We start from the raw sequence: 56303 nt of genomic DNA, 5'->3' as shown, positions 1-56303 counted from the left end.
ACCATGCGATTCTGTCCTCATTTCGTTAAGATTGATCCTTTAGAATTTTCCAAATTCCAGCCTTCCTTTTCTCCGGAACCGAACGATATGAGTCAAGATTTTGTCCACCTTCGCATGCACACCGAATTTTCGATCAAAGACGGTCTGATCAAACCGAAAAAGATTGTGCATAAAGCGATCGCCTCCGGTATGAAGGCGCTTGCGATTACGGACCTCTCGGCAATGTTCGGAGACGTGATTTTCTACAAGGCGGCTTCCGGTGCGGGAATTAAACCGATCCTCGGCGCCGACTGCTGGATCACCAATCACTACAATCGGGACGATCCCCATCGTCTGCTTTTCCTGTGTAAAAACCAGGACGGCTACCATGCGCTTTGTGAGCTGCTCTCCCGCGCATGGCTGAAGAATCAGCATAAGGACAGAGGCGAGATCGACCTTGATTGGATCACTGAGGACATGGCCAAGGGACTGATTGTTCTCTCCGGTTTTAATACCGGCTCAGTCGGTAAATCGATCCTCAACGGAAGCTTTGAAGCGGCCAAAGAGGAGTGCGCGCAGCTTGCTGCTCGTTTTCCGGGTCAGTTCTATCTGGAAATTCAGAGAATCGGCCGCCCCGAGCTTGAAGCGGTGGTTGACGGTACGGTCAGACTTGCCAAAGAGCTGAACATTCCGGTCGTCGCTGCCCATCCGATTCAGTTTGAAGAAAAGGAAGATTTTGAATTCCATGAGGCAAGAAGTGCGATCGCTGAAGGCTATACGCTAGCCAATCAAGCCCGTCCGAGAATTTTTACGCCGGAACAGTATTTCAAGAGCAAAGAGGAAATGATTGCTTTGTTCTCGGATATTCCGTCCGCGATCGAGAACACGGTTGAAATCGCCAAGATGTGCAACCTGACGCTGAAGCTTGGCAAGCCTCAGCTGCCGATTTTCCCGACACCTGAAGGGAAATCGCTCAAAGAATATATGGCTGAACTTGCCCGTCGGGGTCTCGATCGCCGTCTCAAAGTGCTTTATCCGGATGAGAAGGTCAGAAAAGAAAAGTTCCCGACCTACTCACAGCGTCTGGAGCGCGAAATCGGAATTATTCAGGAGATGGATTTCCCAGGATACTTCCTCATCGTTCAGGACTTTATTAACTGGGCCAAGACACACGGCTGTCCGGTGGGTCCGGGGCGAGGTTCGGGCGCCGGTTCACTGGTTGCGTACTGCCTGGGCATTACCGATTTGGATCCGCTTCAGTTTGACCTGCTGTTTGAGCGATTTCTGAATCCGGAACGCGTTTCCATGCCTGACTTTGACGTGGACTTCTGTCAGAACAACCGCGGCCGTGTCATTGAGTATGTAAAAAGCAAGTACGGCGACGAATCGGTCAGCCAGATCGCGACCTTCGGCACGATGGCGGCAAAGGGTGCGATTAAGGACGTCGGCAGGACGCTCGATATGTCCTATATGGAGACGGATCGTCTGGCGCGTATGATCCCGACGATTCCCGGAAAGAACATTACATTGGCAGAGGCGCTCTCCGATATTCCGGAATTTAGAGCGGCGGTGCGCAATGATCCTCAGGTTAGAAAACTGGTCACGTACGCACTGAAACTTGAGGGGACAACCAAGAGCCTGGGCATTCATGCGGGCGGCGTGCTGATCGCGCCCGGAAAGCTCGTTGATTTCTGTCCGCTGTATGCGGCTGGGATGCTCCCTGAGAACGTAATCAGTCAGTACGATAAAAAAGACGTTGAAGCGGTCGGCCTGGTGAAGTTCGACTTCCTGGGTCTTACCACACTCACGATCATTGAACGCGCGCTTGACTATATTGAAGCCAATACCGGCAGCCGTCCGGATATTGAACATATGGAGTGCGACGACGAAGCGACCTACCGGAATATTTTCCAGAAGGGCGATACCGTTGCGGTCTTCCAGTTTGAATCGACCGGTATGCGTCAGCTGCTGATTCGCGCGGTACCGACAAAGATTTCCGACTTGATCGCTTTGAACGCGCTGTATCGTCCGGGCCCGATGGACCTGATTGATGACTTTATTGATATTCGAGACGGGAAAAAGAAAGCCGAATACGCGGATGACCGCTTAATTCCGATTTTGGAAGAAACCTCCGGCATTATGGTCTATCAGGAACAGGTCATGCTGGTCGCGCAGAAAATCGGAGGATACTCACTTGGCGGCGCGGATATTCTGCGCCGAGCCATGGGTAAGAAAGACGTCGCGGAAATGGAGCGCCAAAGCAAAGTCTTTATTGAGGGCGCCGCAAAGAACGGCGTCACCGAAGAAGTTGCGACGCATTTGTTCGAATTGATGAGAAAGTTTGCAGGCTACGGATTTAATAAATCTCATGCCGCGGCTTACTCTTATGTCGCTTATAAAACCGCTTGGCTCAAGAATTACTATCCTGCGGAGTTCCTTGCCTCGTCCCTGACCGAAGTCATGACGGACGCGACGAAGATGCGTACGATCCTTTCGGATGCCGCCAAGCATGGTGTGGAAATCTTAGGTCCCGATATCAACGGCAGCGAATTTAATTTCACAAGTCCGAAAACCAAAGTGATTCGTTTAGGCTTCGGCGCTCTGAAGGGGATCGGTCAGGGCCCTGCGGACGCGATTGTGAAAGAGCGCAGCGAAAATGGTCCGTTTAAAGATATGTATGATCTCGCTAAACGAGTCGGCACCTCTGCGATCACCAAGAAAGTCCTGCAGGCGTTTTCTCTTGCGGGCGTCTTTGATTCGATTGATCCAAACCGCCGCAAATGGTTTGATAACGTCGATTTAGTTATTCAGGCAGCTCAGCAGTCGGAAAGTTCCTCCAACCAGTTCTCTCTGTTCGGAGAAGAAGAGGAACAGTGTGTTGAAATGATTGAGGTGACGCCCTGGAGCGAACGCAGTACGCTTGAGAAAGAGTTTTCCGTCATGGGAATGTATTTCTCAAGTCATCCGAGTCATGTCTACAAGAAAGAGCTGAGCAGGTATTACGGCGCATCGCTCCTGGATGCGGCGCCGGAGGGATTTGGCGACTTCCGGGTCGCGGGTATTTACGCCGGCTGTGAAAAGCGTCAGAGTAAGGACGGCAAATATTTTGTCCAGCTGCACCTTGAAGCAGGAGAAAAGGTTGAGGATTACCGAATCAATCTGGAGTACTACGAGCGAAATCTTGAGAAAATCAAGACCATTCCCAAAGGTGAAATTGTGGTGGTTTCGATTAAGAGAGGCCATAGCAAGAAGACGAATAAAGATTGGGTTTCCGCCGGCGAATTTGCGCCGCTCTATGAGCTGAGAAAAGAAAACGGCGCAAAAGTCAAAATGCGCATCAGACCAGATGCTGATCCCGCGGAGCTTGAAGGAATTCAGCAGATTATTCTGAATAATTCAATCAAGAATCAGGAGTTCGCGGTACCGATCGAAATGGAATTCGTGTTCCCGGGCAAGCTGCTTTGCACAAAGCTTCCGATGAAGATATCTCCGAGTTGGGACATCATCACTAAGTTAGAAGAATGTTCCGCGCTTGAAGGGGTATCCGTCAAATATTGATTAGCATGCTGATGAATCCCGAAGTGAGTGAAAAACCGTGTTTCAGTCACTTCGAATCTTCATAATGTTAACAATTGGAAAAACAGGGCCGTGTGAACTGTAATCTTTTTAAGTTTTTGGTATTGTGTTGAGACACTTATGTGCTTTGATCTGTCACAACAGTCATATTTTAGAAACCGATCATTTGCAGCGGCGATAAGCCGAAAGGGATAATATTTTGAATAAAAATAATTTATTTGCCAAAGTTGCTGTCTGGATCGTTATTGCTCTGGTTTTGTTTACTGTGTTTAAACAATTCGACGGGGCTAAGAAGATCGCGACTGCGGAACCTTCCACGAGCTACACCCAATTCATGGACCAGGCTAAGGAAGGCAAAATCAAGCGCGTTGATGTTCAGGGCAGAACCCTTACTGTCACGCCGACGGAAGGCGCGACTTATAAGATTACCGCGCCCGGCGATCTTTGGATGGTTGAAGATCTCCGCAAGGCGGGTGTTCAGGTTTACGGTCAGCCGGACGAAGAGCAGAGCTTCCTTGCTTCTATCTTCATCTCCTGGTTCCCGATGATTCTCCTCATCGGTGTTTGGATTTTCTTCATGCGTCAGATGCAGGGCGGCGGCAAAGGCGGCGCCTTCAGTTTTGGCAAATCCAAAGCCAGAATGCTTGACAGCTCCAATAACAACATCACATTTGCGGATGTTGCCGGCTGTGACGAGGCTAAAGAAGAAGTCTCCGAAATGGTCGATTATCTGAAAGACCCGACCAAATATCAGCGCCTTGGCGGACGCATTCCCCGCGGCGTTCTGCTTGTCGGCTCTCCGGGTACCGGTAAGACGCTGCTCGCCAAAGCGATTGCAGGCGAAGCGAAGGTTCCGTTCTTTACCATTTCCGGTTCCGACTTCGTGGAAATGTTCGTCGGTGTTGGTGCGGCTCGTGTTCGCGACATGTTCGAGAACGCGAAGAAGAATTCTCCCTGCATTATCTTCATTGATGAAATTGATGCTGTGGGTCGTCAGCGCGGCGCCGGTCTCGGCGGCGGCAACGACGAACGTGAGCAGACTCTGAATCAGATGCTCGTGGAGATGGACGGTTTCGATACCAATTCCAGCGTTATCGTCATTGCTGCGACCAACCGTCCGGACGTTCTTGACCCGGCGCTGCTGCGTCCCGGCCGTTTTGACCGTCAGGTTGTGGTTCCGCTGCCCGATATCCGCGGCCGTGAACAGATTCTCAAAGTTCACATGCGCAAGATCCCGGTGGGCGCCGATGTGGACGAAGCGATCCTTGCGAGAGGTACGCCCGGATTCTCCGGAGCCGATTTGGCCAATCTCGTGAACGAAGCGGCGCTTTTTGCCGCTCGCAGAAACGGCCGTGTGGTCGCGATGGAAGACTTCGAACGCGCTAAGGACAAGATCATGATGGGTGCCGAAAGAAAAGGCATGGTCATGGATGAGAACGAGCGCAAGAATACGGCCTATCACGAATCCGGCCACGCATTGGTTGCGCGTCTGATGCCTAAGAGCGACCCCGTTCATAAGGTTACGATTATTCCTCGCGGCCGTGCGCTTGGTCTGACGATGCAGCTGCCTGCAGAAGATCATTATTCTTATGACAGACAGTATCTTCTGACTCGCATTGCGATTCTCTTTGGCGGCCGTATCGCTGAGGAAGTGTTTATGAATCAGATGACCACAGGCGCTTCCAACGACTTTGAACGCGCAACTCAGATGGCGCGCGACATGGTTATGCGCTACGGTATGAGCGATAAGCTCGGCCCCATGGTCTACGGCGAAAACGAGAATGAAGTCTTCCTCGGCCGCTCCGTCACGCAGACAAAGCATATTTCTGAAGAGACAATGCGCAATGTGGATGCGGAAGTTCGCCGTATTATTGACGAACAGTACGCAATCGCGCGCAAACTGATCGAAGAACATCAGGAAGAAATGCACAAGATGGCGCATGCCTTGCTTGAATGGGAAACGATCGATTCCGATCAGATTGATGACATTATGGAAGGCAAGGATCCGCGTCCTCCGAAGCAGCTCTCCAAGAAGAAAAAGGTCGCTGACGCTGCTCCTGAAGCTCAGGTGAGCGCACCGGCCGCAGAGGAGAATGCCGCAGAGGCTCAGGATTCGAAGCCGGAAGCTGACGAGACGCCTCAGACGGAGCAGGCGGCGCCCAAAGCTGAAGACGCCAAGCCTGAAGATAAGCCGGAAGGCCCTGATCAGGCGCCAAAGCCTTAAAATAACCAAATAGGTTCGGAAGGCCGCTTTTTGCGGTCTTTTGAACTTATAGGGGAAGACAAATGAGCGAAGATCTCGAATTTAAAGCCGAAGACGAAGAAGACTACGACGAAGAGGAAGTCAAGATACCTGAAATCAAAGGAACCAAGAATTACATGACGCGCGCCTGTTACAACAGGCTTTTAGCCGAACGTAAAAATCTTGTTCTGGTGGAACGTCCGGAAACGGTTCAGGTCGTTGCGTGGGCAGCGTCAAACGGCGATAGAAGCGAAAACGGAGATTACCTTTACGGCAAAAAGCGTCTGCGCGAAATCGACCGCAGAATTCGTTTTCTTAATAAACGTATTGAAAACAGCGAAGTCATCGACATCGCGAATCGGCCGCCGACAGATCAGATTTTTTTCGGCGCGACCGTGTTATTCGCCAATGAACAGGGCGAGGAGTCTAAAATCCGCATCGTCGGAATTGACGAAGCGGACGGTTCGGTCGGTGACGTATCCTGGATTTCTCCGATCGCTCGTGTCTTTTTGAAACACTTTGAAGGCGATACGGTTCTCCTTCCGACGCCAAAAGGTGTTAAAAAGCTCGATATTCTTGAAGTGACTTATGTCGATGAGCCTCCGGGCAAACCGCATAGTCTTTAACCATACGGCCCAATGGGCCGATTTTCTCAGGGCCGGTAAAGCCATGAACGAAAAAGAACAGCATTTATCTGATTTTGATTTTGAACTCCCGGAAAGCCTGATTGCGCAATTTCCGCTGAAAGATCGAGCTTCCTCGCGACTGCTTCACGTGCGGCCCGACGGTAGCCTTGAAGACCTTATTTTCAGAGATCTTCTGAACTTGGTTCGTGCCGGAGACGTTCTTATTTTTAACGACACCAAAGTTATTAAAGCCCGGCTCACCGGCCGCAAACAAACCGGCGGCTTTTTTGAAGCCATGACCGAACGTGTGATCGGTACGCACGAAGCTATCTCCATGATGCGCTCGAGCAAGCCTGCAAAGCCCGGAACTATTCTTTACTTTGACCATCCGGAAGGCGGTGAGCCTGCGGTTGCAGAAGTTCTCGGCCGAGAAGGAGAGTTCTTTAAGCTTCGCTATGAACGTCCGGTCCTTGAAGTTCTGGATGAATACGGCAAAGTTCCGCTTCCTCCCTACATTCAGCATGCGGCTGAGAAGTCCGATGAAACGCGTTATCAAACGGTTTACGCAAGCCATCCCGGCGCGGTAGCCGCGCCGACGGCCGGACTGCACTTTACGGAAGAGCTTCTGCAGCAGATTCGGGATAAAGGCTGTGAAGAAGTTTTTGTCACGCTTCACGTCGGTGCCGGAACTTTCCAGCCGGTGCGCGTAGAGAATCTGTCCGAACACGTGATGCACTCCGAGTGGTACACGATACCTGAGGAGACCGCCCGCAAAATCAACAAGGCAAAAGAAGAAGGCAGAAGAGTCATTTGTGTCGGAACAACGAGTCTTCGTACCGTTGAAGCGAGCGCTTCTTCAAATCCGGAAGGCAAAGTGGTTCCGGGAGCAGCGGAAACCCGACTCTTTATTACGCCCGGATATGAATTCAAAGTTTGTGACGCCATGGTCACGAACTTCCATCTTCCTAAATCAACATTGGTTATGCTCGTCAGTGCCCTTTGCGGTAGAGACGAAATTCTTAACGCTTACAAACATGCCGTTGAAGAAAAGTACAGATTCTTCAGCTACGGGGATGCATGTTTTCTCGAAAAAAAGGCTAACTCATGAGTCTGACTTTTAAACTTCATAAAAAAGAAGGGTCTGCGCGCAGAGCGGAAATCCATTTGAACCACGGCGTCGTTCAGACCCCTGTGTTCATGCCCGTCGGAACATACGGTACTGTTAAAGCGATGAGCCCTCTTGAGCTCAATGAAATCGGCACCCAGATTCTTTTGGGCAACACCTTTCATCTTTGGCTTCGTCCGGGACTGGATGTTATCGCCGAGCATGGCGGTCTTCACGGTTTTATGGGCTGGGACAAACCCATTCTTACCGACTCCGGAGGCTTCCAGGTCTTCTCTCTTGGGAAACTGAGAAAGATTACGGAAGAAGGCGTACGTTTTGCCTCTCCGATCAACGGTGAAAGATTGTTCCTCACACCTGAAGTTTCGATGGAAATTCAGAAGGTGCTGAATTCGGACATCGCTATGATTTTTGACGAATGCACGCCGTACGAGATCAACGGCGTACCCGCGACGGAAAAGCAGGCCGCAGATTCCATGCGGCTGTCTCTGAGGTGGGCAAAGCGTTCCAGAGAAGCGTTTGATCGTCTTGAAAACCCGAATGCGCTCTTTGGCATTGTTCAGGGCGGGATGTTCCAAAATCTTCGTGACGAGTCTCTCGCCGGGCTGAAGGACATCGGTTTTGACGGCTATGCGATCGGAGGTCTTTCTGTCGGCGAGCCGAAAGAAGAAATGATCAAGATTCTCGATCATATGAGCGGAATCATGCCGGAGGACAGACCTCGTTATCTGATGGGTGTCGGCACACCGGAAGATTTAGTGGAAGGCGTCAGCCGCGGTATCGACATGTTTGACTGCGTCATGCCGACCCGCAACGCCCGCAACGGCTGGCTATTCACACGCTACGGCGATGTGAAGCTTCGCAACGCCAAATACAAGCATGATCTGCGTCCGCTTGACGAGACCTGCGACTGCTACTGCTGCCGCAATTTCTCCCGAGCCTATCTGCATCATCTGCAGAAGGTCAATGAAATTCTTGGTGCCCGACTCAATACGATTCATAATCTGCACTACTATCTCAATCTGATGAAAGAGATTCGTGAGGCGCTTGATGAAGGCCGCTTTACACAGTGGCGTGAGCAGTTCTACAGAGATCGAGCCAGAGGAGTCGGTTAGGAATTTTCTTCATATTCAAATTAACTAAGTCCTCTATAATTAGTTAGATTTATATAAAACAAATCCCGCATATTTGTGATTTAACATTGGAGTATTAAATTGTTTATTTCTGAAGCATACGCTCAGGCTGCCGGCGGCGCGGTTGCGGCACCCGGAGGCCTTGAAAGCATGGCGTCCTCTTTCGGCATCATGATTCTGATCTTTGCCGTGTTCTGGTTCCTTTTGATCAGACCGCAGCAGAAACGCCAGAAAGAGCACAAGAAGATGATTGACGCTTTGACTGTCGGAGACGAAGTCATTACAGCGGGCGGTATCTGCGGCAAGATTCTTGCTGCCGATGAGAACTACATCAATCTTCAGATTGCCCAGGTTGAAGACAAGCCGGTTGCGATTACGTTCCAGCGTCTGGCCATTCAGGCAGTTCTTCCCAAAGGAACGGTTAAGTTTTAATTTCCGCGCCTAACGGATATGTCACGGCCGTCTCTGGAAAGGGGACGGTCGTTTTGTAGTTTTAACGAGATAGGCGAGAGAACCGCCAAAAATAGTTATGAATCGATACCCACTCTGGAAATATATTCTGATTGTGGTTGTGCTCGCGATCGCTGCGATCTATACGCTGCCGAATTTCTATGGTGAGTCGCCCGCAGTTCAGGTTAGTCCCGGAAAAGCAACGACAAAAGTTACTGAAAACACTCTGAAGAGTGTTGAAGATGCTCTGAAGGCGGCGAAAATTGAGCCGAACGGTGTTTTCTTTGAGCAGGGCGCTCAGCAGAATTCCATCCGCGTTCGCTTTGCTCCGACCGAAGGCGATCTTCAGCTTCGCTCCCGTGACATCATTGAAAAGCTTCTGAATCCCGATCCGGCCGATCCCGCTTATGTGGTCGCGCTGAATCTTGTACCGAATACGCCGCAGTGGCTGCTGAGCCTTAACGCTCTGCCGATGTACCTCGGTCTTGACCTTCGCGGCGGCGTGCACTTTTTGCTCGCTGTGGACATGAAGGCGGCTGTCACAAAGAGAATCGAAGCGGCCTCAGGCGAAGTCAGGACTGTCCTTCGTGATAAGAAGATTCGTCATACCGGTATCAATCGAGTCGGTGACACGCTTGAGATTTCTTTCCGCAATGCCGAAGACGAAGACAATGCGCTTGATATTCTGAGAAACCGCCAGTCTGATTTGACGTTTGCCAAGTCCGAACAGGCGGGCAAATACATGATCATCGGCGCGATGTCCCAGAAAGCTATGCAGGATGTACAGGAGTATGCGCTGAAGCAGAACGTCGCGACACTGCACAACCGAATCAATGAGCTTGGCGTAGCTGAACCCGTGATCGCGCAGCAGGGTGCCGACCGTATTGTTGTTCAGCTTCCGGGCGTACAGGATACCGCTAAGGCTAAAGACATTCTCGGCCGCACAGCAACGCTTGAAGTCAGAATGGTGGACGACAGTCCCGAAGCGCTTGCTCAGCTTGCGCAGGGTACGGTTCCTTTCGGAACTGAGCGTTATAAAGATCGTGAAGGCCGCGACATTTTAGTTAAACGTCAGGTCGTTCTGACCGGCGATAACCTGAATGACGCGCAGCCCGGTTTTGACAACCAGACTCAGGAACCGACGGTTAACCTGACTCTGGACAACAAGGGCGCACGCATTTTCAAAGACGTGACACGTGAGAACGTTGGCAAGCGCATGGCGATTATCCTTTTTGAAAAAGGTAAGGGCGAAGTTGTGACAGCTCCAGTAATTCGTCAGGAAATCGGCGGCGGCCGCGTTCAGATTTCCGGTCGTATGACTACGATTGAAGCAACTGATACCGCGCTGCTTTTAAGAGCCGGTTCTCTTGCCGCTCCGATGGAAATTATTGAAGAACGTCTGGTCGGCCCGAGCCTGGGTGCGGAAAACATTAAGGCGGGCTTCCGTTCCACTCTGTGGGGCTTCATTGCCGTGTCTGTCTTCATGGTCATTTACTACCGACTCTTCGGCTTGATCTCCGCGATCTCTCTGACCTGCAACCTTCTGCTTCTGGTCGCGATTCTGTCCATGCTGCAGGCGACACTGACGCTTCCGGGTATTGCCGCTATGGCGCTGACGCTTGGTATGGCGGTGGACGCGAACGTTCTGATTAACGAACGTATTCGTGAAGAGCTCCGAATAGGGCGAACGCCTCAGCAGGCGATCAGCGAGGGCTACGGAATGGCGTTCAACACGATTTTGGACTCCAACATCACCAGCTTAATCGCGGGTATCGCGCTTCTGATTTTCGGTTCCGGCCCGGTACGAGGCTTCGCTGTGGTTCACTGTTTGGGCATCATGACCTCTATCTTTACATCCGTCATGGTTTCCAGAGCTATTGTGAACCTGTACTACGGACGCCGCAGAAAGCTCACATCTCTTTCAATCGGACAAGTTTGGCGGCCTGATGCCGACGCACCTAAGGCAAAAGGAGCATAACTATGGAACTATTTAGAATCCACAAAACGATCCCGTTCATGAAGTATTCCAAGATTCTGAACGCGATCTCGTTTATTTCCTTCTTTATCGCGATTGGTTTGCTTGTTGTACGCGGCTTAGCTTTCTCGATTGAGTTCACCGGCGGTCTCGTAATGGAGGTCAACTATCCGAACGCAGTGCCTGTTCAGGAGCTGCGTGTGGAATTAGAAAAGGCTACCGGAGGAGAAGTACAGGTCGTGAACTTCGGAACGGCTCGGGACGCGCAGATTCGTCTGCCTTTGAAGAACGGGAAAACCTCTGCTCAGATGAGCGAAGAGGTTATGAACGTAATTCACAAGAGCGAACCTGATGCGCAGCTGCGCCGAACTGAGTTCGTCGGACCGCAGGTTGGCGAAGAGCTGGCGACGGACGGTCTGACAGCCCTGCTGTTAGTGATTGTCGGCATTATGGTTTATTTGGCCTTCCGCTTTGAATGGAAGTTCGCGGTTGCGGCCATTATCGCCAACATGCACGACGTCTTTCTGGTCCTTGGCGTGTTCTCACTGTTTCAGTGGGAGTTCTCGCTGCCGGTATTGGCGGCGGTTCTGGCGGTACTCGGATACTCGGTTAACGAGTCCGTGATTATTTTCGACCGCTGTCGAGAATGTTTCCGCAAGATCAGAAAGGGGACTCCGGTAGAAATCGTCAATACTGCGATTACGCAGACGATTTCCCGTACGGTCATTACGCACTCGTCCACGCTGATGGTGACTCTTTCCATGTTCTTCTTCGGCGGTCCTGCGCTGCATTATTTTGCGCTTGCGCTGACCATTGGTATTCTTCTTGGCGTTTATTCGTCCGTGTTTGTTTCTGCGGCGATTGCGCTTTATCTTGGTGTCAAGCGCGAAGATCTGATGAAGAAGGTCCGCAAAGATGAAATTACTGACATGGTTCCGTAATTCTTTTCAGTTTCTGTGAAAAGGGCTGAAAGTCGGCCCTTGAACATCTGAAATACCTGTAAATAATCGCCTCCAAGAGAGGCGATTATTTTTGATATTTAGAATCATCTTCTGCCTATAGGCTTGGCTGCGGACGTTCTCTGAAGATTGTTGGAAAAGGGCTGGTAACGGTTGGCGCAGAAGTAACGTGAACCGGGTCTTTCAGAACGTTGGAAGCGGCCAAACCCGCCCGGCATACTCCTCAAAAAGCTCGTACTCGTACTACAGGCTTCCGTGGTCTAACAAAGAAATAGGACGATGTTTAGAAGTAAGGCTTACACATGAGGACTTGATACCGAAATTGGTATAAAACATGCTTCAGCATGTACACAAGACAATAATTTAAAAAGCCCTCAACGCCGGGATAATCATAAAGACTGAGAGTTTGTTTTCGTCATGCTTGTTTTCTTATTTCCCAAAAGCGGCGGATTAACGGCCTCGCTCTCCCAAGAATATTTAACATAGGACAAAATTGTGGTGGAGCGGATGAAACGAGCATTTAGGTGGTATTTGTTTGCGGTGAAATGCATCGTGAACTTTCACGGCCGTGCCGGTCGTGAGGAAATATGGAGCTTTTTCATATTCCAAACCATATTCATGAGCCTGTGCGCGCTCGGGGATCTTCTGATCACCGGCTTTCCAATCCTGCTGCCCGCATACGCTGCGCTCACGGCGATTCCTACAATATTAGTGATGATCAGACGGCTCCATGACTGTAACTTATCAGGATGGTGGGTTATTCTTGCTATACTTCCCCCGTTTTGTTTCTTCGTCATGAGTTGGGCGCCTGATCCGTTCCAGCCTAATCTGTATGGGACAACGGAAAGACTGTCGCATGAAGAGAGGGCTGTTAAAACCCCGCCTCCCATCATTGACGGTGTTGAATACCTAACTAAGCCCGGTTTCACTCCTCAATTGCGCAGACAGCGTGATGAGGAACAATACGAGAAAGATTTGAAAAGCATTATCGGAACACAAGATAAAGGAGTAAATAAAGATGAAAGACAAAAAGGATAGAAAACACGACAAGAAGCATGACAAGAAGGGCTGCGGCAAGAAGATCAAATGCCTTGGCAAAAAGATCAGAAGACTCGAAGAGCAGGAGCAGTATGTATCCGCTTTGATCGGTCAGCTCCAGATCGTTGCTGATGAAATCAGAATGGAAAAAGAATTCCTGGAAGACAAGCTCACAAAGAAAAAGGCTGCAAAACATCCCCGTTTTTTCAAAGAGGTTGTTGAAGTAGAAGAAGAGAAGCCTCAGGCTTAATTCGCAAAAGAGCCTCGAGTTTCGGGGCATTTCTATTTATAAGTGAGCAAACACTTGCTTACCGTTTAATAAGATAGGCACGAACCGGTGATGCTTCGATGCCTTCCCATTTCAGCGGGACTGCGTGAAGTTCGTAAAGGCCGGCCTCGACGTCCTGCAGGCAGATGTTTTCTAGAATGCAGATGTCGTGCGAAAGCAGTGCATGGTGAGCTTCAAAGTGAATACTAACTTTCGGATCAATAGATGCGGTGGAAATGCCGATCAAACGGACATCATGCCCGGTCAGTTTGTTCGCAAGTTCCTTTGAGATACCGGCTTCAGGATGATTAGTTTTCAGTAGAATTCGCTGATAATTAAAAGCAGAAGCAGGCATATCTTGGATATTGATTAATTTTCCTGCCTGAGAGACATCTGCAATATACGCTAAACCGACAAAAGTCTCGATGGAATAATTCTGTGCGCCGGGCTGCTCGTAGCCAAAGTGATACGGCAAATCGACGTGAGTGCCCACATGCGGTGTGAACTTAATTTCGGAAGTGTTGATTTGGCCAAACGAAAGATAATCGATACACAGCGGCGTGTCGCCTTCGAATACCGGAGTATTTCGGTTAACCGTCATGGAAATGTCGATAACTTTCATTATTTTTGCTTATTCCCGTAAATCTGTATGCGCAAAACAATTTGAATCCGTCGACTCTGTCCGTAAAATTGTAACTTGAAAAGTTTTAATAAGTAAGGACTCACCTTCGGTAATGAATTTTGAAAACCCGGAGCTTCTTATCTTGAGTTTTCAGGCATCGAAGAGAGGGTACAAAAAAGCCGGCATGGCGCCGGCATATTGCTTATAGGACTTCTATTCCACGTTGAATCCGTTCCTTCTTGCGGCAATCAGCGCTTCAGTGCGGTTTCTCGCGTCAAAGGCACGGTAAATCGCAGTGACGTGCGTTTTAATGGTGCCTTCGGAAAGATCAAGTTTGCGGCAGATCGATTTAATCGAGTCGCCCTGGCTCAGCAGTTTTAAGACCTGACACTGACGAGTGGTCAGATGTACCGTCGAGGAAGGATTGACCGACGGTTGCTGCGGGCTCATACCGATCGACTGCTGCTGTGTCAGTATCTTCGATGGTATGTAAACACCGCCTTCTAAAACGAAGTTCACGGCACCCTTGAGCAGATTCGCATCCAGAGACTTCGGAATAAAACCGGCTGCGCCCGCTGACAGTGTTTTCAAAATACTGTCCGAGTCAACTAAGCCGGAAAGAACCAAAATCTTCAGTGCCGGGTATTCAAGGAGCAGCCTTTCCAGAAGTTCCGTTCCGGTAGAGTCCGGCAGACCTAAATCTAAAATCATGAGATCAGCGGAGTCCCCATACTTGGAGGCGAGTTCCATTGCTTCCTTCGCAGTGGCGCCGACGTGAATGGAAACGCCCGGGTACATGCTTTTCAGAAGTGCGGAGAGCGCGGTTGTGATGAGTGAGTGGTCATCAACTAACAGGATTGTCTGGGGCTGTATCAAAACATTTCTCCTTTATTAACCATGCTAAGATAAATCGATCCGAGCCTTCCGTCAATATACTCAGGTAAATATGGGCAATCAGCAGATTCTCGGCAGCTGTTCACCCGTTAGCCAGTCCACCATACGCACACCGCCAAAGCCGGTTTCCATCTGCACAAAGTGATTTTCGTCTTCAATACAGCGTCCGATCAGCTGAGCGTTCTGTCCTAAAGGATCCTCCCGCATGATGGCAAGCATCTTTTCTGCATCCTCAGCCGCGCAAATCGCGATCAATTTCCCTTCATTTGCAACGTACAGCGGATCAAGCCCTAAAAATTCACAGGCGGCTTCCACGCTTTCCTTAACCGGAATCCTGTCTTCTTCCAGTACCATTCCGATATTGGACTGTGAAGCGATTTCATTGAGCGTAGTGCCCAGACCGCCGCGTGTCGGATCTCGCATGCAGCGCAGAGAAGGAACGCCTTTGACGAGCTTTTCCGTCAGACGGTTAAGACTTGCTGAGTCACTCTCGACATTGGTCTCAAAGCCTAGATTGACGCGCTGACTCATAACGGCGACACCATGATCGCCAATGTCTCCGGAAATGGCGATCACGTCTCCGGGCTTACAGAATGAGCCGGAAAGACGAACGCCTTTAGGAAGCACCCCGACACCGCAGGTGTTGATATAGATGCCGTCGGCTTTTCCTCGCTCCACGACCTTTGTGTCGCCGGTCACGATATAGACGCCGGCTTCTTTAGCGGCTTCAGCCATGCTTTCAACAATGCGCTTGAGATCCGACAAGGGGAAGCCTTCCTCAAGAATAAAACCGGCCGACAGATACTTCGGAACAGCGCCGCAGACCGCAACGTCATTGACGGTGCCGTGCACGGACAGCGCGCCGATATCTCCGCCTGCAAAAAAGATGGGACTCACAACGTGAGAGTCGGTCGCCATGATAAGTTCGCCCTCCGGGCACGGAAGGCGGGCACCGTCGTCACCCTGATCAAGATATTCATTGCTGAAGTACTTCGCAAACAGTTCGGAAATCAGCTGTGCGCTGGCTTTGCCGCCGGCACCGAAATTCATTTCGACTTTGCCGGTCTTGAAATTCACAGGACGCTGATAGTGTTTCTTTTCGCTTGTCATACTCTTCTCCGCTGTCTATGCGCGTTTATGTCTTCCATAGTTGAAGTAGGCGGCGCATGCCCCTTCACTCGAAACCATGCAGGAGCCGATCGGATTTTCCGGTGTGCAGACGGTGCCGAACGCTCTGCAGTCGGAGGGATGCTTCTCTCCGCGTAAAATGGCGCCGCATTCGCAGGCTTTATTGTCCGGAACCCGACGATATTTAAGTCCGAAGCGCTTTTCCGCATCGAACTCGCTATAGGCGTCTGAAAGCTTCAGTGCGGAATTCGGAACGCTGCCTAATCCTCGCCATTCGAAAGAATCTCTGAGCGCAAAAACTTCATGAACCATCTTCAGCGCTTTGGTGTTGCCTTCAGGTTTGACGGCTCGAATAAATTCGTTTTCGACTTTGGCTTCACCTTTGTTAATCTGACGGATCAGCATGAGAATCGACTGCAGCATGTCCAGGGGCTCAAAGCCTGCGATAACCACCGGTTTATGATGGTCCCGGGCAAAGGTTTCATAGGGTTCGCTGCCGATAATCGTAGAAACGTGCGCAGGACCGACGAATCCGTCAATATGAACCTTTTCGTCATTCTGCAGGATATGGTTCATCGCAGCCGGTGTCAGAACATGATTGCAGAAGACAAAGAAGTTCTTAAGGCCTTCGGCTTTTGCCTGCTTGAGTACAACGGCTGTCGCAGGCGTTGTGGTTTCAAAGCCGATCGCAAAGAAAACGACGTTTTTATCGGGATTGGCCCTTGCGATCTCCAGGCAGTCAGAGGCGGAATAAACCATGCGAATGTCGCCGCCCTGAGCTTTGGCCTTCATCATGGAAAGACCTCCGGAAGCCGGTACTCGCATACAGTCGGCATAGGTGCAGACCGTCGCGCCGTGTTCCAGCGCAAGCTCAATAGCAGAATCAATTCGGCCGATTGGCATGACGCAGACGGGGCAACCGGGTCCGTGAATCATTCGCACGTTCTCAGGAAGCACGCCCTCCAAACCATAGCGGCTGATGACATGAGTGTGGCCGCCGCAGAATTCCATCAGGCGATAACTTTTGTCGCTTTGTACTTCCGCCTTAATGTCCTTAATGATCTTTTTGGCAAGTTCCGTGTCACGGTATTCGGTAATGTATTTCATCGATCCGGTTCCTTAGGCAGGTTGGGAGGCTTGCGCAAAAAGTTCAAGCGTTTTCTGCGCCTCAATCGGATCGATTTTCTGAAGCGCGTATCCCACATGAAGAATCACGTAGTCGCCAACTCTCACATCGTCAATCAGCGCGGTGGAAATTGTTTTTTTAAGACCGGAGATTTCAACAACGGCGGTCTCGTCGTCGATGATTTCTTTGACCTGAACAGGAATGGCTAAACACATAACTAAACTCCGTTATTCGAATGAAGCTTCATCAGCACGGCATAAGCCTGACCGAGAGAGACGCCTCCGTCATTGGGCGGAATGCGAAGCCCTTCATAAACGCTGAGAGAGCCTTCTTCCAAATAATTTCTGAGGCTTCTGCTGAGTCTGGTATTCAGACAGCATCCGCCTGATAAACATACTTTTCTAATCTTGTTTTTTTCTGCGACAGCCAGCGCTAGTCGGCTGAGCGCGAAAGCGACGGTTTCATGGAAGTCAGCCGAGGCTTCAGCCGCAGAACTGTATTGAGTTAAATTTAATAGGAGCGGCACAAAATTGACGCCGCTCTCGCTGAATTCGAGCAGATCCTCGCGCACGCGTCCCTTTGTCCCGTAACCGGCTGCTTGGAAAAGAACCGGTGCTTCTCCTTCATAGGAAGAATGGGTCTTGACACCGGTAAGAGCGGCAGCGGTATCAAAAATCCTTCCTAAACTGGAACTCTCCGGAATCGGCAGGTCCGAGGCAAGCATGCGCTCAATGATCGAAGCGCCTTTGAACGGGAAGAGTCGTTTAGCATTTTCTGCCAAACCGTTTTGGCATAGCAGCGCGTAGGCCATTCTCCAGCCCTCGCGCGCGCATTTGTCGCCGCCGGGAAGAAGAATCGGCGATAGAGACTTCAGGCGCTCAAAACCCAGGGGATCAACTTTCAGCAGCTCGCCGCCCCAGGATTTTCCGTCAGTGCCGAGTCCGACTCCGTCAAGCGCGAGACCCAGCACCGCTTCTTTAAGCCCGTGTTCGGCCATCACCGCGGCAATATGCGCATGATGGTGCTGTACGGCAATGAGTTCGACATCAAACTCATTGGCAAGCTTTTCTGCCAGCACCGTGGAATAAAAATCCGGATGAAGATCGCATGCAATATAGTCGGGCCTGATCTCAAAAACTTCCGACAGATGCCGAATCGCTTTTTCAAGCGTGCGGTCGTTGCTCACTCTGTCTAGGTCACCAATGTGCTGCGTCAAATAAGCATGAGTGCCTTTTGTCAGACACGCGGTGTTCTTTAACCACGCGCCTGCAGCAATGACGGACGGACCTGAGAATGGGAGTGCGATTGCCTGAGGAACGAGACCTCTGGCGCGGCGAATGTACTGAACGTCATTGTCTTTGGCCTGCGCGACCGAATCATCACAGCGGATCAGGATGTCGCGGTTGTGTACAAGGAAACAGTCACAGATGCCTTCCAACAGACGTACCGCCTCGGCGTTGCTGATTACAAGCGGCTCGCCGCCAGCGTTCGCACTCGTCATAACAAGTGTCAAATCGTTGGGTTTCTCATGCCAGAGCGGATCCTCGCTTCGATCGGCCGCTTCAAAAAAGAGCAGCCAGTGAATCGGAGTGTAGGGAAGCATCAGGCCGATGTGCGTCAAATTCGGCGCGATACCGACTAAATGATCGTCTGCGCCGGGTTTCTTCGGCAGAAGCACAATGGGCGCTGCAGAGGACTCGAGAAGCTTCTGAGCTTCTTCGGAAACCTCGGCGATTCTGCGCGCGGACGCGGTATTCTGAACCATTAAGGCAAAGGGCTTGCTCGGTCGCTTTTTGCGTTCGCGAAGACGAGAGACCGCTTGAGCGTTTTTTGCGTCGCAAACCAGATGAAAGCCGCCAAGACCTTTGATTGCGGCAATTTCACCGGCCTTAATCCGTCTCATGACTTCAGCGAGCGGATCATCGGTATTGATCGGAAGCCCGGCTTTGTCAAGCAGCGTGACGTGAGGTCCGCAGACCGGACACGCGTTCGGCTGGGCATGAAATCTTCGATCCAGAGGATCGGTATATTCCTCAAGACAGTCCGAACACATCGGAAAATCTTTCATGCTCGTCTGCGGCCGATCATAGGGAAGATGCGCTGTGATGGTGTAGCGCGGCCCGCAGTGCGTGCAATTGATAAAAGGATAGCGATAGCGGCGATTGTTCTTGTCCGTAAGTTCGGAAAGGCACGCTCTGCAAACCGCCGCATCAGCAGGAATGACGGTGCTGACCGCGTCGCTGTGGCTTTCGAGAATCTTGAATTCGGTAAAGCCGCTCGGTTCGATCTCTTCGGAAACTATAGTTTCGATACTGGCAAGCGGCGGAAGTTCTGTCGTAAGACGCTTCATGAAGCGCGCGATGGAGGCCTCTTCGCCTTCCACTACAGTTTCAACGCCCTGACCGTCGTTTAAGACAGTTCCGTTCAGGTTTTCGTCAGTTGCTAAAACATAAACAAAAGGCCTGAACCCGACTCCCTGGACGGTTCCGTTGATCCTGAGACGACGCGCGCTTATCCTGCTCATGGACAAAACTCCCGATTCACCGATCAGGCTAAACGGCTGAAGCGGTTTTTAAGCCAGCCGATCCATTCGTTCATGCCGGTGCCTTTAGTGGCAGACACTTCGATAATCTCGATGTCGGGATTGACGCGCTTTGCATATTCCTTGCATTTTTCAACGTCAAAATCCAAATACGGCAGCAGATCGATTTTGTTCAGAAGCATCACTGAGCTTGCCGCGAACATGTCCGGATACTTGATGGGTTTGTCTTCACCTTCGGTAACGGAAAGGACGACAACTTTGCAGTCTTCTCCGAGATCGAATGCGGCGGGGCAGACGAGATTGCCGACATTCTCGATAAAGAGAATAGAGCGATCTTCCGGTTTGATCTTTTCGCAGGCTTCATCAATCATTTCCGCGTCAAGATGGCAGCCTTCGCCGGTGTTGATTTGAATCGCGCGGCATCCGGTCGCTCGAATGCGTTCGGCGTCGTTGAGTGTCTGCTGATCGCCTTCAATAACGGCGAGTTTAAAGTCTTTGGAAATACGCTCAATTGTTTTGCAAAGAAGCGTGGTTTTGCCGCTTCCGGGACTTGATACCAGATTCAGAGCAAGAATGTGTTTATTTAAAAACTTCTCGCGGTTCTGCTGGGCTTTTTTGTCGTTTGCGTTCAGTACGTCAATTTCGAGCTGGACGAGACGATCGTTAACTTTTTCCATTTGTTTGGCTTCAAGAGTACGGCACTTCGGTCGGCTGAGAAGCCGTCGAAGCGCCAAATAAAATTATTCGTGATGATGGTGGCCGGCGTCGCCGTGTTCGTGATGGCCGGCATCGTGGTGATGGCGGTGCTGGTCATTGTCGCGATGATGATGGCCGTCTTCATCATGAGGATGTTCATGAGTATGCTGGCAGGCGCCGTGATCATGAGTATGGTCTAAATCTTCAATCTTGGCGCTCTTTCCGCCGCATCCGCAGGTTACGCACATAATGGCTCTCCTTATTAAGTTAACTGCAAAAATTATTCATCGTCTCCAAGCTCAAGCTCGGACACTCTGAATTCCGTTCCGCCGTTGATCGACAGCTGATAGCTCCCGCATTCGGGACAAGCGTCTCCGCGTCGATGCAGAGGTACGGTCTTTTGGCACATCATGCACCAGGCCGTGCCCTGCGGGCGTTCTATTTCAATCTCGGCGCCTTCCATAGGCGTTTCTTGCGAGGCAATTTTGAGGCCCTGCATCAGAGCGTGCATCTCCACTCCGGCAAGCTCTCCGACAATCAGTTTGACTTTTGAGACCTTCCGGGTGTTGTTGGCCTCGGCTGTGTTTTCAACAATCTCGACAATGCTTTGCGCGAGCGACATCTCATGCATGGCACACCTCGACTTCAAAGGCGGTACACGGATCAAAGGAAAGGATGGTGAATTCGGCCGCCTCTTTAAGCGCGGCGGCGTCATCAAACTTCAGAGACATGAGCGCCTGTTTAAACCATTTGGAGCGCACGACGTTGATATCGGTCGGAGTGAGGATGCTATAGTCCTTAATCTTCGCATCCGCTCCGCGGCCTTCGAGCCTTACCGTATGCAGAAGGATTCCGCGTGAATTCTGAACCAGGGAGGCGGCTGCTCCGTTGCTCAGCCTGATCGCGCTGACTGTTTCAAATGGGATGCGTACCAAATCCGCGGCGCTCAGTACTTCCATAAATCGAGCGACAATGCGTGTGTAATTAGTGTTGCCGTCCTGAGCGAGCAGACCGGCCTCAGACGGTCTGTGGGACATGCGGGCAACCGGTCCGGTCAGCGCGTCAACTTCGATGTTCCATGGCTCCTTATCCCAGCATCCTTTTTCTTTCAGCGCCTGCAGAATAAAAGTCGGACTTTTGGTCAGAAGCGGAGCCGGGCACCAGCCTTTTGTACGCTGTGTTTTTGAGATTTTGGCAAAGAAACCGGATAGGCTCTCGGGTTTCGTTTCAATCGTTCCGTTGTAAAGATCCTGTTCCCAATCATTGGAAAAACCGTCAAGCAGCAGATAGGACACCTCGCTTCGAAGCGAAGCCCAGAGTTTCTCGCGCTCTCGAAGATTGTTGTAGGGCAGCTCTTTCAGCTCTTCACAAAGAGCGCGAACATTAATGAGCGACTGAGATTTTGTGCTCAGAAAGTCGCGGCCCGCGCAGCGCATCGCGAAAAAAAGAGTCCCTTCTCGGATGATTTCTAAATGATTGGCAAAGCGGCACTGGGCAATCAGCTCCTGATCCGGATCTTCGTCCGTCGCGGCCGCGCAGGCAAGCTTCGCTGCGGCAAGCTGAGAGTTGGGACAAAGCGCAAAAATAGTCTGGAAAATGTCAAAGGCTTCCTGAGGAGAACGGCCGCGAACCAAATCTTCGACTTTGATTTCTTTCGGCAGTTTGATCTCAACGTCCGTGACGCGATGGTCTCGAACTTTAAGGACAAACTTCATAGAGCCCAAAAAACTCATGATTCTTCCTCCTCTTTTTTTCGGGGGCTCAGAAAAGCCCTTCTAGAGATAGGTCTCTCAATTGCCGCGGAGACCGCTTTTTCAATCGCTTCCGGATCCGTTTCCTTTTCAAACGCCGGAATCGGCGTTCCGAGCTCCGGCTCACCCGCGGGCTTCATCAGCTCATCAAGCGAATACTTGGCGATTTCGACAGCCATTTCATGATCGGCGACAACTTCATCAAGCGGCGACATGAGTGAGCACATTTGGTATTCACCGAGAATGCGGTCGCGGACGCAGATAAAGTCATAGAGCCCCGCGGGAAACGGATAGTTCAGCCTTCTGCCCTCGGCAACGGACTTCCATTTTGAAGGCTGTCCTTTGCTGAGGATCAGGTTCATGCACCAGGGTGTGACAATGACTCCGAGCCAGAAATACTTCCAGCGCCGGAACCCGACCGCCTGGACTCGGACACGCGGATGAAGCATCGGCAGGCCCATCATGCGGGTCTTCCAAATGCGTTCAAATCCGCGTTCCAGCCTCAAAGCCGGATTAGGTTCCCACGGCTCCTCATTTTGCGGAGTAGCCGGAGTCTTTGTCTCGTTCATAATTCTTGGGTACCACTAAAAATAAATCTCTCTCGCAGCCGCATACTGGACAGTTCCAGTACTCGGGCAGCTGAGAAAACGGTGTTCCCGGCATGATGTTCTGATCAATATCGCCGATTTTCGGGTCGTAGACGTAATGACAGACTTTGCACTCAAGGCAGTCGTCGTCCTTGAGTTTGGAGTTGTCTCCGAGGAAAGTTCCGTCAAAAGTGTGCATCATGACTGAAGCTCCACAGCAGGAAGTTCCCAGCTCTGAGTGACCCATTCAATGAGCTCTTTGATTCGAGCGACGGAATCCTCCAAGTCTTCGCTTGCTGCCATTGCCTCTTCAGGAAGTCCTGAAACGACGAGTGTGTTCAGAATCATGAGGCGCGTCGGCGCGTTGTTCAGATACTGAACACGCCAGAGATGACGAACATCGGTAGAAGAGATTCTGCAGTTGCCGAATCCTCTGGAAATGATGTAGACGGCGCCTTCTCCGACCGCTTTGTCAATGACCTGATGGTCTTCAGCCGACATGGGAAGATGACTGAGGTTGACGGTAAAGGCAGGCGAGCCCGGTGCCCAATCCTTGAGCGCGGTCTTTAGTTCCGCCAAAATCGCAGGACTGTTCATCGCTTCCGGACCGGGTTCGACGGGAAGCAGTCCGGGTCTGCTTGTGGCGTAAGCGGCTTCTGCGACACAGGATGGAATCGCGCTCACTTCAACCTGATCGGCAATCGGTCTTCCTTCGCGGAAATAACGCACGCGCCAAACACCTACGTAGACGGACTCCTGAATGCGGATTTCGTCGAACGTGTCATTGGGGATTGTGATGCGGATCGAGACTTCGCCTTCGCCAAGCATCTGATTGATAAGACCGATCGTCTGGGTATCGAACTGATTCAGTGCGAAAGCAGGGCCGGCGTCTCCGCTGTCCGTGTTCCACAGACGCATTTCGTCATACAGATCGATAAAGAACTGACGGCATTTAATCGCGGTTTCCTTATCGGCAATTTCCGGAGTCAGCGGAGCGCTGAAGGTGTCAACTGTGTCGGGCACGCCGATTGTGTTCGCGACAGAGCGATCGGGCTGAGAGCCCGGGCCGACCAAATTGATAGGAATGGATATTGGACTGATGGACATAGTTCTGTACGGTTTAAAGCAAAATGGTTAAATAGAACGAACGGGAATGCCGATGGAAGGCGGATAAGAGGGTTCGCTGTGAATGATTTCATCGGTTTCTTTCACCAGATCGGCCCAAAGGCGCAGACCGTCAACCGCGCCGAGGTATTTACCGTCGCGGAAAAAGACCATCGCGGGCCAGCGCTTGAAACCGTATTTCACGGCGATGCGGCGTGCATTGGGAGGTCCGACGATCGCCCGATGCTCAATCAGCGCGCAGGATTTGGCAAGTTCGGGTCCGATGACCAGCGCGTCCATCGTTTCTTTCATGCGGTTGGGGTCTTCGACAAAGACGACCATGGAAAGACCGGGCTTCTCTAAAAAGTTCGGCAGCGTTTCCGCGTCGCAGGCTTCGAATCCGTGTTCATTGATCATCCGCAGATAAAGCGGGTGGCTGTATAAATCGATTTTTGGGGAAACGGCAAAGAGTTCCATTATTTTTTCCCTTCCAGTTGTTTCTGCAGGTGCGGAGGAAGTTTTCCGGTATTTGCGACAATGTCGGCAAATGCGTCATTGACATCTGGAGTTCCTCCGTTCATCGCGGCCTCCACCGCGTCAAGCGCTTTGTCAACCTGTACCGCTCTTTCGGGCGTGATTTTTTTTACGGCCATGCCGTTCCAGGCAAGGACCCAGTCGCCCGCTTCGACATTGCCGAGCAGCATGACGTCAAGATTTTCCGTCTGACCTCGTCCGACGCAGACGGCTCTTCCTTCAGAGGGAAGAGATTTCACTTGCATAGGAATTCCGACGCACATTATTCGCTCCGTTTTACATTCAGATGCGCAAAACGAATATCGCCTTCACGGCAGGCTTCCTCCGGAGTCGGTCTGCCTTCTTCATAATTTTTAATATTGAGACACTCGGCGTCCATCAGAGCGGGGACGGTTTCGTTTTCACTGCGCTCGCGTACACCGACGTCCCATTCGCGAAGAATGTGATAGCCGTCTGCGACCGCCTGAGGGATGACATCTTTGGCTTTCTGAGATAGGGATCCGCCGTAGTCGTCAAGCAGAACCGGCTGGAATCCGACGACGGCGATTTCTTTAGGTTCGCATCCGCGAAGCATGGCCGCGGCGAGCAGATCATTCATTCCGTCCTGATGCGGAGAAATTTTGGTCGAGGTCCAGATGCGGATGTCGTCATTGCGCAGTACGGTCAGTTCGCCCGGCGCACCGTGGAAGTCGCAGCAGTCAAAAACCAGAAGATTTTCTGTGCGGCAGATTCGATCGAACAAATACATGCCGAGCGTACCGCCGTCCGCAACAAGATTATTGACATCGGTCAGCGCATATTTACTGTTGAACTGTTCAACCGCTCTGACGCCGAAACCCTCGTCGGCCCAGAGAATATTGCCGATGCCAAGAACTAAACAAGGGATGTCTTTTACTGTGTTCATGTAATCCTCTTTAATCTGCCACCGATCTAGTTACTTTTCAGGATAAATCAGACAGAACGTAGTGTAAACCCTTGTATCGAGGAATTTAAAAATGTAACTAAATTGAGCTGTGTTTTTACGGATTAATCCGAAAAGCTTTATGGGAGGGCAATTAAAAAAGAAGCGTTAAGGAAATGCGTCAAAAGGAAGATTTTAGGCAGTCGGAAACAAGATAAAATGCCGAAATCCATTAATGCGCCGATTCTTTGTTCTCTTTGATTTGCAAGGATTCTTCCGCTTCTTTTTCAAGCGCGACATGAAGGTCCCAGCGCATCTGCAGCATCAGCCAGAATTCAGGCTCCGTTTTAAAGAAACAGGCAAGCCGGATGGCGGTATCTGTTGTAATGGAGCGCTTGCCTACAATGAGCTCATTAATTCGTCGTCTGGAGACGCCGAGGGCGAGGGCAAGCTGAGACTGTGTGATATTGAGCGGTTCTAAAAAACGTGACTCAAGAAAGGCTCCGGGGTGCGGAGCACTTCTTGAGGAACGCGAAAAACGACCGCGGAGCGGAATGGAATTTTCCTTCACACGGTCGTTTTTGTTTGTCATAACACTATCGCTGTAAGGTTAGGCTTTCTTCTGAGCCGGGGCAACATTGTTGCCGGGCTGCGGAATCGGCTCCTTAAAGAAGCGAATGCCGTTAATCATCGTTGAGACCTGAGTACCGCCGCCCATGATGTCTTCACGGAAGCTCATGTAAAGGTGAGCGCAGAGGAAGATCAAGAGGTAGTACATCAGCAGATGGTGTGTGGTACGAACGACCTGAGGGCCGCCCATCCAGGCAGTAACCCATCCGAACCAGCTCATCCAGCCGGTGTCCCATCCCCACTGTTCGGCATAAAGACCGAAACCGGTGATGATGATGGCGATAGAACCAAGCACATACATTAAGCACATTGCTGTCTGAGCAAGCGGGTTGTGGCCCACGTACTCTTTCGGGTGCTTATTGAGGAACAGATAATAGAAAGCCGTTCCGAAGATGCCCTTGATCCACTGCATGTCCCAGAAGGGCAGCAGGAAGATCATGCGGGAATACTTGTTGCCGACAAATGCCCAGTAAATACGGTAGAGCATCAGTACGGAGAAAAGCATACCGAAGACAAAGTGCAGGAGGAGTATGTGCCCGAAGAAGTAAGTATTCCATGTCTCGGCATAGTTCGGAATAGGCGGCCAGCCGATTAGGAATCCGGTGACTACGAGCATGAAAAAGGCGAGACACTGGGCCCAATGCCAGAAGCGTACAGGAGCTTCATACACATATACGGGCTCGATCGGGCCTTCTTCGATTTCGTAAGACCATTTCGAGATTTTCATAAAACCTCCCAATTAACGGACTTGAACTGTACAGAGTTCTTCGCCGTCTTTAGACATAACGTGTGTGGCGCAGGCCAGGCACGGGTCAAAACTGTGGATCGTACGGAGGATTTCCAGCGGCTGGTCAGGAATACCAACCGGTGTGCCGAGCAGAGCGGCTTCATAAGCGCCGAGCTGGCCCTTCGGATCACGCGGGCTGGCGTTCCAAGTGGAGGGAACAACCGCCTGCCAGTTTTCGATAACGCCGTCTTTAATGACGCACCAGTGGCCAAGCGCACCGCGGGGAGCTTCGGCCGGGCCGACGCCTTTAAGGGCGCCCTGAGGCCATGTGCTCGGTTCCCACTTGCTCATATCGGCAGCGACTTCATCACCCGCTTTAATGTTGGCTTCGAGGTCGTTGATGAATTCGAGCATCATGTCGGCAGCCATTCTGCATTCCAGGCCTCTGGCAAGCGTACGGCCGAGGGTGGAGAAGAGGGCTTCGACAGGAACGCCGGCTTGCTTGAGCGCCTGATCAACCAAGTCTTTCTGACGCGGCATGCCCTTCGCATAAGCGACGACCATACGTGCAAGAGGACCGGTTTCCATCGCGTGACCGTTCCAGCGCGGAGCTTTAATCCAGGAGTAGCGGCCTTCAGCACCGAGCCACTTGATGTCGGTCTTGGTGCCTTCGTAGTCAACACCGGCTTTGCCGAGATCAAAGTTCGGATCGGTGATACCGTCCCACGGATGCAGACCGGCGTCAGGCTGCGGATATTTGTACCAGGCGTGATCAACGAATTCCTTGATCTGTTCCGGATCCTTAAGGTCAACCGGATGGATTTCGTTGAGCTTGCCGTCGATGATGGCGCCGTTCGGCATGAGCAGGCTCTTTTCAGAGAGGTCATTGGCATACAGCGGGAAATCGCCGTAGCAAAGCAGATTCTGATTGGAGAGTCCGCCGCCGATCTTGAACCAATCTCTGTAGTAGTGGGCCATAGCCATCAAATCAGGGTAATAGACTTCATTGATGAATTTGATGGTGGACTTAGCCACATCGCGCATGAAGTTCATCCAGACCTGGTTGATCATGATGCCCTGGGCGCCGGTGTCGTTCATATTAATCGGGCAGGGAACACCGCCGACCAGATAGTTCGGATGCGGGTTCTTGCCGCCGAGGATCGCGTGAACTTTAACGATCTCGCGCTGGAAGTCCAAGCTTTCGAGATAGTGGGTTACGCCGAGCAGGTTCACTTCCGGAGGAAGCTTGTATGCGGGGTTGCCCCAGTAAGCGTTAGCGAAGATACCAAGCTGGCCGCTGGCAACGAATTTCTTCAGACGGTCCTGAACTTCTTTGAAGTAAGCCGGAGAAGAAAGTGCGTGGCTGGAGATGGACTGCTGCAGTTCGCTGGTCTTTTTCGGGTCGGCGCTCAAAGCGTTGACAACGTCGATCCAGTCAAGGCCGTGAAGCTGATAGAAGTGTGTCAGATGGTCCTGAGCGTAAAGGGTCGCATTCATCAGGTTGCGGATGATGTTTGCGTTCTTAGGAATCTTGATTCCGAGAGCGTCTTCAACCGCACGAACCGCAGAAAGGGCGTGAACGCCGGTACAGACACCGCAGACACGTTCCACAAAAGCCCATGCATCGCGCGGATCGCGTCCTTTAAGAATAACTTCGAGGCCGCGCCACATTGTGCCGGTAGACATTGCGTCGACAATGACATTGTTTTCATCGAGGACGGCTTGCATACGTAAGTGACCTTCGATTCGGGTGATCGGGTCAACAACAACTTTCTTGTTTGCCATTATTCATTTACTCCCATGTCCTTGTTGACTTCTTTTGATTTGGCACGAGCAACCGCACTGGCAGCGGCGTGAACTGCGACGGCAGCGCCGACGACGCCCAAAGCGGCCAAGCCGACTCTGTCAGCTGTGGCTTGGATACCCAGACCCCAGCTCGGCGGAAGGATAGTCGGTTCGTGAGCATAGAAACTGCCCTTATCCCAGAAGTTGTCTTCGGAACAGGCGATGCAGGGATGGCCGGATTCAACAGGCCAAGAGAGCATATCGTTCCAGCGGATTGAAGAGCAGGAGTTGTATGTGATCGGGCCCTTGCATCCGACTTTGTAGAGGCAGTAGCCGAGTTTGGCGCCCATATCGTCGAATTTTTCAACGAACTGGCCGGCGTCAAAGTGCGCGCGGCGATAGCATTTATCGTGGTTGCGCTGGCCGTAGAACATCTTCGGACGAAGCTGAGCATCCACCGGAGGCAGACGGTCATAGGTGAGCATGTAAGTGATCACGCCCGTCATGACTTCAGGAATCGGGGGACAGCCCGGAACACGGATGATCGGTTTGTCTTTGATCACGTCAGTGATCGGGACAGACTTAGTCGGATTCGGTTTGGCCGTGTTGATGCAGCCCCAGGAAGAGCAGGAGCCCCAAGCGATAATGGCTTTAGCGCCTTTAGCGACATGGAGGAGTTTTTCGAGGAAGGGTTTGCCGCCGGGCAGACAGAACATGCCGTCTTCGCCAAGGCAGGGAGAACCTTCAACAGCAAGGATGTAGTTGCCGTAGAACTTTTTCATCACATCTTCAAGGGCCTGATGGTCCTGTTCACCGGCGGCAGCCATCAGGGTGTCGTCGTAAGCAAGAGAAATCATCGAAAGGATGACGTCTTTTGTCAGCGGATGGTAAGAACGGATGAAGGATTCGGTACAGCAAGTGCATTCGAGGCCATGAAGCCAGATCACAGGTGTTCTGGGTTTAGTTTCCATCGCATGAGCGATGTCCGCTGCGCCGTTGGCTCCGAGCCCGAGGGAAGCGGCTGTCAGAGAGCAGAATTTAAGGAAACTGCGTCTCGAGACTCCTTGCCGCCGCATCAATTGATAATTAGTTTCTGTCATAGAAGCATCTTCTCTTTAGTTGCAGGGGCTGCCTTAAGCAGGCAGGGTTTAGATACACACGTATAAAAACTGTTTACCATTCTAAGCGTTTAACCTTATATTTGATAGTTGGCATTTAAAAGCAAAATTATTTTTTAATCATATAGTTATATAAAAAGCCTGGAATTAAATGTAACGCATTCCGTTACATAAAGTTAGAAGATAGACCGTTTTGGGAATAGGTATGAAGCGTGGTCTTCTGAGCTCCAATGGATCGATCTTTTAGCTCTAGTACTCATAAGGTTGGTTTAATCGCGGATTCATAAAATTTAGCCTAACCCGTATTCAACTCATTTCATTCATGCCCAAGGACACTTCCAATTTGGAGCTCAGAGGTATTCGCTGCATCCGAGGGGAACGGCTTTTATTTTCTAAGCTTAGTTTCCGCTGCTCTGCAGGGACTCTGGTCAGGATCGCCGGTCCGAACGGAACCGGAAAGACGACGCTTCTGCGTCTGCTTGTCGGACTTATGCAGCCTCAGGAGGGCGAAATTCTTTGGAATGGGAAGGCGATTCTGAAACTTAAGGAAGAGTTCTGGCAGAACCTGATTTATATCGGTCATTTGAACGGCGTCAAGGACGAGCTGACCGCTCGTGAAAATCTCCTGGTGAACTGCGAGATCGGAGAGCATCCCATTACGGCGGAGCAGGCTGATGAGGCGCTGGAGAAAGTCGGGCTTGCCGGTTTTGAAAACAATTTAACTCGGCATCTTTCACAGGGACAGAGAAGAAGGGTTGCGCTTGCGCGTCTTTATGTCAGCCGGCATGCGCCGTTTTGGGTTTTGGATGAACCCTTTACCGCTCTGGATGTGAAGGCCGTGGACAATCTAGCCAATCTGATTGCTCAGCATGTCAACGAAGGCGGCATTGTCGCTTTCACGACGCATCAAGAAGTGCCGATCGCGGCAAACCGATCCGAGCGGATCGATCTTACAGGCGGACGCTGGCTGAACGCCTCCATAGGCAAAGGCCGTAAAGAGGTTTGATCATGCTGAGGTTATTTATCGCCATTGTCCGACGCGACCTGAAACTTGCACTTCGACTTAAGTCGGACGTACTGAACACGATTTTCTTTTTCATTGTTGTGGTCACGCTGGTGCCGCTTGGCATCGGTCCGGATCAGCAGCTGCTTCGCATGATCGCGCCCGGCGTTGTTTGGGTCGCCGCTCTTTTGGCTGCGCTTCTGTCTCTTCCGCGCCTCTTTAATAATGACTATGCGGACGGAACGCTCGAGCAGATGCTGCTTTCGGGAGAACCCCTGACCATTATTGTGATTGCCAAAGTTTTCGCACACTGGCTGACGACCGGTATCCCGCTGACTGTCATTTCCGGTCTGTTGGCACTGATGTTTGACTTGGAAACGGACGTGGCTTTGGTACTTATGAGCGCGCTTTTCATCGGAACTCCGGTTCTGAGTTTGGTCGGAAGTGTGGGCGCGGCGCTTACGCTGGGCCTGAGAGGCGGCAGTGTTCTGACATCTCTTCTGGTTCTGCCGCTTTATGTTCCGGTTCTTATTTTCGGCGCGGGTGCCGCTGAAGCAGTCTCGGTCGGAATTTCCGCGACCGCTTATTTCCTTATCGTCGGCGCGCTGACGCTGTTTTCGCTTGTGGTCATGCCGATTGCGACTGCGGCAGCCCTGAGGATCGCATCAGATTGATAATTTAGAGTGTATTGAGATGACTAAACCCTTATCACTTTTCACAACCGAGCGCATGTACGCGTTTGCCGGAAAAATGGTGAAACCGTGTTTTATTTTGGCGCTGATGGTGATTCTGGCCGCGCTGACCGTCGGCTTCATTATTGCGCCGGTGGATGCCACACAAGGCAACTCGTACCGAATTCTTTACATTCATGTTGCGTGCGCCTGGATGGCGATGCTGCTTTATGTCGTCATGGCGGTGTACTGCGCGCTGGGTCTGATTACCCAGAACCGTCTTTGGCCGATGATTGCTGCGGCTTTAGCGCCGACCGGCTGCCTGATGGCATTCCTTTCGCTCTGGACAGGTTCTCTTTGGGGCCGTCCCACATGGGGCGCCTACTGGGTTTGGGACGCGCGTCTCACAAGCGCTCTGATCCTCTTCTTTTTCTATCTCGGCTACATTGCTCTGCAGAACGCAATTCCCGATTGGCGCCGTGCCGATAAGGCCTGCGCGGTCATCGGCGTCGTCGGCGTGATCAACGTACCGATCGTTTATTTTTCCGTTCAGTGGTGGAACACGCTGCATCAGGGCGCGTCGATCACCTCTTCAGGCTCCTCGATTCATCCCATGATGCTTACCGCACTTTTGCTGATGGTCGCAGGATTCTGGCTTTATACATTCGCTGTTACCTTTGCCCGTCTTCGCTCGATTATTTTGGAGCGGGATAAAAACCAGCCATGGGCTCAGGAACTCGCAATTAAAGGAGAACTCTGATGGGACAGTGGGAAAGCATTTCAGCCTTTATCTCCATGGGAGGTTACGGACAGTATGTCTGGGGTAGCTACGGCATGGTTTTATTTTGTTTTATCTGTGAAATTGTCGGTTTAGTCAGGCGCCGCCAGAAAGCAGCCAGAGAGCTGCTGATGGAAGCCAGAGCGCATCAGTCGGAGGAAGATCTATGAACTCGAGCCAGAAGAAACGTCTGAGTTTGGTCGCGGGAGGCGTCGTTATCTGCGGCGCTGCTGTCGCATTGGTTATGAACGCGTTTGAGGAAAACCTTGTGTTCTTCTTCTCGCCGTCGCAGGTTGCGGCGCATGAGGCGCCCGAGGGCAGAGCTTTTCGTATCGGCGGCTTTGTTCAGGAGGGCTCGGTGGTTCGACAGCAGGACGGCGTGACCGTACGTTTTGAAGTGACCGACACCGCGCACAGCGTTCCTGTGACCTACAAAGGCAGCCTGCCGGATCTGTTTAAGGAAGGAAAAGGCGTGGTTGCGCAGGGCAAGCTGATGAATGGTACTTTTGTTGCCGATCAGGTGCTTGCCAAGCATGACGAGAACTATATGCCTCCGGAAGCTGAAAAAGCCGTGAAAGAGGCGCATGAGAAAGCTCATGCCAAGAATGCAAAAAAGGAGCTCTAATAAATGATTCCGGAGTTAGGACACTTTTCCCTGATTTTGGCGCTGATCGCCGCGATGATTCAGGGAATTCTGCCGCTTGCCGGCACAGCGTTCGGCGTTAGAAGCTGGATTAATGTTGCGCGCCCGGCGGTTTTTGCCAACGCTTTATTCTGTCTGATCGCTTTCCTGTGCCTTGGCTGGAGTTTTTATGTGAGCGACTTTTCCGTGATGAACGTCGCAAACAATTCCAACAGCATGCTGCCGTGGTTCTATCGGCTGTCGGCGACATGGGGCTCTCACGAAGGTTCAATCCTTTTATGGACGCTTCTTCTTGCGCTTTGGGGCTTGGCGATCGCGCTCTTCTCGCGTCGTCTCCCTGACGAAGTCATGGCTCGCGTCATCGGCGTTATGGGTCTCATATCTGTTGGTCTGACACTCTTTATGCTTTTGACGAGTGATCCGTTTATTCGTCTTTTCCCGGCCGCCCATGAAGGCCGCGACCTGAATCCTCTGCTGCAGGACCCGGGTATGGTATTCCATCCGCCGCTGCTTTATATGGGTTATGTCGGTATGGTTGTTCCTTTTGCCTTCGCGGTCGCAGCGCTTTTAGGCGGCAGACTTGACGCGGCTTGGGCAAGATGGACGCGTCCCTGGACAAGCGTCGCCTGGATTTTCCTGACGCTCGGCATCGCCCTGGGTTCCTGGTGGGCTTACTACGAGCTCGGCTGGGGCGGATGGTGGTTCTGGGATCCGGTTGAAAACGCTTCTTTCATGCCTTGGCTGACGGCGACGGCTCTGCTTCACTCTTTAGCGGTTACCGAAAAGCGCGGAAGTTTCAAAATTTGGACAGTGCTGCTTGCGCTGATCACATTCTCGCTTTCGCTGCTTGGAACTTTCCTGGTTCGTTCCGGTGTGCTGACATCCGTGCACGCTTTCGCAACCGATCCGCAGCGCGGTCTCTTTATTCTTGCACTGCTTGTTCTTGTCATTGGCGGATCTCTTCTTCTTTTCGCTTGGAGAGCGCCGAAGGTCGGCACCGGCGGTTCCTTTGAACTCTTTTCACGCGAAGCGATGCTGCTCGTGAACAACGTGCTTCTGGTTGTTGCGATGGCCGCTGTTCTTCTCGGCACGCTTTATCCGTTATTCATCGACGCGCTGAACGCAGGCAAGATTTCTGTCGGACCTCCGTACTTTGATTCCGTTTTCGGACCGATCATGATCCCCGTCATTTTGCTGATGGGTGTTGGACCGCTGGTACGCTGGAAAGACGCCAATGTGACAGATCTGGTCAAACGCGTGGCATGGTGCTTTATCGCAGCATTGGTCTGCGGCGCGGCGATTCCTCTTGCTCTGGGCTGGCACACCTGGACATTTATCGGTCTCTCACTCGCTTTCTGGGTTCTCTTCACCTTTATTGAAAGCCTGAGAGAGGGTATTCGCAATTTCAAAGGAAACTTCTTCGGCAAACTGTTTAAGCTTTCCCGCGCCTGGTGGGGCATGTCGATCGCTCATTTAGGCGTCGGCGTCTTCATTGTCGGTGCCGCAATGGTCATGACCTACGCGCTGGAGCGTGATGTTACGATGACACCGGGGCACGATGTTTCTGTTGGCGAATACGTCTTCAAATTTAATGACGTCAAGACCGGCATTCGCGGACCTAACTTCCTCGCTGACGAAGGACAGTTTACGGTTTACAAGAACGACAAAGAAGTTGCGCAGCTGAGTCCTCAGAAACGCAAATATTTCTCGAGCGAAATGCCGATGACTGAAGCGGCAATCTCCTCAAGCATTACCGGTGATCTTTACGTTTCCATGGGCGCACAAACCGCCGAAGGCGCTTGGGTTGTTCGTGTGTATGACAAACCTTTCGTCACATGGATTTGGTGGGGCTGTCTGATTATGTCGCTCGGCGCGCTGATCGCAATCTTGGACAGACGTTACCGCGCACGTTCGCGACGCGCCAAACAGGCATAAAGGCAGGATTGAATTATGAAAATGAAATACATTATTCCGCTGGTTATTTTTCTGGCGCTTGCCGGCTTCCTTATGGTCGGTCTTCAGCATGATCCGAGAGAAGTTCCCTCTCCGCTGATCGGCAAACCCGCACCTGAATTTTCTCTGCCGAGATTGGACGATCCTTCTAAGAAGGTCACCAAGCAGGACATGCTGGGCAAGGTTTGGCTTATGAACGTTTGGTCCTCCTGGTGCGGATCCTGCCGTCAGGAACATCCCATCATGGTCAAAATCGGAAAAGACGGACAGAAGATCGTGCCGATCATTGGTCTGGATTACAAAGACAAAGATGCTGACGGTTTGAGATTCCTTCGTCAGGGCGGAGATCCCTATGACTTTTCTATTAAGGATCCGACCGGCGAAGTCGGCATTGAGTTCGGCGTGTACGGCGTGCCTGAGACTTTCGTGATCGATAAGAAAGGCGTGATTCGCTACAAACAGATCGGTCCGATCACTCAGCAAGCCTGGGATAAGACCATTCATCCTCTCATCAAGGAGCTTAAAGCAGAATGATTAGAAAGTTTTTACTTGCCCTGATGCTGGTCGTGAGCGCAGCTTCCTGCGTCTTTGCCCAGCAGAGCACGCCCGCTCCTGATGTCAAACCGACAATTTTGGATCCGGTCGCCAATAAGCGTGTTGCGGAAATCTCCTCGCAGCTGCGCTGTCTGGTCTGTCAGAACCAGTCTATTGCGGACAGCAACGCTGAACTGGCTATGGATTTAAAGAAACAAGTCGTCAAACAAATTGCTGAAGGCAAAAGCAATCAGCAGATTATTGACTTCATGGTTGATCGATACGGAGATTTCGTTCTTTACAACCCGCCCTTTAAGCTCAGCACTCTGCTTCTGTGGGTCGGACCGGCGCTTTTCTTTGTTCTGGCGCTTGCCGCATTATTCTGGACTTTGGCAAAGCGCAAAAAACAGAAAGCAGTTCCGCTGACTGAAGAGCAGCGCAAGCGGGCAGAGGCCTTGCTTAAAGGTCAAATCAATCAAAAAGGAGACCATTAATGCTGACCTTTATTCTTTCTGCGGCCGGTATGACTCTGGTCCTTCTTTTGATTATTGCGATTCCGCTGATTGTGAACAACAAGCGGAACAAGGATGCCGATGAGCTGCCGCAGGTTAATCTGTCCATCTATCGCGATCAGTTCAAAGAGCTTGAAGATGAGAGAGCGCGCGGCGCGATTTCTCAGCATGAATTTGATGAGAGCCGCTCCGAGCTTGAGCGTCGTGTTTTGGAAGAGTCGGTTCCGGAACAGCTCGCTGAGAGTGGAAATTCCAAGATCGGCACATATACGGCGATTGGACTCTTCCTTTTGATTCCGCTTTTTGCCGCAAGTCTCTGGGCGGCTACGCAGCATATCGGCGATTTCCGTCTTGACGGAGGCCGCAACGAAGGAGTCGCGGACTACACCACCGGTCAGATGATTCGTCAGCCCGGTGAAATGCATGACATGAATTCTGCGCTTGAGAAACTGAAGGCGCATCTCAGAGAAAATCCCGGTGATCTCAACGGCTGGATGATGCTCGGCCGCAGCATGCTCACGATGAAGAACTACGGAGAGGCTGCCAGTGCGTTTGAGCGCGCCAATCAGATCGCTCCCGGAAACCCTGTCGTGATGACTGACCTTGCAGACGCGATCGCTATGGTTCAGGGTCAGGATCTGAGCGGCCGTCCCTGGGAGCTGATCAACGCGGTCCTTAAGAAGGATCCGACCAATTGGAAAGCTCTGATGATGGCCGGTTCCGATTACTTCAACCACGGCGACTACAGAAAAGCCGTAATGTATTGGGAGTTCCTGCTGAACAACATGCCGTCCAATGATGGACGTCGCGACGGTGTGATCGCAAGCATTCAGGAAGCGCGCCATCTGGGCAATATTGTCGGACCGGTTAAAAACACACTGGGTCTCGGCGCAGCTTCTGAAGACATGGAAAACCACATTCCTCTGATGAGCCAGATGACCAAGAGCGGAGCGGCACCGCTGAGTCAGAGCCCGGTTCCCGAAAAGCAGGATGCGGCTAAACCGACACATCACATTTCCGGCGTGGTTGAAATTTCTGAAGCGCTGCATGAAAAGATGGGCGATCTGGACACCCTGTACGTGACAGCCCGTCCCGCAAGCGGCGGCAGAATGCCGATCGCTCAGCTGAAGATCAAAGTTCTGAGCTTCCCGGTTCACTTCACGCTGGACAATACAATGGTCCCGCCGATGGACATGGGCGGCGGTACGCTCGATCAGCATGAAACTGTTATGGTGACCGCACGTTTAGGCAAAGCGAATCAGACAATGCCTGCGAACGGAAACTTTGAAGGCAGCAGCGGTCAGCCGATCAAAGTCGGCGATGAGGACGTCAAGATCACACTCGACTCCATCTTAGCCCGTTAATAAAAACAGGCAATTAAAGAACCGGGACAGCTTTACTAAAAGCTCTCCCGGTTTTAATATTCTTATTTTTTGCAAAGAGAAGAAAAATGCTCAGGAGAAAATTAATCCAAGCCATCGGAGCAGCCGCTGTCGCTGCTTCTTTGTATATGCCCGCCGCATTTGCCGCTCAGCTGACCACTCCTTCTTTCACGGTTGAGCTCAGCGGCGATTGGGCAAGTCAGAAGCTTCCCGCCAATATGGCTCAGCCCGGTGTCGAAACTTATCTGCTCGCAAGTAAAAAAGCCGGCGTCGGAATTCTCTTCAATATCATGAAATCCGACATGAAGCCTAAAGAAGCGATTCAGGTAATGGCAGACAATTTGAAAAAACAAGGAATGAGATTCACGATGAATCCGATCCAGCTTCCTGGTCAGGATGCCTACCAAATGGCTTACACCACCCGCAATGCTCGTATGAAGAGCACAGCCTATGTCGCAGGAAACGGAAAGCGTCTATCCAATATCACGATCATGGGACCGAAGCAGTCCGAAGCGCTTGAGGTTTTAAAGACATTGACGCCGAAAGAACAAGGCGTATTCCCGAAGTTCTAATTCGGAACTCTATAAAGAGGCAGGGTGCACAGGCGCTCTGCCTTTATTACTTAAGCTTGTACTGATAACGCACTTCCTGATAAATATTCATGGGTTCTACGCCCGTGGAGTGCGGTCTTTTGACGAGTCCGCTGCAGGCCTTGACCGCGTAGAGCGCGGCCTCGTCAAGTTTAGATGAGCCGGAACTCTTATAGAGCGAGGTATGTGTAAATACGCCGTTGGCGTCGACCTGAATTTTGTAGAGTGCGATACCGATAAGCCTTGCCGAATCCGGCATGAGAAATCGTCTCGCATGTATGCAGAGTGAAACGTCCTCTAGGTACTGTAGGTAAATCTCACGCTTCTTATCTGCAATTTTCTTTTCCGTCAGATTGTTTTCGGAGAGTGATTCCATTCCGATGGATTCGCCGCTTGGGGAAGCAGCGGCTGTAGAGGTTTCCAGTTTGACAATGACGTTCAGCGGCACATCTTCGGTCTCATATTTGGGAGAAGGAAAAAATATGAGGCCGAAACAATGTACGGCGATCGCGCAGGCGATACCGATCTTCAGAGTGTCGCTTGCCGTTTCATTCATTTTTCTGCCCTCGGAGCTGTGGCAACATGCAGTTTTTCTCCGCCGTGCTGACGCACTGTGTCCACAAGATAAATCATCTCGCCCGCAGGCGCTTTTGGATCAGCCATCAGAACGATCTGACCGGGTCTGGCTTTGAACTGCATAATAATTGAGGCGAGCCGTTCATCAAGTTCTTCTTTTTTCGTGGGAACGCCGTCACAGAGAAATGTTCCGTCCCGGTTGAGTCTGATTTCAACGACGCGTCCGGAAAGCGCTTTGGAAGTGCGGGCTGCCGGTAAATCAAAGTCAATAGAATGGACCGCGAAGCTAGCCGCGAGAATAAAGAAAATTAATAGAATGAAGACAACATCGATCAAAGAGGTGAGATCTGTTGTACCGTCCTGGTCCGCTTGCGGTTTAACTCGAAGCATAGAGTCCTCCTTGTCGTCTTCAGTCCTGTGATTCCTTAAGAAGGATCGCTGTGTTGGAGAGTCGATTGAAGAAATCCAAGCGTTCAGCTTCGATCGATAAGAAGACTCGGTAGCAGAGAATTGCGAGAATAGCGATGATGAGGCCTGTCGCGGTCGTGATGAGCGCCTGCCAAATTCCGTCAGCGAGCAGTTCCATGTCGATGCCGCTTCTTGACTGAGCGACCACTGCGAAAGTCTGGATCATGCCGATGATCGTGCCAAGCAGACCGAGAAGCGGAGAGACGCGTCCTAATGTGGCAAGAAGGGCGCAGCGCCTTTCTAAAAACGCGGCTATATCGGTGACGGCTTCCGTTAGGTATCCTTCGTAAAGAGCGGCTTTCTTTTCGCTTTGGAGCGCGTTTGCGTAGGATTTAAGCCAATCGGTTTCGCGGAGGATTTCAGCGGCCTGAGCGTTGTTTCCAGAGCGAACCGCTTCGGAGATTTTTTCGCGCTGAGTCTTATCCGGCATCGGATTCCAGATCAGTGTCAGAGAGCGGTCAATAATGAGCGCGAGCACAATAACAGAGATGAGAAGCAGCGGGATCATGACCCAGCCGCCGGCATAGATCAGAGACATTTTTGTTTCCTTATCGCGGTAGAACCGGCCTGAGGCTTAAGTCCTTTTCCAATAATAGTAAGCCAGCGGTCACATGCGAGTAAATCTTCTCGAGCTTCGCTTACCGTCAGCATCCCGTCCGTATACTGAACCTCGCAGCATCCTTTTTCGCGGACGTCAACAATTCCTTTGGCTCGGAAAATCTTTCGTCCGGACTGCCGAATGATGGTTTCTATTTGATCTAATTCCACGGGTTCGCCGAGCATGACGGAACAAGTTTCATAGACGCTCGCGCCTGGTTTCATCGCAAAGCCCGCGTTGCTGAGAAGCATGGTGTCTTCGCCGGGATTATGTTTTCTCGAAGTAAAGAGACCGTATTTTTTGTCAATCCAGAGATTGAAGAAATGATCGAGCGCGGCGAAGTTGGCGTTTCCGTTGGCGGAAATCACGGTGAGCGCTTTTTTATTCATTGCCCGAAGGCTGTGAACAAGGCCTTCAAGACTATCGTCACAAACCAAATCCGCTTTGCTGATTACGAGCACGTCGGCTCGTTCGATCTGGGCTTTTCTCAGTTTATCGCCGAGGTATTCCGGATGAGAAATCAGGTTTGGAGCGTCCGCGACGGAGACGACGAGACCAATCTTGCAAATGTCGGAGAGTTCTTCAAGTGAGTGCACCACGTTATCAGGATTAGCAAGTCCTGTGGTTTCAAGAATCATTTGATCTGCGGGTGTGCTTTCGATTAAGCGTAGGATGCCGGGACGAAGACTGTCCGACAGAGAGCAGCAGACGCAGCCGTCATTGAGTGCTTCTACACAGGTTTCGTCTCCGATCAGCGCGGTGTCCAGATCGATGTCGCCGAATTCATTTTGAATCACGCCGGTAAAGCGTTCACGGGTATGCAGAAAATTCAGCCAGTTCTGAAGAAATGTGGTTTTGCCGGAACCGAGAAATCCGCAAAGGATATGGATTAAAGGCTGTTCGGCTAAATCAATCTCATCGGGCCGATAGGACAGAGGAGGAGCTTTTAGAGAAATGAAGTCTGAGCCGGTATCCTCTTCTTCGTCTTCAAAGACGGAAAGCCCGAATTCGGCTTCGATGAAATAATTATTTCTATCCGGTGCCGCTCGGCTCTTTAAGACATGCAGCCGGCCTTCTGTCTTGAAGACTTCTGCAAAAGAATGGTACAGAGCGGCAAAAAGCGCTGACAGCATGCGTGCGGGACGCATGGGTCGTTCGGTAAAGCGCGGGTTGCGTTTTGCGGTCCGCATGGAAAGATTAAACCCTTCTTTGTCACGCCTGAAAATCAGGCTGAGTGTTCCGACTCGGAAATCTTCGAATTCTTCGACATATTTGGAAAGTTCCCGAATCTTTGGAATATGGGCGTCGTTTTCGTAAAGCGCTTTCATATCTTCGGTCAGATATGAAAGGGTAGTGTCTTCAACAGGGAAGGCGTATAAGGAGCATGTGGATGCGATCGCCTCATCGTCATACTCTTCTCCGTCGAAGACAATACCGTAGACAAGATCGCTGTTTGCCAGCCTCATGGTCCAGGAAAACTTCCCGGCGTTTGAAGGTAAAAAACCTCGCCATCCCAGACTTCTTGCAACTCTGCGTTCAAGGTGAATCTGCATGAAGAGGTTGTGAAGAAGCGTCGAACCTTCGTTTTGCGACGCAGGGGAAAGATCTCTTGGAATTAAGCAGTCTAACAGCATATTATTTTCTTTCCCCGCCCTCTGCGGGGCGGGTGTTTAAGTCAATCAGCTCGGGAAGACGAGGGTGTCTCCGTTGCCTAAGTAGTTAGTGGTCTTGGAGCGGAACCGAGCCGTGCCCTGCACAACCGGATAGCCGGCGTCCACGAACTTCTGGGCGGTGATGAGGCCGGTACAGTGGTTGCAGCCGACTTTCTCGAGTTCCCACTTCTTCAGACCGATAACAAGGTCGTCATACTTCGGATCCCAGTCATCGAACGGCGAGATGTGCAGACCGCCGTAGAGGCCGTAGAACTTGTCTTTTTCATAGGCAATTTCTTTGTAGGCCGTGTCCGCAAAGAGGATGATGCCCTGATGGCAGCATCCGGTGATGGATACCAGGCCGACATCCTTCACGTTGCAGTACATCGAGAGTTCGCCGTACACCTTGAAGATAATCGGGCATTCGAACTGATAAAGCGCGACACCTTCCTGGATCTTATGGAGTCCCTTCGGAACGTCTGTAACCTTGCCGACGTGACCGCAGTTGGCCATGTAGTGCTTGCCGGAAGGATAGAAAGTTGACGGGCGATAGACCGGGATGTTGGGGCCGTATTTAGCTACAACAGGGAATCCGAAGTAATGGTCCATGTGTTCGTGCGTGGAAATGAAGGCTGCGATCTCGTTGTTGGCGAGCATCTTGTCAATGCCCTCGCGCTTGAAGCACTGGTCCATCCACTGATAGTTCCAGCCGCAGTCAAAGAGATACTTTGTCTTTGTACCATCAAGCGCTTCAATTTCAACGAGGCAGGAATAACCGCCTGCATTGTCCGCGTGTTCGCTCAGTTCACGAGTGATTTCCCATGCTTTGTCCAGATCTTTGGGCAGATACGGAGCGATGTTTTTCATGCCTTCTTCATAGGTGCCTTTGCCCGGACCTTTGCCGTTGCCGAACGGCGGCCAGTTGTACGTGTACTGGTCCACCAGCAGGCCGCCTGAAGCGGTTACGTCCTGCATGAAGATACTGTTGTCGAACCAGCTGGTTTCGGAAATATTGGTGATTTTGACAGACTTGCATACGCCGATGTCTGCAGTGCCGCGATTCACATCGGGAAGGAACGCGGTACGAGCCGGAGAGTAGGAGTATGCGCCCATGGCACCGACTGTGCCAACGCCTGCTCCGAGCGCTAAGCCCTGGATAAAGTTACGTCGTTTCATAATGTGTTCCTTTCTTATTTAATCGACCAATGTGAAGATCTTGCTGCAGATCGGCAGTACCCAGACCACTGCGAAGTAGAACGCGATACCGCAGGCGATGCCGCATACGAGACCGGGGATCATGTCGCCTCTCCAGACAGCGCGTTCTTCAACTTCTTTTTCAAGCAGCTTCACTTCTTCAGCTGTGCGCATGGTTAACTTCCATCCCGGCCAACCGTCCATGAACCACCAGTTGATGAGCCAGATGTCGATGAGCCAAATCATCGGAATCATCGGGAACTGCTGCGGGTGAGAGAAGCCCTTCTGTGTTCCGAGGAAGAAATGACCGTACTTGTAGTACAGGCAGTAAATCGCGATACCGCCGAGCAGAACGATCGTGGAGCGAATCAGAACGTTGACGGGGGTGCTGAATTTACGAGGCCAGTTGCCGCAGTAGAACTGCAGGAAGAGCGCCGGAACGAGGAAGAAGATCGCTGTTTCGCCAACGTGCAGCCAGCGCCAGTCGGGAGCTGCGTCGCGTCTGTGACCGCGAATTGCTTCGCCCCAGGTCAGCTCCTGCATGTACCAGAAGAAGAAGCACAGAGCCCAGGAGATGGCGATGATGCCGAAGAAAAGGGCCAGTCTGCGCAGCCAAGGAGTCTTGATCATTGTGAAGGGATAGCGTTCCCAGATGCCTTCCATGAACCAAACGACGACGGTACAGCACATAATCCAGGCGACGTGGAAGTTTGCGGACACGGTCTGAGCAAATTCTTCCCAGTACGGAGGCGCGATAGAAGTGAAGTACTGCCACGGATAGTAAAGGATGCCCATGTGGTTGTGCATCGTCATGAAGTAAATGACGAAGCTCAGGCAGAATGTGCCGAGCCAAATGGAGAAGCCTCTTGCCGGCTGCTGAAGGTTCTGCCAGGGACGTCCTTCAAGGGCGACGACCCAAGCCGGGGAGATCCAGGAGGCGATCACGGCGAACATCATGCAGGCCTGAGCGGCGTATTCCGTCGCATAGAACTCTGTCAAGCCTTTGAGCTTAAGAAGCTGCTGAGGATTGAAGTACGCAAACGCGGTGTTGCCGAGTACGGCTTGGAAGAAGCCGTGAATCATCATGATCATGATGGCGACCGAGATGAAGGACAGCACCAGACCTTTCTGAAGCGGATGAGCTTTTTCGAGCCAATTGCGCTTGAAGGGCCAGAAGTCAAAAATGTAGGCCATCCAAATCAGGATGATCAGCCACCAGCGGCAGTAGTTATAACCCACGTACGGTGTGTAAAAACGCATCACGCCCCGCGGATCCTGGAAGATCCACCAGGTGATGGCAAATATGATGAGAGTGAAGATGAGGTTAGCGATGGGAGCGATGGGACCCGACCACCGCTTGACTAGCTTTCGCTGCTCAAGATAAGGCAATGGATGTGTCATCTTATTTTCCCCTTAGGTTTTAGGTGAACGTACCGTTTAAGGAGACGGTTATTTTTATGTGAGAAGACACGAGCGAAAAAGCTGAAATGTCAGGTCAATAATAGGAGGTCCTACGAATAAATCGTCCCTTTTACTGAGTACACCCCCAGTCTACAAAGCGCACTTGGGTGGGGATATTAGCGTAAACACGCTAGGGAAAACACTTGAGTTTAGGGGATAAACGATTGGAACCGACAAGAATACTCAAAAATCAGGGAATTCGAGAACGGGAAACTTGGATTTTTTTATTACATCCAAAAGGAAAAATAAAAAAGATATTGGGTGAATATCCTAAACAAATATTTTCATTTATTTACAAATAGGGAGGGGTGTGTTAGAATAAAAAGATATCTTTTGAAAATATGTAGTTAATATTCAAATAGATAAACCTCTTCTTGCTCATAGGCGTGTTCAATAATTATTTCGCCTTCGATTCAATTCTGCTTCCGCAAGATTTTCGGACAAAAGCGTTCTTGATACAAAAGAAATACCTCCCGGCGCAAAATGAAAAAGGCCCGGAAAACCGGGCCTGTCGGACAAATTAAAGCGTTAACGAAAATTATTCGTAAACAACCTTATTGTTCTTCATGAGGGACTGCAGATATTCCTGCTGCTTCTTTAATTCAAGACCTTCCTTTATTTGATTTTTGACGCTGTCAAAGTTGGGGAAGGAAGCGTTGCGAATGTCATTGACTTTGATAATGTGCCAGCCGAATTCGCTCTGAACGGGCTGCTTGCTGACTTCGCCTTTCTTCATGCCTTTAACCGCGTTGGCAAAGGAAGAGACAAACACGGCAGGACGGTTCCAGCCAAGCTCGCCGCCGTTGTCCTTAGCGCCCGGGTCAATTGAGTACTCTTTGGCAAGAGCAGCAAAGTCGCCGCCTTTAGCAAGTTTGTCCTCAATCATTTTCGCGGTCTTCTCGTCTTTGACAAGAATATGGCTTACGTCGAATTCCTGGCTGCCTAAAGCGGCTTTTTCCTGGTCATAACGGTCTTTAACTTCTTTGTCTGTGACCGGATGCTTTGCAAGTTCATCACGCAGAACCGCTTCCTGAAGAATACGGAAGCGAGCATAGTCAAGCGCGAACTGAACTTTCGGATCTTTGGTGATGCCGCGTTTATCCGCTTCCTGTTCTACCAGCGCGTTTGCGACTAGGTTTTCCGTGATCTGCTTGCGTGCCTCAGGAGTGTCTTTACCGCCGTTAGCAATGAGCTGAGCGATCCACTGATCCTGCAGGCTCTTTGGAATCGGTTTGCCGTTAACAGTTGCGATATTCTGAGCGGATACCGCAAATGCAGCACAAGCCAGCACAGAGGCAATAAAAAGTTTTGTTTTAATCATTTCAAGTTCACCGATGAATTAATAGCAACTCGATTCTAGGACGGTTGCAGGATAAATGCTGAGGAGTCATGCCCAAATAGGATTAACTATCAAATTATTTTCAGCAAATGGCAATTTTTTCATTTTTCTCGCCAACGAAACCGCAAAAGTTTTGCCGACTTCGGACGGAGATTGATTTGTTTGGGCTTCAGAGATGGAAGCCGGCAGGAGAGTGAAGTTTGTTCATTTGTCATTTTCTTTGAATAGCGATCTGTAGATGACCTTCAAGACGAACAGCATAGAAAAATTTTTTAAGAGACGTAATGATCAGACAAATAGGAGGATATACATCTATTACTAAGGAGGTACCCGTCGGTTATTTGTGGGTATTCCTCTTTTCAATATTTAATTCTTACGAGAAACTTAAACCTGCAGTAGCCCCTTTTGTTGCATACATCCTAAGGCCTAACTATGAGAAAACTACAATTTCTACCCCTTGCGGCCGCCCTTTCACTGCTCGGTTTCTTTGGCAGCGCATACGCGGCTCCGGCAGCAGATGCTAACTGTACAGCATGTCATGCCAATATCGGCGCAATGCACAGCGGATCCAAACATGAACAGCTGGCCTGCACAACTTGCCATGATGGTACTGCCGAACATCTGAAGAATCAGAAACAGCATCCGACCGTTTCGATGAATCCGCAGCAGTGTGGCACCTGTCATCAGAACCAGTTCGATTCGATGTACAAAGTTAATTATCACCGCACTGCACGTGACTCCAAGAAGAATTACGGCAACATCGCGCCGAACCCCTTCTTTGACGAAGCGCTCGGAGCGCACGGCTTTGTGAAGGAGCATGATCTGCCGAGATCTCATGCGTTTGCCGCCGTCGACCAGTTCATTTGCGACCGCGCTTTCGGCGGACGTTTTGAGCCCAAAGAAGGCTGGCTCTTCAGCGGTGACGAAGGCGGATTCTTCGGCGTATGGGAAAAGCTGAACGACACCGTCGAAGGCAACGCTCAGAAGCCGCATAAGCCCGGTACAGCCGCAGCCGCCAATCCCGTCTGCTGGACCTGTAAATCGACTGACGTCATGATGGACTGGGCCTACCTTGGTGATCCTAAAGCCGGAGCCAAGTGGAGCAGAGCTTCCAATCCGGTCGATCTGGTACACAACATCAATCACTCTGTGAACTGCAATATGTGTCATGATCCGCACAGCGCTAAACCGCGTGTTGTTCGAGACGCTTTGATCCAGGCGATGACACGCACCGACTATCCGACTCTGTATTCGGAATCGGCTAACAAGACACCGATCGAAGTGAAGGATATGGGTCTGCGCGGCTTTACCCGCAAGATTGCTATCCTCGGAAAGTCTGACAGCAAACTGATGTGCGCTCAGTGCCACGTTGAATACAACTGCAACCCGGGTACAGATCCCGCGACCGGCAAGCCCATTAAGATGGACGATCCGCGTACGAATCTCTTCCCGCTGGTTGACGTCACGAAGATCGATGATTTCTACAAACACGCTTCTTTCAAGGACTTCAAGCACAATCAGACCGGCGCGCTTCTGACAAAGATGCAGCATCCGGATGCTGAAATCTTCTGGAATTCCAAGCATGACAAACTCGGTATCGGCTGCGCTGCCTGCCATATGCCGAAGGTCAAAGATGCGAACGGAAACGCCTATACATCTCACTGGGCAACGACTCCAAGAGCGTATATCCAGGAAACCTGCCTGCAGTGCCACAAAGATAAGAGCGAAGCTCAGATGAACCGCGTGCTTGACTCCATGAACGCTCATTACATGGGCAAACTGCGCGAAGCCGAAGGTTCGATGAATCAGATGTTCATCGCGTTCCGTCAGGCTAAAGACGCCGGCGTCAGCCCCGATGTCATCAAACAGGCTCAGGATCTGCACTCTGTTGCGCACACCAACTGGGAATGGTGGACTGCCGCCAATGGCGCTTGGTTCCACAATATGCCTCAGGCGAAAGCTTCTTTAGCTAAGTCTGTTCAGGCTTCTCAGCAGGCAACGAAACTTCTTCGCGACGCGGTCGCTGCTAAAACAGCTCCCGCAGCCGCCAAGTAAGCTTCTGCATTAACCCACAGCATTGTCCCGCCCGAGCGGGACAGTGCTCAGGAGAAATCTATGACCGACAACATGTCCCAAATTTTGTTTTACGGAGCGGCTGTCGGTCTTTTACTTATTTTGGAAGCCGCCGTCTGGCGCGGCTTTAAATCTTCGGCAAAGCGCCGCAGCGACTCAGCTTCCGACGCGCTTACGCTGAACCGAATCGTCTATCGCGACGAACTAAACGAACTTAACGCCGATCTCGCTTGCGGCCGCATTACTCAGATGCAGTTTGAAAGCGCTGTGCGTGAGGTTGAACGCAGAGCGCTTGAAGAAAACGCTACAGATGATGCTCTCTCGGTAACCGCTCCGATATGGTCCGACTGCGCATCAAAAGCAATTCTTTTGCTGCTTCCGATTCTTGCGCTGAGCCTCTATTTTCTATTTGCCAATCCGTCGCTAAATAACTACTGCGGAACACCGAACGCGCAGCAGACAGAACAATATGACGCGTCGTACGCCAAAACGGTTCAAAAATATCTTAAAGAATCTCCTAAGGACGTCCGCGCCTGGGTGTCCTTATCGAACTATCATGCTTCCCGACAAGAGCCGAGCAAGGCGCTGGAAGCGATGAACAAGGCCTTTGAATATTCTCCCCGAGGCGTTGCGTCTGAGCCCGGTCACATTCTTCAGAGAGCACTTCTGATGCTTGACACGCATGACCCGATGCAACGCGGCAATGCAATGAAAGAAATTGAACGAGCGCTCACGATTGCGCCTGAAGACACGCATATTCTTGAGATTGGCGGAAGCGCGGCTTACACATTAGGTGATTACCGTACCGCAGTGCGGTATTGGAGCACGCTTCTTGAACTGATCGGACGAGAGTCCCCCCGAGCCGCTCAAATCCTCGACGCGATATCGGATGCCCGCAATCGGGAATCTATGAGTTTCGGTTCGATGTTTATTCGCTGACATGCGCTCTGAGCGACATCTCACAGCGCTTGCAGTCAAAGTAGGCGGTCATCTTAATTTTTCCGCTTTTTAGAACAAGAGGTGTCGGCTTAATCTTCTCGCCTCTGGCTTTGGCCTGCTTCGGACAGATATTCATTTCGTGCCGTATGCAGTAGCGGCAGCGCATAACTTCTGCCTCCGTGTCGCCGAGTCCTTTTTCAAAAGCTTCCTGATTCACATGCGCGCCGTGTTTCTCGTAAAACACACGTGCTTTGCTGTTCATCACATTGGCGTGATAGTCGAGTTCCTGAATCGGATATTGGGCGCTGTTTTCAGAAGCCTTCTGAAGGATCGGACGCTTGGCAAGGCGTTCCTTTTCCAGCTTTTCAATTAAATCTCGTCTGAGCTGATTCATGGCGGAGGCGGGGAGGAACTTCACCGCTTCGCACTGAAGCGAAACATCAGAGGCAGTAAAGTCGGAGTTTCCGAGTTTCTTTAAAGAGCTGAGCAGCTGCTCCTTGGCCCGTTCTTCGTTTTTTGCGTCCGCAAGATCCGCGTCACTTCGGATTTCAGCCCGATGGTGCTGACCGTCTTCAGCGCAAAGCGTTAGTCCCCTGTCATCCATCTTGGCTTCAATACGGATCGGGATTTTGCGAAGCGCGGTTTCTGCATTCATCTTTTTGACCCACTGCGCGTCCTTATTGCGCATGAGTTTGAGACCGGGTTTTAATCCCGGAATGGAGACGCAGGGTTCGCGCGTAAATACCTCCCAGAGGCCTTCGTCGACAAATTCGGCTCGATTAATCAGGAAACCGGAAAGTTCGCCCGTGTCGCTGAAGAAGGTTAAACCGTCTCCGTTATGAAGTTCTTCTTTGGTTTTTACAGTAAATGAGTTTCTGGATACGGATTTCACCGAACCAATCACAGAACCGGAGTTTTTCGGTGTATCCGCGGCACTCATCCTGTCGCTTCTGCCGTTTGTAAAGTAGTCGGTCGCGCCTCGATTAAAAGCGCTCTCGAGTGACGGCTCGAAATTTAAGGTTACGCGGCCGTCGCTTTCCTGTTCAAATTCCGGATGCGTTTCGATAAAACGGTCGATTTCTCTGCGATAGAAAGCGGTAGTGTTTTTAACGTAGGAGAGATCTTTGTAGCGTCCTTCGATCTTGAAGCTTCTGACGCCCGCTCTGATCAGCGCTTCGAGGTTGCCTGACTGATTGTTGTCTTTCAGGGAAAGAACGTGTCTGGAGCGGCACAGCGTCTCTCCGTTCTCTTCCTGTACATCAAAGGGGAGTCTGCAGATCTGCGCGCAGTCGCCTCGGTTGGCGCTTCTGCCTTTAAAGGCCTGGCTGGCGTAGCATTGGCCGCTGTAGCTGACGCAGAGCGCGCCGTGAATAAAGAATTCGATCCTCGCATGGGTGAGCGCCTGTGACATCTCTTGGATTTCTTCAAGTGTGAGCTCCCGCGCCGGCACGATCTGAGAGAAGCCGACAGATTCGAGAAACTGCGCTTTTTCCACCGTACGAATATCGCACTGAGTGGACGCATGCAGCTGAATCGGCGGAAGATCACACATGAGCAGACCCATATCCTGAACAATCAGGGCGTCAACGCCTGCGTCGTATGCCTCATGCGCAAGCCGGGCCGCTTCTTCGAGCTCCCTGTCGCTGAAAATAGTGTTCAGCGCCATATAGACGCGGCCGTTAAAGCGGTGTGCGAAAGCGCACAGCCGTTCAATTTCCGAGATGCTGTTGCCGGCGTTGGCTCTCGCGCTGAAAAGCGGGCCGCCGATATAGACGGCGTCAGCTCCGTGTTTGAGGGCTTCAATACCGATGTCCGCGGTTTTACACGGCGCGAGAAGTTCGAGGATATCGTTCATAAGAAACGAGCCCGCATGCGGGCTCCGTAAAAAAGTTGGTTTTTAACGGCAGTGATCGTATTCGAGCAGTTTCAGCACTTCTTCCGAATTACGGCGCTGTTTAGCGATGTCGTACGGCGCGAGTTCGTCATTGGTGCAGAAATCCTTGCGGGCGCCGGCCTGAAGAAGCATTTGGACGGTTTTAGCGTCGGCTTCGCGCGCTGCCATGTAGAGCGGTGTGATGCCGCGCAGGGTGCGCGCGTTAACGTCCGCGCCCTTGCTGATCAGATAGGCGACCATATCTTTATTGCCGGCAGAGGCGGCATAGTGAAGCGGAGACCAATGACGCGGATTATTGACGTTCGCGCCTCTGGCGATCAGCTTCTTGGCGAGCGGGTTGTCTTTTAAGAAGACAGCGATCATAAGCGGCGTTTCATTCAGCGCGTTGCCCTGATCAATCTTCAGATTTTTTTGCTTCAAAAGCAGATCGACCACTTTTCCGGAATGGTTGCGAATCGCAAGCATAAGCAGCGGCTCACCTGTTCCGCCGGTCGTTGCCGTGTTGGGATCCAGGCCTTTTTCTAAAAGGGGCGCAAGTGCGTCTGCGTCGTTGGTGACGGCTGCTGTTATCGCTTCATCATAGCTGCCGGCATAAGCCGACACGCTGAATAAAAGGGCGGCAGCTGCCGCAGAAAAATGCTTCAAAATCATAATTTAGCTCTGCTGAAAACCTTAAAAAAGTTTCTCGTCGAGGCGTCAGCGACCTCGTCAAGTGAAACACCTCTGAGTGAGGCGACCTTCTCGGCGACCAGTCTGACGTAGGAAGGTTCATTTTGTTTGCCGCGATACGGGATCGGAGCAAGATACGGACAATCGGTTTCCACAAGGAAGCGATCCTCCGGTACCCAGGAGGCGACATCCTGGATTTGAGCGGCGTTCTTAAAGGTGACAATGCCGGAGAAAGAGATATATCCGCCAAGGTCAAGCGCCGCCCGCGCCATTTCTTTGTCACCGGTGAAGCAGTGAAGTACAAAGCCGCATTGATCGGCGCCGTGCGAACGAAGAATATCCATCGTGTCTTCTTTCGCGTCTCTTGAGTGGATGATCAGGGGCAGTTTCGCGATTTTTGCGGCCTCTACGTGCCGCGCAAAGCGCTCCTTCTGATCGTCATACGGCGCTTCTTCGTAGTAGTAATCAAGACCGCATTCACCGATCGCGACGATTTTCTCCGGTTTGGACAATTCGACGAGTTCTTCAATTGACGCCTCATGAGGATCGTCATGCGTACTCGGGTGAACGCCGACCGCATACCAAGTATTGGGATGCTCCTGCGTGAATTTCAGACCGCGTTCATATTCGTGAAGCGAACAGCCCGCGATCAGAGTTCCAGCGACATCCGCTTTCTTCATGCGCTCAAAGAGCTCGGGCAGCATGTCCGCAAAGCAGTCGCTGTCAATGTGAGAGTGTGAATCGATCAGCATTTCAGCTCAGGTGTCCGAAATGAATGTAGTTGTTTTCAAAGCTCAGATAGCCGCCGCGCTGATTGCCGTTCTCGAAGTCCCAATCGGGAAGTACCCAGCGGTCAAAACGCGAGTCCTCGTTCACATGCGTATGGTGAGCGGGCTTATGCGTATGGCCGTGGATGACGACTTTGCATCCTGCGGAGCGAAGTGACTTCGCGACTTCGGAAACGACCACATCCATATATGCGGCGTCTTTCTTTTGGTTATCAGCTTTGCTTTGTGAGCGAAGTCCGTTGGCCAGTTCGACGCGATACTTCAGCTCTTCCTTGAGGATTTGCTTCTGTATCGCCGGATCGCGCAGCGTGCTTCGGAACTGCTGGTAATCATGATCAAGCGTGCACCAGGCATCGCCGTGAGACAAGAGGACTTTTTCCCGACCGATCTGAACCGCGATCGGGTCGCAGAGAATCTGCGCGCCGATCGAAGCGGCGAAATCCGCGCCGAGCAGAAAATCGCGGTTGCCGTGCATGAGATAAATTCGATGTCCGTCGCTGAAGTACTGCTTCAGCGCGCTGATCACGTCGACATACTGCTCAGCCATATCATCTCCGGCCCAGAACTCAAAGAGATCTCCGAGAATGACAAGCTCGCTGAAGCGAGCGGCGTCCGTTTTAAGAAACTTTAGAAAAGCTTCCTTAGTCGCCGGTTTGTCGTTCGAGAGATGAAGGTCCGCGATAAACACCGGGTTCAGAAGAACAGGAATCTTGGAAACACAAATTTCCGAAGGTGCCGCTGCGCTTAATGCCACTTAGATAACCTCAGCTTTTTTGATAATGACGTCTTCGTTGGGAACATCGTCGTAGTAGCCGACGCGGCCGGTACGGACAGCAGCGATTTTATCGACTGCGTCAAAACCGGCGACAACTTTGCCGAATACGGCGTAGCCCCAGCCGTTCATGGTTTCGCTCTTGAAGTCAAGGAACTTGTTGTCAGCGACGTTGATGAAGAACTGAGCGGAAGCGGAGTGCGGATCCATTGTACGGGCCATGGAGATGGTGTACTTCTCGTTGGAAAGACCGTTGTTGGCTTCGTTTCGGATCGGATCACGTGTCGGGACTTCATCCATGCCGGGCTTGAAGCCGCCGCCCTGGATCATGAAGCCGGGGATGACGCGGTGGAAAATCAGACCGTCATAGTGACCGTCTTTGACGTACTGCTCGAAGTTTTCCGCAGTGACCGGTGCATTCTTGTAATCGAGTTCGATGTCGATGTTGCCGAAATTTGTTTCTAAACGAATCATTTCTTTTTCCTTATAAATAATTACTTAAGAACTTTAACGCTTTCGATAATAACGGGTCTGGAAGGAACGTCATCATAGAATCCGCGGGTGGTGGTCGGCGTGCGGCCGATTTTGCGGACTACGTCCATGCCCTGAACAACTTTTCCGAAAACTGCATAGCCGTCCTTAGAAGAGTCGCCGTTTAAAAAGTCGTTGTCCTTCAGATTGATGAAGAACTGACTTGTCGCGGAGTTCGGGTCATTGGTTCTTGCCATCGCGATAGAGCCGACGGTGTTTTTAAGACCGTTCTTGTCTTCGAGTTTGATCGGGGCGCCGGTTTTCTTCTGGTTCATGTCTTTGGTAAAGCCGCCGCCCTGAATCATGAAGTTATTGATGACTCTGTGGAAGATGGTTCCGTTGTAAAAACCGGAATTGGCGTATTTCAGGAAATTATCGACCGTGACCGGAGCCGCTTTGCTGTTGAGGTCAACGACAATTTTTCCTTCCGTGGTGTTGATTTCAACCATCGGAGCGGCAAAGGACGCAGCAGAGGCTGCACTCAGCAGGACGGCTGCGACGATTTTTTTTGTTGCGTTCATATTTCTTTTGTCCAAATCAAAAATTCTGAGTCGGTATTGACTCTCTGGTAATTCATTGCACCCATAGCAGGCAAAGGCTTATTCGTCTATCTCTTTGAGTGCCTTTATTTTCTTTTTCAGAGTGGCATTTTTCGGATTCAGTCTTGAGGATTTCTCAAACATCTGAAGCGCCTTAGCCTGATAGATATCGCCAAGGTTTTGGTATGTTGTAGCGTTCATCGCGCTGTTCTGGATCGCTCTTTCAAGAAGTTTCTGCGCATAGCCGAGGTTTCCTTCGCCCGCATAAATCACGGCAAGGTTGTTGTAGGGTTCGGCGACTTCGGGGTACTCACGCGTGAGCTGCTCGAATACCGTTTTTGCTTCCTCTGTTCTGTTCGTATCAGCGAAGATAACGCCGCGCAGGAAGCGAAGATTCAGGTTCTGGGGGTTGGTTGCGAGTTCCTTATCGGCCAGCTCGAGCGCATCCTTATATTTACCGCGGGAAATGAGCTGATTAACCGAGCGGGCCGGATTAATAATTTCAGGCGTACTGTCTCCGAAAAGCGGCACGGCATCCTGAGCATAAGCCGCAGCGGAAAATAATCCGAGGGAAAGAGCGGAAGTGACCAATAATTTTGCCAAGCGCATTACTTAACCTTATTGAATTAAATGCCAAGAATTTTAATGTTAGACGGAATTTTTAGCCAAAATCTGAAGCTCAGCTCAAAACAAATTTTTGTTAACAAAAGAATTTAAAACAAAGCTAAATCGAAATTTTTAGTTTGTGATAGCCAATAAAAATTACAGATATCCGCATATAACACTGTCTAACTAAATGAGGATAAATACTAGTTTCTAAGAGGCAGAGGATAAATAACGTTACAATCTGTTATTAAATATATTTACAAAAGTCCCTTTTGCCTAATAGTCGGTCAAGGAGTTTGTTGGTTCTACCCAAAAGGTAAAAGAGCAAATCGCCAAGGAAAATAAAGTGGGTTTATTCAGTAAGACAGATGCGTCGATTACGTTAACCGGCTCTAAATCAAACCGAAAGATTGTGGTTGATTCAAATATGTTGGCTCCTATTCCAACAGAGGAAATAGTCAGAAAACTTAAACTTCATGATTACGCCCGCGAAGAGGGAAAGAAGAATTTGCCGCCAAGCGACGCAAAGGTACCTGGCGGAACGGAGCAGACGCTTTTCCAAGAGTATCAGCAAATTGTTACACGCTACCAACAATATACGACGAACATCTTGTCCGCTTATAACGGCAGGCTTCAAGAAGCTTTGAGTTTATTTAATGACTTCTATTCGAAAGTTCAAGTTCTTCCGACTCAGTTTAGAAGTGAACTTAAATCAGAGGCTGCCAAACTACAGGTAGAAATTCACAAGGCCCGGGACGATGTCGAGAAAGCAACTAGGCATTACTACAATTTCCGATCTGAGAATGGCTTGAATAGACCGGCTTCGCTGAATACTGTACTTCAAAAGTTTATAAAAATCTTGTTCTTGGTTCTTCTCGTTGTCGTTGAATCGGTTGCCAATGCGTCTTTATTCTCTAAGAATTTAGAAAGCGGCCTTGTGGGCGGCATGATGTACGCAATTTTGTTTGCGGCGCTTAATGCGACTGTCTGCTTCATGGTTGCTAAGGCCATGATAACAAGAATAGTGCATATCAAGATGTCCCAGAAGCTATTTGGCTTTTGTTCTTTAATCTTTCTGATTGGTTTTTTAATCCTCTTCGGGTTATTTGTTGGTCATTATCGAGATGCCTTGCAAGTAACGGAAGAAAATGCCAGCTTGATCGGACTACAAACTTTTCTACAGAATCCTATCAAGTTAGGTGACATGATCAGTTATCTGCTTTTGGCACTGACTTTCGTAATGGGATCTTTAGCGGCAATAGACGGATTCTGTTTCATCGACCCATATCCCGGCTACGCTCAGGAAGAGGAGAGATATAGAGAAGCCTGTGATGAATGGACAGAGTTTTACGAGGAGACCAATAAACAACTCGAGGGGATATATCAAAAGTCTTTGGATGGGCTTAATGTATCTGTATCCGATGCGCAGGCTGAGCACGCCGTGATTATGAATACAACTCAGGAACGTGAACAGCTTTTGCTTCGTTATCAAACATGTTATAAAAACTCATCAGCTTCCTGTCAGGCAGCTCTGGGTATCTACAGGAAGGAAAATCAACTGTCTCGAACGACTCCGACTCCTGCATATTTTGACGATTATTCGATTTTTGAACAACCGCTTCCTCCTGTAATTACGGGGAATGGTTGGGATGGTGACATTGAAAATATTATTAAAGTCGGAATTGCAAAGGCTGAAGAAGTTGAAAAGAAACTTCAAGAACTGCGTCAAAACCAACCTGATGTTGCAAGGGAGATTATCGAAGTTTTCAATCAGACCAAAGTGGAAATAGGTCTTAACAACCCCAGCATATCGAATTTGTACGCTGATGTGGAAAGTGTAAAGCAGGATATCTCCTCAAATATCTATGCGGGTAATTCGGTAGATTATGAGGGGGCCTAGGAATGGCATTACGCAAAAAGAAAAAAGGCTCTCAAGCTAAGGATCTCATTCTAATTTCTGTTCTTCTTGTCCTCATACTGGGAGCAATTGGCGGTGCGGCCTGGATGTATTTCGGCAACAAGAAAGCAGAATTGGATAAAACGACATTTTGTCCGATTGTTAATGGTGAACCTACTCCGTCGGCAACTTTGACAATATTGCTGGACGAAACAGATCCCCTTAGCTCTCTGCAGCAGGATTTTGTTATGGTTGCTATTGAAAATATGGTGAGGGAAGTAGAACCGGGGACCTTGATATCCATCTATACGCTTTCCAGTACAGGAGAAATTACAAGAAAGCCTGTATTTGAAAGATGCAAAATCCGCGATGGAAGCGATGCAGATCCTTTGACAGAGAACGAAAAACTGCTCAAGAAACGGTTTATCAATAATTTTAGGGCGCCTTTAGCGTCAATCATGACTGGTCTCACTTCTTCTCAGGAGAAGGGAAAAGAGTCAAAGATTATCGAACAAATTCAATCTTGTGCTATTAACACTTTCCAGAAATGGCATCCCGAAGGGGAACAGACCTTGGTTATTTTTTCTGACATGCTTCAAAACTCCCAAGGTTTTTCGATGTACAAAAACAGAAACTATAAGTTTGCAGACTGTCTTGTCCTGAAAAAAGTTGACTACTTAGGGAGTCAACAATGAAAGTTGAAGAACAGATATCTACACTAATGAAA

General features: G+C 50.8%; 58 protein-coding genes. 24 read left to right on the top strand and 34 right to left on the bottom strand.

The window, feature by feature from the left end; genetic code table 11:
• The first annotated feature begins 87 nt into the window (after positions 1-87).
• From dnaE to E5987_RS01975, 10 genes are all read left to right on the top strand, one after another.
• Positions 88-3537, top strand: a complete 3450-nt coding sequence (gene dnaE / locus E5987_RS02020) for a DNA polymerase III subunit alpha (RefSeq protein WP_160334420.1) — start codon at positions 88-90, stop codon at positions 3535-3537.
• Between the two features lie 217 nt (positions 3538-3754).
• Positions 3755-5779 carry an ATP-dependent zinc metalloprotease FtsH gene (ftsH, locus tag E5987_RS02015; RefSeq protein WP_160334419.1) on the top strand — a complete coding sequence of 675 codons (2025 nt, stop codon included), beginning with the start codon at positions 3755-3757 and terminating at the stop codon, positions 5777-5779.
• Positions 5780-5841: 62 nt separating this feature from the next.
• On the top strand, positions 5842-6423 hold the full coding sequence (gene greB, locus E5987_RS02010) for a transcription elongation factor GreB (RefSeq protein ID WP_160334418.1): 582 nt from the start codon (positions 5842-5844) through the stop codon (positions 6421-6423).
• 43 nt (positions 6424-6466) lie between these two features.
• Positions 6467-7531: a tRNA preQ1(34) S-adenosylmethionine ribosyltransferase-isomerase QueA gene (gene queA / locus E5987_RS02005; protein WP_160334417.1), complete on the top strand. Its 1065-nt coding sequence runs from the start codon at positions 6467-6469 to the stop codon at positions 7529-7531.
• Positions 7528-8661, top strand: coding sequence for a tRNA guanosine(34) transglycosylase Tgt (gene tgt, locus E5987_RS02000; RefSeq protein ID WP_160334416.1), 1134 nt, complete (start codon positions 7528-7530; stop codon positions 8659-8661). Before queA ends, tgt begins: the two co-directional genes overlap by 4 nt.
• Before the next feature lie 99 nt (positions 8662-8760).
• Positions 8761-9111, top strand: a complete 351-nt coding sequence (gene yajC / locus E5987_RS01995; RefSeq protein WP_160334415.1) for a preprotein translocase subunit YajC — start codon at positions 8761-8763, stop codon at positions 9109-9111.
• Between the two features lie 97 nt (positions 9112-9208).
• The gene (gene secD / locus E5987_RS01990; protein ID WP_160334414.1) at positions 9209-11107 is read left to right on the top strand and encodes a protein translocase subunit SecD; all 1899 of its coding nucleotides are present in this window, start codon (positions 9209-9211) and stop codon (positions 11105-11107) included.
• Positions 11108-11109: 2 nt separating this feature from the next.
• Entirely contained in the window at positions 11110-12045 is a 936-nt protein-coding gene (secF, locus tag E5987_RS01985; protein WP_160334413.1) for a protein translocase subunit SecF, read from the top strand.
• A 525-nt stretch (positions 12046-12570) separates the two neighbouring features.
• On the top strand, positions 12571-13101 hold the full coding sequence (locus E5987_RS01980) for a DUF805 domain-containing protein (RefSeq protein WP_160334412.1): 531 nt from the start codon (positions 12571-12573) through the stop codon (positions 13099-13101).
• Positions 13082-13351, top strand: a complete 270-nt coding sequence (locus E5987_RS01975; RefSeq protein WP_160334411.1) for a hypothetical protein — start codon at positions 13082-13084, stop codon at positions 13349-13351. The genes E5987_RS01980 and E5987_RS01975 overlap by 20 nt, the downstream gene beginning before the upstream one ends.
• A 58-nt stretch (positions 13352-13409) precedes the next feature.
• On the opposite strand, the gene E5987_RS01970 is transcribed toward E5987_RS01975, so the two are convergent.
• The 20 genes from E5987_RS01970 to E5987_RS01875 form a co-directional block, all read right to left on the bottom strand.
• Positions 13410-13991 (bottom strand): cyclase family protein, encoded by a 582-nt coding sequence (locus E5987_RS01970; RefSeq protein ID WP_160334410.1) that lies wholly within the window; start codon positions 13989-13991, stop codon positions 13410-13412.
• Positions 13992-14204: 213 nt separating this feature from the next.
• The gene (locus tag E5987_RS01965) at positions 14205-14867 is read right to left on the bottom strand and encodes a response regulator (protein WP_160334409.1); all 663 of its coding nucleotides are present in this window, start codon (positions 14865-14867) and stop codon (positions 14205-14207) included.
• A gap of 78 nt (positions 14868-14945) precedes the next feature.
• Positions 14946-15995, bottom strand: a complete 1050-nt coding sequence (gene hypE / locus E5987_RS01960; RefSeq protein ID WP_160334408.1) for a hydrogenase expression/formation protein HypE — start codon at positions 15993-15995, stop codon at positions 14946-14948.
• A 15-nt stretch (positions 15996-16010) separates the two neighbouring features.
• Positions 16011-17120: a hydrogenase formation protein HypD gene (hypD, locus tag E5987_RS01955; protein ID WP_160334407.1), complete on the bottom strand. Its 1110-nt coding sequence runs from the start codon at positions 17118-17120 to the stop codon at positions 16011-16013.
• Positions 17121-17132: 12 nt separating this feature from the next.
• Positions 17133-17354 carry a HypC/HybG/HupF family hydrogenase formation chaperone gene (locus E5987_RS01950; protein WP_160334406.1) on the bottom strand — a complete coding sequence of 74 codons (222 nt, stop codon included), beginning with the start codon at positions 17352-17354 and terminating at the stop codon, positions 17133-17135.
• A gap of 2 nt (positions 17355-17356) precedes the next feature.
• Complete coding sequence (hypF, locus tag E5987_RS01945; protein ID WP_160334405.1) at positions 17357-19663, bottom strand: carbamoyltransferase HypF; 2307 nt, start codon at positions 19661-19663, stop codon at positions 17357-17359.
• A 23-nt stretch (positions 19664-19686) separates the two neighbouring features.
• A complete protein-coding gene (gene hypB, locus E5987_RS01940; protein ID WP_160334404.1) occupies positions 19687-20358 on the bottom strand; it encodes a hydrogenase nickel incorporation protein HypB in 672 nt (223 codons plus the stop codon).
• Positions 20359-20421: 63 nt separating this feature from the next.
• Positions 20422-20625, bottom strand: a complete 204-nt coding sequence (locus tag E5987_RS01935) for a hypothetical protein (RefSeq protein WP_160334403.1) — start codon at positions 20623-20625, stop codon at positions 20422-20424.
• 32 nt (positions 20626-20657) lie between these two features.
• A complete protein-coding gene (gene hypA / locus E5987_RS01930; RefSeq protein ID WP_160334402.1) occupies positions 20658-21008 on the bottom strand; it encodes a hydrogenase maturation nickel metallochaperone HypA in 351 nt (116 codons plus the stop codon).
• Entirely contained in the window at positions 21001-22110 is a 1110-nt protein-coding gene (locus tag E5987_RS01925) for a hypothetical protein (RefSeq protein WP_160334401.1), read from the bottom strand. Before E5987_RS01925 ends, hypA begins: the two co-directional genes overlap by 8 nt.
• The gene (hybE, locus tag E5987_RS01920; RefSeq protein WP_160334400.1) at positions 22107-22697 is read right to left on the bottom strand and encodes a [NiFe]-hydrogenase assembly chaperone HybE; all 591 of its coding nucleotides are present in this window, start codon (positions 22695-22697) and stop codon (positions 22107-22109) included. Before hybE ends, E5987_RS01925 begins: the two co-directional genes overlap by 4 nt.
• Complete coding sequence (locus tag E5987_RS01915; RefSeq protein ID WP_237178684.1) at positions 22660-22917, bottom strand: rubredoxin; 258 nt, start codon at positions 22915-22917, stop codon at positions 22660-22662. Before E5987_RS01915 ends, hybE begins: the two co-directional genes overlap by 38 nt.
• Positions 22914-23822, bottom strand: coding sequence for a hydrogenase expression/formation protein (locus tag E5987_RS01910; RefSeq protein WP_160334399.1), 909 nt, complete (start codon positions 23820-23822; stop codon positions 22914-22916). Before E5987_RS01910 ends, E5987_RS01915 begins: the two co-directional genes overlap by 4 nt.
• 27 nt (positions 23823-23849) lie before the next feature.
• A complete protein-coding gene (locus E5987_RS01905) occupies positions 23850-24296 on the bottom strand; it encodes a thioredoxin domain-containing protein (RefSeq protein WP_160334398.1) in 447 nt (148 codons plus the stop codon).
• Positions 24296-24616, bottom strand: coding sequence for a HypC/HybG/HupF family hydrogenase formation chaperone (locus tag E5987_RS01900; RefSeq protein ID WP_160334397.1), 321 nt, complete (start codon positions 24614-24616; stop codon positions 24296-24298). The genes E5987_RS01905 and E5987_RS01900 overlap by 1 nt, the downstream gene beginning before the upstream one ends.
• Positions 24616-25257: a HyaD/HybD family hydrogenase maturation endopeptidase gene (locus tag E5987_RS01895; RefSeq protein WP_160334396.1), complete on the bottom strand. Its 642-nt coding sequence runs from the start codon at positions 25255-25257 to the stop codon at positions 24616-24618. The genes E5987_RS01900 and E5987_RS01895 overlap by 1 nt, the downstream gene beginning before the upstream one ends.
• A 229-nt stretch (positions 25258-25486) precedes the next feature.
• A complete protein-coding gene (locus tag E5987_RS01890) occupies positions 25487-25846 on the bottom strand; it encodes a HigA family addiction module antitoxin (protein ID WP_160334395.1) in 360 nt (119 codons plus the stop codon).
• Positions 25847-25864: 18 nt separating this feature from the next.
• Entirely contained in the window at positions 25865-26611 is a 747-nt protein-coding gene (gene cybH, locus E5987_RS01885; RefSeq protein ID WP_160334394.1) for a Ni/Fe-hydrogenase, b-type cytochrome subunit, read from the bottom strand.
• 12 nt (positions 26612-26623) lie between these two features.
• On the bottom strand, positions 26624-28396 hold the full coding sequence (locus E5987_RS01880; protein WP_160334393.1) for a nickel-dependent hydrogenase large subunit: 1773 nt from the start codon (positions 28394-28396) through the stop codon (positions 26624-26626).
• Positions 28396-29496, bottom strand: a complete 1101-nt coding sequence (locus E5987_RS01875; RefSeq protein ID WP_160334392.1) for a hydrogenase small subunit — start codon at positions 29494-29496, stop codon at positions 28396-28398. The genes E5987_RS01880 and E5987_RS01875 overlap by 1 nt, the downstream gene beginning before the upstream one ends.
• 340 nt (positions 29497-29836) lie before the next feature.
• Between E5987_RS01875 and ccmA the strand changes: the two genes are divergently transcribed.
• From ccmA to E5987_RS01825, 10 genes are all read left to right on the top strand, one after another.
• Entirely contained in the window at positions 29837-30520 is a 684-nt protein-coding gene (gene ccmA, locus E5987_RS01870; RefSeq protein WP_160334391.1) for a cytochrome c biogenesis heme-transporting ATPase CcmA, read from the top strand.
• 2 nt (positions 30521-30522) lie between these two features.
• Positions 30523-31191, top strand: a complete 669-nt coding sequence (ccmB, locus tag E5987_RS01865) for a heme exporter protein CcmB (protein WP_160334390.1) — start codon at positions 30523-30525, stop codon at positions 31189-31191.
• A gap of 19 nt (positions 31192-31210) precedes the next feature.
• Positions 31211-31948 (top strand): heme ABC transporter permease CcmC, encoded by a 738-nt coding sequence (ccmC, locus tag E5987_RS01860; protein ID WP_160334389.1) that lies wholly within the window; start codon positions 31211-31213, stop codon positions 31946-31948.
• Positions 31948-32136, top strand: a complete 189-nt coding sequence (ccmD, locus tag E5987_RS01855) for a heme exporter protein CcmD (RefSeq protein ID WP_160334388.1) — start codon at positions 31948-31950, stop codon at positions 32134-32136. Before ccmC ends, ccmD begins: the two co-directional genes overlap by 1 nt.
• Entirely contained in the window at positions 32133-32591 is a 459-nt protein-coding gene (gene ccmE, locus E5987_RS01850) for a cytochrome c maturation protein CcmE (RefSeq protein WP_160334387.1), read from the top strand. Before ccmD ends, ccmE begins: the two co-directional genes overlap by 4 nt.
• A 3-nt stretch (positions 32592-32594) precedes the next feature.
• Entirely contained in the window at positions 32595-34544 is a 1950-nt protein-coding gene (locus E5987_RS01845; RefSeq protein WP_160334386.1) for a heme lyase CcmF/NrfE family subunit, read from the top strand.
• 15 nt (positions 34545-34559) lie between these two features.
• A complete protein-coding gene (locus E5987_RS01840) occupies positions 34560-35096 on the top strand; it encodes a DsbE family thiol:disulfide interchange protein (protein WP_160334385.1) in 537 nt (178 codons plus the stop codon).
• Positions 35093-35590, top strand: coding sequence for a cytochrome c-type biogenesis protein (locus E5987_RS01835; RefSeq protein ID WP_160334384.1), 498 nt, complete (start codon positions 35093-35095; stop codon positions 35588-35590). Before E5987_RS01840 ends, E5987_RS01835 begins: the two co-directional genes overlap by 4 nt.
• The gene (gene ccmI, locus E5987_RS01830) at positions 35590-36972 is read left to right on the top strand and encodes a c-type cytochrome biogenesis protein CcmI (protein ID WP_160334383.1); all 1383 of its coding nucleotides are present in this window, start codon (positions 35590-35592) and stop codon (positions 36970-36972) included. The genes E5987_RS01835 and ccmI (E5987_RS01830) overlap by 1 nt, the downstream gene beginning before the upstream one ends.
• Positions 36973-37058: 86 nt before the next feature.
• The gene (locus E5987_RS01825) at positions 37059-37562 is read left to right on the top strand and encodes a Tat pathway signal protein (RefSeq protein WP_160334382.1); all 504 of its coding nucleotides are present in this window, start codon (positions 37059-37061) and stop codon (positions 37560-37562) included.
• A gap of 46 nt (positions 37563-37608) precedes the next feature.
• Here E5987_RS01825 and E5987_RS01820 read toward each other — a convergent pair whose 3' ends face one another.
• From E5987_RS01820 to E5987_RS01790, 7 genes are all read right to left on the bottom strand, one after another.
• Positions 37609-38136: an energy transducer TonB family protein gene (locus E5987_RS01820; protein ID WP_160334381.1), complete on the bottom strand. Its 528-nt coding sequence runs from the start codon at positions 38134-38136 to the stop codon at positions 37609-37611.
• Positions 38133-38546 carry an ExbD/TolR family protein gene (locus E5987_RS01815; RefSeq protein ID WP_160334380.1) on the bottom strand — a complete coding sequence of 138 codons (414 nt, stop codon included), beginning with the start codon at positions 38544-38546 and terminating at the stop codon, positions 38133-38135. The genes E5987_RS01820 and E5987_RS01815 overlap by 4 nt, the downstream gene beginning before the upstream one ends.
• Positions 38547-38565: 19 nt before the next feature.
• Complete coding sequence (locus E5987_RS01810) at positions 38566-39162, bottom strand: MotA/TolQ/ExbB proton channel family protein (RefSeq protein WP_160334379.1); 597 nt, start codon at positions 39160-39162, stop codon at positions 38566-38568.
• Entirely contained in the window at positions 39153-40856 is a 1704-nt protein-coding gene (locus tag E5987_RS01805) for a CobW family GTP-binding protein (RefSeq protein WP_160334378.1), read from the bottom strand. The genes E5987_RS01810 and E5987_RS01805 overlap by 10 nt, the downstream gene beginning before the upstream one ends.
• Positions 40857-40901: 45 nt before the next feature.
• Positions 40902-42050, bottom strand: coding sequence for an MBL fold metallo-hydrolase (locus tag E5987_RS01800; protein WP_160334377.1), 1149 nt, complete (start codon positions 42048-42050; stop codon positions 40902-40904).
• 18 nt (positions 42051-42068) lie between these two features.
• A complete protein-coding gene (locus E5987_RS01795; RefSeq protein WP_160334376.1) occupies positions 42069-43469 on the bottom strand; it encodes a hypothetical protein in 1401 nt (466 codons plus the stop codon).
• Positions 43470-44067: 598 nt separating this feature from the next.
• Positions 44068-44850, bottom strand: coding sequence for a peptidylprolyl isomerase (locus tag E5987_RS01790; RefSeq protein ID WP_160334375.1), 783 nt, complete (start codon positions 44848-44850; stop codon positions 44068-44070).
• A 450-nt stretch (positions 44851-45300) separates the two neighbouring features.
• Here E5987_RS01790 and E5987_RS01785 point away from each other — a divergent pair, with 450 nt between their 5' ends.
• Both E5987_RS01785 and ccmI (E5987_RS01780) read left to right on the top strand, forming a co-directional pair.
• Positions 45301-46923, top strand: coding sequence for an ammonia-forming cytochrome c nitrite reductase subunit c552 (locus tag E5987_RS01785; protein ID WP_160334374.1), 1623 nt, complete (start codon positions 45301-45303; stop codon positions 46921-46923).
• A 60-nt stretch (positions 46924-46983) separates the two neighbouring features.
• Positions 46984-47880: a c-type cytochrome biogenesis protein CcmI gene (gene ccmI, locus E5987_RS01780; protein ID WP_160334373.1), complete on the top strand. Its 897-nt coding sequence runs from the start codon at positions 46984-46986 to the stop codon at positions 47878-47880.
• On the opposite strand, the gene E5987_RS01775 is transcribed toward ccmI (E5987_RS01780), so the two are convergent.
• From E5987_RS01775 to E5987_RS01745, 7 genes are all read right to left on the bottom strand, one after another.
• Complete coding sequence (locus E5987_RS01775; protein WP_160334372.1) at positions 47870-49735, bottom strand: peptidase U32 family protein; 1866 nt, start codon at positions 49733-49735, stop codon at positions 47870-47872. The genes ccmI (E5987_RS01780) and E5987_RS01775 overlap by 11 nt on opposite strands.
• Before the next feature lie 42 nt (positions 49736-49777).
• Positions 49778-50425 carry an ankyrin repeat domain-containing protein gene (locus tag E5987_RS01770; protein ID WP_160334371.1) on the bottom strand — a complete coding sequence of 216 codons (648 nt, stop codon included), beginning with the start codon at positions 50423-50425 and terminating at the stop codon, positions 49778-49780.
• Positions 50422-51195 carry a TatD family hydrolase gene (locus tag E5987_RS01765; RefSeq protein ID WP_160334370.1) on the bottom strand — a complete coding sequence of 258 codons (774 nt, stop codon included), beginning with the start codon at positions 51193-51195 and terminating at the stop codon, positions 50422-50424. The genes E5987_RS01770 and E5987_RS01765 overlap by 4 nt, the downstream gene beginning before the upstream one ends.
• Before the next feature lies 1 nt (position 51196).
• Positions 51197-51985: a UDP-2,3-diacylglucosamine diphosphatase gene (locus tag E5987_RS01760; protein ID WP_160334369.1), complete on the bottom strand. Its 789-nt coding sequence runs from the start codon at positions 51983-51985 to the stop codon at positions 51197-51199.
• Entirely contained in the window at positions 51986-52477 is a 492-nt protein-coding gene (locus tag E5987_RS01755) for a peptidylprolyl isomerase (protein WP_160334368.1), read from the bottom strand.
• 20 nt (positions 52478-52497) lie between these two features.
• On the bottom strand, positions 52498-53055 hold the full coding sequence (locus E5987_RS01750) for a peptidylprolyl isomerase (protein WP_160334367.1): 558 nt from the start codon (positions 53053-53055) through the stop codon (positions 52498-52500).
• Between the two features lie 78 nt (positions 53056-53133).
• The gene (locus E5987_RS01745) at positions 53134-53682 is read right to left on the bottom strand and encodes a tetratricopeptide repeat protein (protein WP_160334366.1); all 549 of its coding nucleotides are present in this window, start codon (positions 53680-53682) and stop codon (positions 53134-53136) included.
• A gap of 343 nt (positions 53683-54025) precedes the next feature.
• Between E5987_RS01745 and E5987_RS01740 the strand changes: the two genes are divergently transcribed.
• Both E5987_RS01740 and E5987_RS01735 read left to right on the top strand, forming a co-directional pair.
• Positions 54026-55579, top strand: a complete 1554-nt coding sequence (locus E5987_RS01740; RefSeq protein ID WP_160334365.1) for a hypothetical protein — start codon at positions 54026-54028, stop codon at positions 55577-55579.
• Positions 55580-55581: 2 nt separating this feature from the next.
• A complete protein-coding gene (locus tag E5987_RS01735) occupies positions 55582-56271 on the top strand; it encodes a hypothetical protein (protein WP_160334364.1) in 690 nt (229 codons plus the stop codon).
• Positions 56272-56303 lie beyond the last annotated feature (32 nt).

Source organism: Parasutterella muris (genome assembly GCF_009767915.1).
GTDB classification, from domain to species: domain Bacteria; phylum Pseudomonadota; class Gammaproteobacteria; order Burkholderiales; family Burkholderiaceae_F; genus Parasutterella; species Parasutterella muris.
This window is presented reverse-complemented; position numbering and strand designations above follow the sequence as displayed.

Bases quoted from the DNA above. Each gene is read 5' to 3' on its own strand.
- E5987_RS01805 (WP_160334378.1), bottom strand. From the start codon at position 40,856: ATGCTGTTAGACTGCTTAATTCCAAGAGATCTTTCCCCTGCGTCGCAA.
- E5987_RS01755 (WP_160334368.1), bottom strand. From the start codon at position 52,477: ATGATTCGTTTAGAAACAAATTTCGGCAACATCGACATCGAACTCGAT.
- E5987_RS01905 (WP_160334398.1), bottom strand. From the start codon at position 24,296: ATGGAACTCTTTGCCGTTTCCCCAAAAATCGATTTATACAGCCACCCG.
- E5987_RS01925 (WP_160334401.1), bottom strand. From the start codon at position 22,110: ATGAGTTTTTTGGGCTCTATGAAGTTTGTCCTTAAAGTTCGAGACCAT.
- E5987_RS01825 (WP_160334382.1), top strand. From the start codon at position 37,059: ATGCTCAGGAGAAAATTAATCCAAGCCATCGGAGCAGCCGCTGTCGCT.
- E5987_RS01935 (WP_160334403.1), bottom strand. From the start codon at position 20,625: ATGTGCGTAACCTGCGGATGCGGCGGAAAGAGCGCCAAGATTGAAGAT.
- ccmC (WP_160334389.1), top strand. From the start codon at position 31,211: ATGACTAAACCCTTATCACTTTTCACAACCGAGCGCATGTACGCGTTT.
- E5987_RS01820 (WP_160334381.1), bottom strand. From the start codon at position 38,136: ATGAATGAAACGGCAAGCGACACTCTGAAGATCGGTATCGCCTGCGCG.
- E5987_RS01840 (WP_160334385.1), top strand. From the start codon at position 34,560: ATGAAAATGAAATACATTATTCCGCTGGTTATTTTTCTGGCGCTTGCC.
- E5987_RS01950 (WP_160334406.1), bottom strand. From the start codon at position 17,354: ATGTGTTTAGCCATTCCTGTTCAGGTCAAAGAAATCATCGACGACGAG.
- E5987_RS01790 (WP_160334375.1), bottom strand. From the start codon at position 44,850: ATGATTAAAACAAAACTTTTTATTGCCTCTGTGCTGGCTTGTGCTGCA.
- E5987_RS01895 (WP_160334396.1), bottom strand. From the start codon at position 25,257: ATGAACACAGTAAAAGACATCCCTTGTTTAGTTCTTGGCATCGGCAAT.
- E5987_RS01810 (WP_160334379.1), bottom strand. From the start codon at position 39,162: ATGTCTCTGATCTATGCCGGCGGCTGGGTCATGATCCCGCTGCTTCTC.
- E5987_RS01745 (WP_160334366.1), bottom strand. From the start codon at position 53,682: ATGCGCTTGGCAAAATTATTGGTCACTTCCGCTCTTTCCCTCGGATTA.
- E5987_RS01775 (WP_160334372.1), bottom strand. From the start codon at position 49,735: ATGAACGATATCCTCGAACTTCTCGCGCCGTGTAAAACCGCGGACATC.
- queA (WP_160334417.1), top strand. From the start codon at position 6,467: ATGAACGAAAAAGAACAGCATTTATCTGATTTTGATTTTGAACTCCCG.
- E5987_RS01910 (WP_160334399.1), bottom strand. From the start codon at position 23,822: ATGTCCATCAGTCCAATATCCATTCCTATCAATTTGGTCGGCCCGGGC.
- E5987_RS01785 (WP_160334374.1), top strand. From the start codon at position 45,301: ATGAGAAAACTACAATTTCTACCCCTTGCGGCCGCCCTTTCACTGCTC.
- E5987_RS01915 (WP_237178684.1), bottom strand. From the start codon at position 22,917: ATGATGCACACTTTTGACGGAACTTTCCTCGGAGACAACTCCAAACTC.
- E5987_RS01980 (WP_160334412.1), top strand. From the start codon at position 12,571: ATGAAACGAGCATTTAGGTGGTATTTGTTTGCGGTGAAATGCATCGTG.
- E5987_RS01880 (WP_160334393.1), bottom strand. From the start codon at position 28,396: ATGGCAAACAAGAAAGTTGTTGTTGACCCGATCACCCGAATCGAAGGT.
- E5987_RS01735 (WP_160334364.1), top strand. From the start codon at position 55,582: ATGGCATTACGCAAAAAGAAAAAAGGCTCTCAAGCTAAGGATCTCATT.
- E5987_RS01845 (WP_160334386.1), top strand. From the start codon at position 32,595: ATGATTCCGGAGTTAGGACACTTTTCCCTGATTTTGGCGCTGATCGCC.
- ccmE (WP_160334387.1), top strand. From the start codon at position 32,133: ATGAACTCGAGCCAGAAGAAACGTCTGAGTTTGGTCGCGGGAGGCGTC.
- ccmD (WP_160334388.1), top strand. From the start codon at position 31,948: ATGGGACAGTGGGAAAGCATTTCAGCCTTTATCTCCATGGGAGGTTAC.
- E5987_RS01890 (WP_160334395.1), bottom strand. From the start codon at position 25,846: ATGACAAACAAAAACGACCGTGTGAAGGAAAATTCCATTCCGCTCCGC.
- hypE (WP_160334408.1), bottom strand. From the start codon at position 15,995: ATGACAAGCGAAAAGAAACACTATCAGCGTCCTGTGAATTTCAAGACC.
- E5987_RS01970 (WP_160334410.1), bottom strand. From the start codon at position 13,991: ATGAAAGTTATCGACATTTCCATGACGGTTAACCGAAATACTCCGGTA.
- tgt (WP_160334416.1), top strand. From the start codon at position 7,528: ATGAGTCTGACTTTTAAACTTCATAAAAAAGAAGGGTCTGCGCGCAGA.
- hypB (WP_160334404.1), bottom strand. From the start codon at position 20,358: ATGGAAAAAGTTAACGATCGTCTCGTCCAGCTCGAAATTGACGTACTG.
- E5987_RS01800 (WP_160334377.1), bottom strand. From the start codon at position 42,050: ATGAAACGACGTAACTTTATCCAGGGCTTAGCGCTCGGAGCAGGCGTT.
- E5987_RS01770 (WP_160334371.1), bottom strand. From the start codon at position 50,425: ATGATTTTGAAGCATTTTTCTGCGGCAGCTGCCGCCCTTTTATTCAGC.
- hypA (WP_160334402.1), bottom strand. From the start codon at position 21,008: ATGCATGAGATGTCGCTCGCGCAAAGCATTGTCGAGATTGTTGAAAAC.
- E5987_RS01815 (WP_160334380.1), bottom strand. From the start codon at position 38,546: ATGCTTCGAGTTAAACCGCAAGCGGACCAGGACGGTACAACAGATCTC.
- greB (WP_160334418.1), top strand. From the start codon at position 5,842: ATGAGCGAAGATCTCGAATTTAAAGCCGAAGACGAAGAAGACTACGAC.
- E5987_RS01765 (WP_160334370.1), bottom strand. From the start codon at position 51,195: ATGCTGATCGATTCACACTCTCACATTGACAGCGACTGCTTTGCGGAC.
- ccmI (WP_160334373.1), top strand. From the start codon at position 46,984: ATGACCGACAACATGTCCCAAATTTTGTTTTACGGAGCGGCTGTCGGT.
- E5987_RS01750 (WP_160334367.1), bottom strand. From the start codon at position 53,055: ATGAACGCAACAAAAAAAATCGTCGCAGCCGTCCTGCTGAGTGCAGCC.
- hypF (WP_160334405.1), bottom strand. From the start codon at position 19,663: ATGAGCAGGATAAGCGCGCGTCGTCTCAGGATCAACGGAACCGTCCAG.
- E5987_RS01875 (WP_160334392.1), bottom strand. From the start codon at position 29,496: ATGACAGAAACTAATTATCAATTGATGCGGCGGCAAGGAGTCTCGAGA.
- E5987_RS01835 (WP_160334384.1), top strand. From the start codon at position 35,093: ATGATTAGAAAGTTTTTACTTGCCCTGATGCTGGTCGTGAGCGCAGCT.
- ccmA (WP_160334391.1), top strand. From the start codon at position 29,837: ATGCCCAAGGACACTTCCAATTTGGAGCTCAGAGGTATTCGCTGCATC.
- E5987_RS01795 (WP_160334376.1), bottom strand. From the start codon at position 43,469: ATGACACATCCATTGCCTTATCTTGAGCAGCGAAAGCTAGTCAAGCGG.
- secD (WP_160334414.1), top strand. From the start codon at position 9,209: ATGAATCGATACCCACTCTGGAAATATATTCTGATTGTGGTTGTGCTC.
- secF (WP_160334413.1), top strand. From the start codon at position 11,110: ATGGAACTATTTAGAATCCACAAAACGATCCCGTTCATGAAGTATTCC.
- dnaE (WP_160334420.1), top strand. From the start codon at position 88: ATGAGTCAAGATTTTGTCCACCTTCGCATGCACACCGAATTTTCGATC.
- ccmB (WP_160334390.1), top strand. From the start codon at position 30,523: ATGCTGAGGTTATTTATCGCCATTGTCCGACGCGACCTGAAACTTGCA.
- hypD (WP_160334407.1), bottom strand. From the start codon at position 17,120: ATGAAATACATTACCGAATACCGTGACACGGAACTTGCCAAAAAGATC.
- cybH (WP_160334394.1), bottom strand. From the start codon at position 26,611: ATGAAAATCTCGAAATGGTCTTACGAAATCGAAGAAGGCCCGATCGAG.
- E5987_RS01975 (WP_160334411.1), top strand. From the start codon at position 13,082: ATGAAAGACAAAAAGGATAGAAAACACGACAAGAAGCATGACAAGAAG.
- hybE (WP_160334400.1), bottom strand. From the start codon at position 22,697: ATGAACGAGACAAAGACTCCGGCTACTCCGCAAAATGAGGAGCCGTGG.
- E5987_RS01900 (WP_160334397.1), bottom strand. From the start codon at position 24,616: ATGTGCGTCGGAATTCCTATGCAAGTGAAATCTCTTCCCTCTGAAGGA.
- ccmI (WP_160334383.1), top strand. From the start codon at position 35,590: ATGCTGACCTTTATTCTTTCTGCGGCCGGTATGACTCTGGTCCTTCTT.